42 protein-coding genes, 1 tRNA gene and 4 pseudogenes are annotated in these 43229 nt (G+C 42.3%); 29 read left to right on the top strand and 18 right to left on the bottom strand.

Annotated elements, in window-relative coordinates:
* Window positions 1-102 (top strand): annotated as a pseudogene (locus EAE90_RS14330) (IS30 family transposase); the annotation flags it as partial.
* A gap of 586 nt (window positions 103-688) precedes the next feature.
* On the opposite strand, the pseudogene EAE90_RS14325 reads toward EAE90_RS14330, so the two are convergent.
* A pseudogene (locus tag EAE90_RS14325) lies at window positions 689-949 on the bottom strand (helix-turn-helix domain-containing protein).
* A 447-nt stretch (window positions 950-1396) separates the two neighbouring features.
* Here EAE90_RS14325 and EAE90_RS14320 point away from each other — a divergent pair.
* Window positions 1397-1924, top strand: a complete 528-nt coding sequence (locus EAE90_RS14320) for a hypothetical protein (RefSeq protein ID WP_246550755.1) — start codon at window positions 1397-1399, stop codon at window positions 1922-1924.
* 56 nt (window positions 1925-1980) lie between these two features.
* Here EAE90_RS14320 and EAE90_RS14315 read toward each other — a convergent pair.
* A pseudogene (locus tag EAE90_RS14315) lies at window positions 1981-2302 on the bottom strand (Arm DNA-binding domain-containing protein); the annotation flags it as partial.
* A 1321-nt stretch (window positions 2303-3623) separates the two neighbouring features.
* On the opposite strand from EAE90_RS14315, the gene EAE90_RS14310 reads away from it, so the two are divergent.
* The 7 genes and pseudogenes from EAE90_RS14310 (at window position 3624) to EAE90_RS14285 (ending at window position 8243) form a co-directional block, all read left to right on the top strand.
* Window positions 3624-3818 carry a hypothetical protein gene (locus EAE90_RS14310; RefSeq protein ID WP_128575419.1) on the top strand — a complete coding sequence of 65 codons (195 nt, stop codon included), beginning with the start codon at window positions 3624-3626 and terminating at the stop codon, window positions 3816-3818.
* A 15-nt stretch (window positions 3819-3833) separates the two neighbouring features.
* Entirely contained in the window at window positions 3834-4712 is an 879-nt protein-coding gene (locus tag EAE90_RS14305) for an integrase domain-containing protein (protein WP_214054050.1), read from the top strand.
* Between the two features lie 3 nt (window positions 4713-4715).
* A complete protein-coding gene (locus EAE90_RS14300; protein ID WP_214054049.1) occupies window positions 4716-4916 on the top strand; it encodes a helix-turn-helix transcriptional regulator in 201 nt (66 codons plus the stop codon).
* A complete protein-coding gene (locus EAE90_RS14295) occupies window positions 4913-5536 on the top strand; it encodes an ash family protein (RefSeq protein WP_113024704.1) in 624 nt (207 codons plus the stop codon). Before EAE90_RS14300 ends, EAE90_RS14295 begins: the two co-directional genes overlap by 4 nt.
* Window positions 5517-6413, top strand: a pseudogene (locus tag EAE90_RS24490) (primase-helicase zinc-binding domain-containing protein); the annotation flags it as partial. The gene EAE90_RS14295 and the pseudogene EAE90_RS24490, both read left to right, overlap by 20 nt.
* Before the next feature lie 51 nt (window positions 6414-6464).
* On the top strand, window positions 6465-7547 hold the full coding sequence (locus EAE90_RS24485; RefSeq protein WP_339921493.1) for a helicase RepA family protein: 1083 nt from the start codon (window positions 6465-6467) through the stop codon (window positions 7545-7547).
* A gap of 462 nt (window positions 7548-8009) precedes the next feature.
* Window positions 8010-8243, top strand: coding sequence for a helix-turn-helix domain-containing protein (locus EAE90_RS14285; protein WP_214054047.1), 234 nt, complete (start codon window positions 8010-8012; stop codon window positions 8241-8243).
* A gap of 188 nt (window positions 8244-8431) precedes the next feature.
* Here EAE90_RS14285 and EAE90_RS14280 read toward each other — a convergent pair whose 3' ends face one another.
* Together EAE90_RS14280 and EAE90_RS14275 are read right to left on the bottom strand one after the other, a co-directional pair.
* Window positions 8432-9646, bottom strand: a complete 1215-nt coding sequence (locus EAE90_RS14280; RefSeq protein ID WP_021323811.1) for a tyrosine-type recombinase/integrase — start codon at window positions 9644-9646, stop codon at window positions 8432-8434.
* Between the two features lie 165 nt (window positions 9647-9811).
* Window positions 9812-9888, bottom strand: a tRNA-Arg gene (locus EAE90_RS14275).
* Between the two features lie 196 nt (window positions 9889-10084).
* On the opposite strand from EAE90_RS14275, the gene folD reads away from it, so the two are divergent.
* The 8 genes from folD (at window position 10085) to EAE90_RS14235 (ending at window position 16626) form a co-directional block, all read left to right on the top strand.
* Window positions 10085-10960 carry a bifunctional methylenetetrahydrofolate dehydrogenase/methenyltetrahydrofolate cyclohydrolase FolD gene (gene folD, locus EAE90_RS14270; protein WP_214054046.1) on the top strand — a complete coding sequence of 292 codons (876 nt, stop codon included), beginning with the start codon at window positions 10085-10087 and terminating at the stop codon, window positions 10958-10960.
* Entirely contained in the window at window positions 10960-11172 is a 213-nt protein-coding gene (ybcJ, locus tag EAE90_RS14265; protein ID WP_058589635.1) for a ribosome-associated protein YbcJ, read from the top strand. The genes folD and ybcJ overlap by 1 nt, the downstream gene beginning before the upstream one ends.
* 978 nt (window positions 11173-12150) lie before the next feature.
* Complete coding sequence (locus EAE90_RS14260; protein ID WP_088373647.1) at window positions 12151-12537, top strand: DUF2170 family protein; 387 nt, start codon at window positions 12151-12153, stop codon at window positions 12535-12537.
* A gap of 19 nt (window positions 12538-12556) precedes the next feature.
* The gene (locus EAE90_RS14255; RefSeq protein WP_214054045.1) at window positions 12557-13240 is read left to right on the top strand and encodes a PspA/IM30 family protein; all 684 of its coding nucleotides are present in this window, start codon (window positions 12557-12559) and stop codon (window positions 13238-13240) included.
* A 65-nt stretch (window positions 13241-13305) separates the two neighbouring features.
* Window positions 13306-13968: a YjfK family protein gene (locus EAE90_RS14250; RefSeq protein WP_214054044.1), complete on the top strand. Its 663-nt coding sequence runs from the start codon at window positions 13306-13308 to the stop codon at window positions 13966-13968.
* A complete protein-coding gene (locus EAE90_RS14245; protein ID WP_110085901.1) occupies window positions 13969-14406 on the top strand; it encodes a DUF350 domain-containing protein in 438 nt (145 codons plus the stop codon).
* Window positions 14407-14418: 12 nt separating this feature from the next.
* Entirely contained in the window at window positions 14419-15330 is a 912-nt protein-coding gene (locus tag EAE90_RS14240) for a DUF1190 domain-containing protein (protein WP_214054043.1), read from the top strand.
* 129 nt (window positions 15331-15459) lie between these two features.
* Window positions 15460-16626: a glutathionylspermidine synthase family protein gene (locus EAE90_RS14235; protein ID WP_214054042.1), complete on the top strand. Its 1167-nt coding sequence runs from the start codon at window positions 15460-15462 to the stop codon at window positions 16624-16626.
* 164 nt (window positions 16627-16790) lie between these two features.
* Here EAE90_RS14235 and EAE90_RS14230 read toward each other — a convergent pair whose 3' ends face one another.
* The 8 genes from EAE90_RS14230 to EAE90_RS14195 all read right to left on the bottom strand — a co-directional run bounded on the left by EAE90_RS14230 (window position 16791) and on the right by EAE90_RS14195 (window position 26669).
* Complete coding sequence (locus EAE90_RS14230) at window positions 16791-17630, bottom strand: nucleotidyltransferase domain-containing protein (RefSeq protein WP_214054041.1); 840 nt, start codon at window positions 17628-17630, stop codon at window positions 16791-16793.
* A gap of 5 nt (window positions 17631-17635) precedes the next feature.
* Entirely contained in the window at window positions 17636-18838 is a 1203-nt protein-coding gene (locus tag EAE90_RS14225; protein WP_214054059.1) for an RtcB family protein, read from the bottom strand.
* Window positions 18839-19976: 1138 nt separating this feature from the next.
* A complete protein-coding gene (locus EAE90_RS14220) occupies window positions 19977-21749 on the bottom strand; it encodes an acetyl/propionyl/methylcrotonyl-CoA carboxylase subunit alpha (RefSeq protein ID WP_422615997.1) in 1773 nt (590 codons plus the stop codon).
* Window positions 21750-21763: 14 nt separating this feature from the next.
* The gene (locus EAE90_RS14215; protein WP_214054039.1) at window positions 21764-23371 is read right to left on the bottom strand and encodes a 5-oxoprolinase subunit B/C family protein; all 1608 of its coding nucleotides are present in this window, start codon (window positions 23369-23371) and stop codon (window positions 21764-21766) included.
* Between the two features lie 17 nt (window positions 23372-23388).
* The gene (locus EAE90_RS14210) at window positions 23389-24147 is read right to left on the bottom strand and encodes a LamB/YcsF family protein (RefSeq protein ID WP_246550752.1); all 759 of its coding nucleotides are present in this window, start codon (window positions 24145-24147) and stop codon (window positions 23389-23391) included.
* Window positions 24148-24250: 103 nt separating this feature from the next.
* Window positions 24251-24913, bottom strand: coding sequence for a pyroglutamyl-peptidase I (gene pcp, locus EAE90_RS14205; protein ID WP_214054038.1), 663 nt, complete (start codon window positions 24911-24913; stop codon window positions 24251-24253).
* Window positions 24914-24924: 11 nt separating this feature from the next.
* Window positions 24925-25941 (bottom strand): DUF979 domain-containing protein, encoded by a 1017-nt coding sequence (locus EAE90_RS14200; RefSeq protein ID WP_214054037.1) that lies wholly within the window; start codon window positions 25939-25941, stop codon window positions 24925-24927.
* Window positions 25941-26669, bottom strand: a complete 729-nt coding sequence (locus tag EAE90_RS14195; protein ID WP_214054036.1) for a DUF969 domain-containing protein — start codon at window positions 26667-26669, stop codon at window positions 25941-25943. Before EAE90_RS14195 ends, EAE90_RS14200 begins: the two co-directional genes overlap by 1 nt.
* 433 nt (window positions 26670-27102) lie before the next feature.
* Between EAE90_RS14195 and EAE90_RS14190 the strand changes: the two genes are divergently transcribed.
* A complete protein-coding gene (locus EAE90_RS14190) occupies window positions 27103-27768 on the top strand; it encodes a GntR family transcriptional regulator (RefSeq protein ID WP_214054057.1) in 666 nt (221 codons plus the stop codon).
* 365 nt (window positions 27769-28133) lie between these two features.
* Window positions 28134-28370, top strand: a complete 237-nt coding sequence (gene xreR1 / locus EAE90_RS14185; RefSeq protein WP_214054035.1) for a cell morphology transcriptional regulator XreR1 — start codon at window positions 28134-28136, stop codon at window positions 28368-28370.
* A gap of 458 nt (window positions 28371-28828) precedes the next feature.
* Here the strand turns inward: xreR1 and ccdB are convergent, their stop codons facing one another.
* The 3 genes from ccdB to xreR2 all read right to left on the bottom strand — a co-directional run bounded on the left by ccdB (window position 28829) and on the right by xreR2 (window position 29777).
* Window positions 28829-29137 (bottom strand): type II toxin-antitoxin system toxin CcdB, encoded by a 309-nt coding sequence (ccdB, locus tag EAE90_RS14180; protein WP_214054034.1) that lies wholly within the window; start codon window positions 29135-29137, stop codon window positions 28829-28831.
* Window positions 29138-29356: a type II toxin-antitoxin system antitoxin CcdA gene (gene ccdA, locus EAE90_RS14175; RefSeq protein WP_214054033.1), complete on the bottom strand. Its 219-nt coding sequence runs from the start codon at window positions 29354-29356 to the stop codon at window positions 29138-29140.
* Between the two features lie 211 nt (window positions 29357-29567).
* Window positions 29568-29777 carry a cell morphology transcriptional regulator XreR2 gene (xreR2, locus tag EAE90_RS14170; RefSeq protein ID WP_214054032.1) on the bottom strand — a complete coding sequence of 70 codons (210 nt, stop codon included), beginning with the start codon at window positions 29775-29777 and terminating at the stop codon, window positions 29568-29570.
* A 217-nt stretch (window positions 29778-29994) separates the two neighbouring features.
* Here xreR2 and EAE90_RS14165 point away from each other — a divergent pair, with 217 nt between their 5' ends.
* Together EAE90_RS14165 and EAE90_RS14160 are read left to right on the top strand one after the other, a co-directional pair.
* Window positions 29995-30162, top strand: coding sequence for a helix-turn-helix domain-containing protein (locus EAE90_RS14165; RefSeq protein WP_049582902.1), 168 nt, complete (start codon window positions 29995-29997; stop codon window positions 30160-30162).
* 135 nt (window positions 30163-30297) lie between these two features.
* Window positions 30298-30909 (top strand): hypothetical protein, encoded by a 612-nt coding sequence (locus tag EAE90_RS14160; RefSeq protein WP_214054031.1) that lies wholly within the window; start codon window positions 30298-30300, stop codon window positions 30907-30909.
* A 44-nt stretch (window positions 30910-30953) separates the two neighbouring features.
* Here EAE90_RS14160 and EAE90_RS14155 read toward each other — a convergent pair whose 3' ends face one another.
* On the bottom strand, window positions 30954-32150 hold the full coding sequence (locus EAE90_RS14155) for an aspartyl protease family protein (protein ID WP_214054030.1): 1197 nt from the start codon (window positions 32148-32150) through the stop codon (window positions 30954-30956).
* Window positions 32151-32701: 551 nt separating this feature from the next.
* Here EAE90_RS14155 and EAE90_RS14150 point away from each other — a divergent pair.
* Window positions 32702-33691 carry a glycosyltransferase gene (locus EAE90_RS14150; RefSeq protein WP_214054029.1) on the top strand — a complete coding sequence of 330 codons (990 nt, stop codon included), beginning with the start codon at window positions 32702-32704 and terminating at the stop codon, window positions 33689-33691.
* Between the two features lie 53 nt (window positions 33692-33744).
* Here EAE90_RS14150 and uriH read toward each other — a convergent pair whose 3' ends face one another.
* A complete protein-coding gene (uriH, locus tag EAE90_RS14145) occupies window positions 33745-34695 on the bottom strand; it encodes a uridine-preferring nucleoside hydrolase UriH (RefSeq protein WP_214054028.1) in 951 nt (316 codons plus the stop codon).
* Between the two features lie 265 nt (window positions 34696-34960).
* On the opposite strand from uriH, the gene EAE90_RS14140 reads away from it, so the two are divergent.
* The 7 genes from EAE90_RS14140 (at window position 34961) to EAE90_RS14110 (ending at window position 41962) form a co-directional block, all read left to right on the top strand.
* A complete protein-coding gene (locus EAE90_RS14140) occupies window positions 34961-35722 on the top strand; it encodes a response regulator transcription factor (protein ID WP_214054027.1) in 762 nt (253 codons plus the stop codon).
* A gap of 108 nt (window positions 35723-35830) precedes the next feature.
* Window positions 35831-37135, top strand: a complete 1305-nt coding sequence (locus tag EAE90_RS14135; RefSeq protein ID WP_214054026.1) for an NAD(P)/FAD-dependent oxidoreductase — start codon at window positions 35831-35833, stop codon at window positions 37133-37135.
* A gap of 63 nt (window positions 37136-37198) precedes the next feature.
* Window positions 37199-37564, top strand: a complete 366-nt coding sequence (locus tag EAE90_RS14130; RefSeq protein WP_214054025.1) for a cupin domain-containing protein — start codon at window positions 37199-37201, stop codon at window positions 37562-37564.
* Window positions 37565-37592: 28 nt separating this feature from the next.
* The gene (locus tag EAE90_RS14125; RefSeq protein ID WP_214054024.1) at window positions 37593-39086 is read left to right on the top strand and encodes an aldehyde dehydrogenase family protein; all 1494 of its coding nucleotides are present in this window, start codon (window positions 37593-37595) and stop codon (window positions 39084-39086) included.
* 334 nt (window positions 39087-39420) lie between these two features.
* A complete protein-coding gene (locus EAE90_RS14120) occupies window positions 39421-39879 on the top strand; it encodes a hypothetical protein (protein WP_246550749.1) in 459 nt (152 codons plus the stop codon).
* A gap of 382 nt (window positions 39880-40261) precedes the next feature.
* Window positions 40262-41035: a type IV toxin-antitoxin system AbiEi family antitoxin gene (locus tag EAE90_RS14115; protein ID WP_214054023.1), complete on the top strand. Its 774-nt coding sequence runs from the start codon at window positions 40262-40264 to the stop codon at window positions 41033-41035.
* Window positions 41036-41044: 9 nt separating this feature from the next.
* On the top strand, window positions 41045-41962 hold the full coding sequence (locus EAE90_RS14110; protein WP_214054022.1) for a nucleotidyl transferase AbiEii/AbiGii toxin family protein: 918 nt from the start codon (window positions 41045-41047) through the stop codon (window positions 41960-41962).
* A 504-nt stretch (window positions 41963-42466) separates the two neighbouring features.
* Here the strand turns inward: EAE90_RS14110 and EAE90_RS14105 are convergent.
* Window positions 42467-43126, bottom strand: a complete 660-nt coding sequence (locus tag EAE90_RS14105; RefSeq protein WP_214054021.1) for a response regulator transcription factor — start codon at window positions 43124-43126, stop codon at window positions 42467-42469.
* Window positions 43127-43229 lie beyond the last annotated feature (103 nt).

Here is a 43229-nt window from a genome sequence, read left to right as displayed (position 1 = left end):
TTTGTGGTAAACCGATTAAATAATCGCCCCCGAAAAACCCGGGGAGGGAAAACCCCGAATGAATTATTTAAAGGAATACGAACATGTTTACTTCCGGATTAACGATGTTGCACTTATTATGTGAATCTAAGTAGTCAATATATTTCATTCTCTTAGCGGAGATCCCAATACTTTGAACTTAAAAATACTAACACAGGTAGTTTTATTAACAGTACAACGTTACTTCTCTTTTCATTAGAAGCAATGAAAATAAGCAGATTCAAACGACGCTAAAGCATAAATACTATTAATAATTCAATCTCAAGCATTGGGGGAATTAGCCCCTAATAGATTAAAAATACATTATTTGCTCTTAATCTCTGGTTCAAGTTCAGCATGGAAAATAAGATTTATCAATGGCTTGTATAAAAAGTACGACCCCTTAGTTTTTTCTAGGATACCCATAGGATACCTTCTGGCACTAACGTGAGGTAGAACCGATTAACACCGCTACGGTAATGGGTTGTTGTCGTATTTTTCTCTGTGATATTTATCACATCTCCTGAACATACGATGTTTGCCTTTCTACTTCCCTAATCGCCACTTGAAATGCAAAACGCTATGAGTTCTAAAGATGGCTAAGCTTGGCTTTCCAAGGCTTCACGTCAAAAATTATTCTTCTCACAAAAAATAACAAACTGATGAGTAATTATTCCAGTGGTTTATTGTGAGCATGACGCTCAATTAATCGACCATACGAATCAAAATAGCCACTAGGCCAGATCTTTGGGGATGTATTTTGAGATAGTTATCAATAATCCATTCGCTTTTAGGCCAAGGCCGACTGAGAATATTTGTCGGTAGGTGAACTGACTCTCGCCTCACGGGAGACAGCCGCTAAGGTAGTACCACGCTTACATAACGCAGCAATAATGTCAGCTTGATGCCAGTCATTTCTAACGTTATTCATTCCTGCTACCCCTTCCATTAATTGAAAGGGTGATAGCAGACACATTGGTAGAAATTTCCTACCAATGGATAGCTCTTTACAAGGGTGAGAATCCTTGACTATTAGATTTTGCCAATGGCGGGGCCACTTTAACTGATTGGTTTATCGGACTCAATAAGCGAATCAGTAAAAGCACTTACCTTTTGCGTCATATCCTGTTAAGCGCGTTAAGGCGCTGCTGTTCCTCGCAAAGCCTTCTACTCAATTTATCATGTGTCAAAGTTCATCAGGAACGTGATTGCGAGGTCAATTTTGTTTGCGGTAATGGTTCAACATTCAAACCTTGAAGACGTATAATAAGTGTCAAGAATCAAAATTAGCTATGAGTAACTCAAAAATAGCTAGGATTATAGTGGGTTATTTTTAAACAAACCTTCGTTAAAAACGTTCAAACTGGAATTAAACACTATGCATAAGATGTGGAAATTTTTACCTATTATATTTATTTTATTTTTTCCGTTTAAGGCACTCGCTAAAGTAAGTTTGGAGCGACAACAAATTCCAAAACATGCGCTCTCTATTAAAATCCCAAAGGGGTTTACTTTGATGGACGAAAAATACAAAAAATTAAAATATCCATCAATGAGAGATAATAATGAAAAAGTTATTTTTACCGATAAGCGAGGAAAAGCTAACATCATAATTAGCTCTGGAATTGTATCTATGCTTCCAGAACAATTAGATATGTTTACAGATTCTTTAGTGAAACTAATGCCAAACTATCAGCCGTCACTCAAGAAAGTAATTGTAGATGGAAAAGATGCTCGGATAATAGATTTTATATCAAGTGCAATGGATACAGATATTCATAATAAAATGTTAACTACATCATTTAATGGTAAAGCAGTAATTGTTTCATTTAATACAACTGTTGATGAATGGGAACAGTATAAAGATGTGAGTGCCGATATATTGTTATCTCTAAAATTTGAATAAATTATTATTAATCAATATCATATAAGAATTAGAGGAGCAATCTAACCCGTTTTGCTCCTTGCAAGCGTGCCACTCAAGAGCGATTTTTTCGAAGCTGTTATTTACGATGAGAGCCTTTTCTCTTTTTACCTGCCCTGGATCATCGCCATTTGCCAATATTTTCTTGGCATCTTCCCTTTTGTTTCTGGCTTCTACCAAAGTTACAGTGGGATAAGTACCAAATGCCAATCGCTTTTCTTTGCCAGCAAAACGATATTTTAGCCGCCAACATTTGGAACCATTCGGGAAAATTTCTAAGTACATGCCCCCACCATCGGAGAGTTTGCACGATTTGTCTTTGGGCTTCGCGGTCTCTATCTGTCTGGCTGTCAACTTCATTTGTGGGCATCCATTTTGATTGAACCTAACAATGCCCCCAGAGATCTGTAGATTTCAACATACCCTAGTAGACATCGATAGATTGTAGTTTCTTGGTTTTCTTTGTTTTTTAAGGAATTTGTAGACTTTAAAAGACGTTTGGAGACTTGGATATGGCCCCCTACAGGATTCGATATAAAAACATATCATGTTGATTATAAAAATATATGTTTTATTCAATAAATATACATACCCCCAAATGTACCCCCAATTAAAAAATCATTATTGTCTTTCATGTAAGAAATTGAGTTTTAAATAAAAATTAACACTTTTGGTTATCAAGTGTGATTTTTAGCCATAGTCCTTCTAAGTTACATGGCTTTATTACATTTGGGATACAAAATAGATCTATGGTTTTTTCTAATTCTCTTAGTTGACTTGTTAAATTTTTTAACAAGTCAACTAAGAGAGGACAAGCGTAGCGCGTCAGCTAGAAAATGCCCATGTTATAGTCATCAATAAGCTGATTTCGTCAGAGTATCTAATCAATAGTCTAACTAACTGATTAAATTATCTGTTCCCTATTGCTACGTGTTACATCCTGCGCTAACCTTGCTACACTTAATTGCTGTCATCGACAGCCGCCAATGTTTCCGAGGGATCTGTGAGGAAACGCTTTCGAGTGATCCGCTATTGCTGCCATTGACAGCACTCAATGCTTCTAAAAGGTCTGTGAAGAAGCGCTTTCGAGCGACCATATCTAAAATTCTCCCTGATCTGAAAAGAGAAAGCCGTCAGATACCATGAGGCTGATAACTCCGCTTATCCTTTGAGAGTGGGGATCGCAAAATGAAAGCGATGAAGGTGCATTTATACATTTAACTCACTCACGGGTCTTCTATCCCAAAGGAAACGAGTTCTTCTTATATCCAAGCGTCAGACAGGACAGCTTTACCTGCCTTTCGCTCTAATGAGATTAAGCCACGAGTTTAGCCTCATTTCATTTACGTAAGCTAAAGCACCCGGTTTGCTTGGCTCACACCTTAACTAACTGCTGCCTGAGTTATCAGGCGGTCAGGTAGGCTATTTCTCAATATCAGTATATTGCGACAGTTCTACACTGCTACAGACAACACTTTGCCATGCCATTAGGCATCAGCAAGCACCTGCCCTGCTTCGGTTTACTGACTCCGATGTTCAGGCGTCACTTTTCGCCGGTTTACCGCTGAAAGTGACGCCGCCACATAAAGGTAACATCCACATTACAGGCGTATGCCTGCTCAACAAATCAGTGTTTCTGTCACTGCTAATTAAGATTAAAAAAACCATCAAAAAGGAGAACTTGACGATACCGAGGCTGGCTTTGGCCAGAGGGGATAACCTGCCTACGCAGGCGGTAGTACAGCGTACTCAAACCGATACCCCGCAATACCTCAACAGCGTTCACTCTGGTGCACAGGTATCGTTCAAGGACAAAGCAGATAACCCCTGTTTTGTCAGAACTGTCGCGCGCCAGAGATTTAATGTTATCAGGTGAAAAATAAGGAGTGATATGAGTCGATTAGTCAGGGAAATGCAGACCTTTGCCCGGCAGGCTGGAGGCAGTCATAAAACCTGTCATGACCGCATTCGGATAGCGAGGCGGCTAGGTGAGTTTTTGTTGAAACTGAATATTCAGGTGAAAAGCCTCAACTATTTAAAGACCAAACACATTGAAAGCTATATCCATGCCCGATTGTCTCAGGGCATAGCCAAACGCACCCTGCAAAATGAAATGTCGGCGCTCCGCCATATCTTTCTTCTGGCAGGCCGGACGAAGTTAAGTACCTCTCCCCGATTGAGTAATCAGGCATTGGGACTGAGTGGCTCCAGTCGTGCAGGGACAAAACAAGCCATTCCTGATGTGCTTTTTCAGACAATTTATCAGAAAGCAGCAAAATACGATGCCGGACTGGCAATCATCCTCCAACTTACCCGTTTGATGGGGCTACGTTCTCAGGAAGCCGTTCAGTGTTGTGCTTCGCTGAAAAGCTGGAAAAAACAGCTTAATCAGCCAGAGCCTAAGCTTCATGTAGTTTTTGGTACTAAAGGCGGCCGCCCCAGACAAACTCGTGTACTGGATGTGGACGCAGTGAAAAAAGCGGTTGATAAAGCCATTGAAATTGCAGAACAGCGCGGCGGCAGGCTGATTGATAAACCCGATCTCAAACGAGCGATGAACTACTGGCGTGCCCATACCGCTCATCTGGGATTAACCGGCTGTTATGCCCCACACAGTTTGCGCTACGCATGGGCACAGGATGCGCTGAGGTTTTACCAAGAAAGCGCTTTTACTCGTCAGGAAGCCAGGGCTTTAGTCTCAATGGATTTAGGTCACGGTGATGGTCGCGGGCGTTATGTTGAACGAGTTTACAGTCAAAAGGAGGATTGAGAAATGGCAGAGACAACCTTAATACGTCTGGCGGATGTCATGAAAAAAGTCGGTTTAAAGAAATCATGGATTTACCATTTGATGCAGCAAGGGGAATTCCCTAAATCTGTCAGTCTGGGAGTACGCTCAGTAGCATGGGTAGAAAAAGAAATTGATGAATGGATTATCAATAAAATCAACAACCGCGAGGAAACACAGGGATGAGTCTGAATGAGGCTTTTAACCTTAATTATAAGTTGATAATCAGTAAATTACTGAGGTATAGTTCACGCGCTGCGGCAAAATCCGCAGCCGGAGTTAGCGTTCCGATTAACATGATGGCAGCATTACACGCCTGTTTTAGGCTATTCAATGCTGGTGCTTTTGTACACCTGTTGTCTATGGTGGCTCAGGCAGGGGCTTCGAAAGAAGCGCCGGTTTCCATTGTGTCCGGTAACGCTAACCCTGTCTGGGCTGCCACCCTTGAGGTTAGCGTCTCTGGTGGTAGCGATAGTTCGCACACAATGGAGGCTGCCTTATGGCTATACCCCCTCTTAACCTCTACCTATCACCCCAAGACTGGCTATTTTATCTACAACGTCAGCTATTCTCCTGTTCTAAGGCTTTTTCTCTGGCAGGGGTGTTTTATGCATGATTACCGCCCTGAAAACTCAGAAGAAGTACTCGACCATTGCCGGGCACTTATCAACAGTATTATTGAGCAAAATAATCTCGCATTTAAGGAAATCCTGACTTTCGTTTTATGGGAACGTATTGAACTGCTCAGTAAAATGCTGGTTGGAGAAACCACAGAGGAGGAAAGCCATGCCCTCCTTCATTTCTGATATTGTCCGGCAATCCCGCCACCGCTGGCCCGCGATCCTGTCTCAGGCAGGCATTGTTGTGCCCGCCAATAATCGTCATGGGCCTTGTCCCATGTGCGGTGGGAAAGACCGGTTCCGATTTGATGATAAAAACGGTAATGGTACATGGATTTGTAATCGGGCTAAATGCGGTCATGGAGATGGACTGGATTTATTGGCAAAATTTAAAGGCTGTCAATTAATTGAGGCGGCAAGGTGGATATCTGAGTTGTCAGAACTCCCGTCAACGGCGCCAGCCAGAAAAAAAGCCTCTGTTATTCAAGTGCCGATTGCTGAACGGGTCAATTCGTTATTAAATCAGTGTATTAAGGGCGCGAGCCCTTATTTAATTCGCAAGAGTTTAGCTGAACGTGTTTTTTTGTTCCCACCGGCTTACTGTCAAAAAACAGGCAATGTGATTTTTCCAGAAAATACACTGGTGTTACCACTAGTTAATATTGCAGGAGGATATTGCGGTGCCCAATTGATTCACCCTGACGGCAGCAAGCGATTATTACCCGGCAGTCAGTTAAAAGGGGCTTTTGCTGTTGTCCATGAACCTGATTCTTATGATGACATTATCATCACAGAAGGTTATGCCACTGGCTTATCACTGGCCGTTATTAGCCGAAACAGTGCAATCTATGCCGCCATTTCCGCTAATAACCTGCTCAATGTAGCAAAAGCGCTTAAAGCGCAACATCCGCAAGGTGTTTTTATTATCGCAGGGGATAATGATGTTGATGCAGATGAAAAGAACACAGGAAAAATTAAGGCGGAACAGGCCGCGAATGCAATACAGGGAAAGGTTGCACTGCCACCAACAGACTATCAAGCTGACTGGGATGATTACCGTAAGCAATATGGTGATGAAGCAACCAGAACAGCCTTTTATCACCAGACCGGTAAAATCACCGGTTCCCTTTCTGTGACTCGTCTCCCCACGACCTACAGCACATCATTACCTTTACGCAGAGGTTCTGAGGGCTTTGATACTCATCAGGATTATCTGATCAAAGGTCATTTGCCCAGTAACGCCTTAGCCAGTATTTACGGCCCCAGTGGTTCTTATAAATCTTTTTTGGCGGTGTCATGGGCATGTCATATCGCCACGGGTAAAACATGGGCAGGTAAACGCGTCAATCGGGGAGCGGTGGTTTATGTGGTCGGTGAAGGTGGTCTGGGAGTTCCGCGTCGTATCCGGGCATGGGAAAGCAGCCTGAACGATAACAGCCCGATAGATGCCCTTTACCGTATAGACTGCCCGGTGTTTCCTGCTAGTCAGGAAAGTGCTGAGCAAGTGATTTGTGCAGCGAAAGATGTCGAACAAGAAACCGGATTGCCTGTCCGTCTGATTGTACTAGACACTCTCGCCCGCTGTTTTGGCGGCTCGGACGAAAACACCGCTAAAGATATGGGCGCGTTTATTCAGGGTTGTGACTATATCAAAGCCAAAACAAACGCCACCGTGCTTGTTGTGCACCATTCCGGCAAAGACCAAGATAAAGGCGCAAGAGGCTCCAGCGCTTTTCGAGCCGCACTGGATGCGGAGTTTAATATCCGCCGTGAAAATGATAAAGAGGCGCTGATATTAAGCTGTACCAAAATGAAAGATGCTGATGAACCTCCACAAGTCGCTTATGACTTGCATCCGGTCAGCATTTGTATTGATGAAGACGGCGAAGAGATTACCTCTCTGGTGTTGTCAGATCAGCCCAGACAACCACAGGATGCCGCAGCCGGTGATATGGCACTGGCCCATGTCCGGCGTCTGTCAGGCAATCATCTGGCACTATGGGAATCTATTCGTAACCGAACAGCCCAAAGCGATTCCTGCACAAAATCACAGGTGCGGGATGACTTACGGGCGAAAGGCATTGATGTATCAAAGAAATTCAGCCGCTGGCTGGATAAACTGGAAAATGATGGATTATTGACCGTGTTGGGTGAAGATATCCGCATTAATCAACGCCACTCTAATATGGGGGAATAAATGGTAAATGTGGGGGATATTGTCAAAAATCCAGCAATGCTCCCCACTTACCACTTATTAAGCTCACCTAAATGGGGGAAGCACGTGAAACCCTTATTCTGTCTGGCTTTAAGCGATTTTAATAATATCAATGTGGGGGCAATAAAAATCCATATATCGTGGGGGACAAAATGGGGGAAAAGTAGGTATTTTCCTTCTGTCGGTATAGAGCTATTTAATTCATTCATAATGTATATTTAATATCATCCCATTTATTAATATCCAATAGAATACTTACATTATTCTGTAATTAGAAAATCATCCTCTCTTTATTTAAAGAAAAATAAAATGGGTAATCAATGGGGGAGTTTTATTTAAATGGGGGAAATAATAAAATAATGGTGTTTTTTAACTTTAACTATTTACAGATAGAGTCCATGAAAGGATAATTATTTTATGTCACCACTCAGGAAAATCTAAAATATGATTCAACAGGATTGGCATCCAGCCGATATTATTGCCGGACTGAAAAAGAAAGGAATAACATTAGCCGCTTTATCAAGGAGCGCCGGACTGGCTTCATCCACACTGGCAAATGCACTGACACGTCACTGGCCTAAAGGAGAAAGAATTATTTCTAATGCATTGGGAGTTCCTCCTGAAATTATCTGGCCTTCCCGTTATAAAAATAACGGGACTAAAACATTCATATCATAAAAATGCTATGGCTCAGAAAATATCATTAAATAAAGACACTCATCGCCCACTATTTAAGGTGGGCCTTTTATATAACTATTTGCTGTTTTTATTTGAAAAAGTGTAAGGAGCAATAAATTCCTTTTTATATTGTTCCAAATAATCCATCCATCATAGGAATTTTCTATCTCTATCTGTGCAAATAATAATTAAGCTCTTTTACCAAATGTACTATAAATTACATTTTCACCGTATTCTAAACTATCCATATAGTCGGCATACCATTGAAGCATTTCACGACGCCCATCTAAGTATTGAGCATGATTATACGTACCCCTGATACTATTTTTATCAACGTGAGCTAACTGCGTTTCAATCCAAGCGCTGTTATAACCTTGTTCATGCAGAATCGTACTCATGGTATGCCGAAAACCGTGGCCTGTTGCTCTGCCGCCATAGCCGATACGTTTAATAACTTGATTAATAGCTGCTTCACTCATTGGTTTACTGGAGTCATTACGCCCATGAAAAATAAACTCAAAACGCCCAGTGATAGTTTCCAATGTCTTAAACAGAGATAGAACCTGCTCAGACAGTGGAACGATATGCGGGCGGCGCATCTTCATACGTTCTAGTGGAATTTCCCATATCTTTCTATCTAAATCTAGTTCATCCCACTTTGCAGCTCTGAGTTCTATAGTCCGAACACCGGTTAACAATAATAGTTTTGTTGCTATTTGAGTAATGATACTTCCCCTGTATTGAGATAATGTTTGCAGGAAAAAAGGTAATTCATCGGCTAAAAGATGTGGAAAGTGTTTAACTTTCGGTGATGCTAACGCTCCAGATAACTCAGCAGCAGGATTATATTCAGCCCTACCAGTTACAATCGCATATTTAAATACCTGACTACAAGCTTGACGAATCTTCTTAAGCTTGTCCAGAACGCCACGCTGTTCCATTTTGCGAAGAGTTTCCAACATATCCAGAGGCTTAATATCCGTTATTATTCTTTTGCCAATATAGGGAAATATGTCTTTATTAAAGGATTCAAGCAAGTCATCAGCATAGCCAACAGACCAATTCGGCAATTTATAGGAATGCCATTCTTTAGCTATAGCCTCAAAAGTATTAGTTGCTTGCCTAATTATCTCCTCTTGTTCTGTCTTCTTCACTTCAGCGGGGTCAACGCCATTAGCCAAGTGTTGCTTAGCTTCATCTCTTTTGACTCTGGCATTAGCTAAAGACAAATTAGGGTATACCCCTAATGCAAGCAACTTCTCTTTACCTGCAATCCGATATTTTAGGCGCCAATAACGCGCTCCGTTCTTCTTCACCAATAAATACAAACCACCACCATCAGCTAATTTATAATCGGTAGCTTTGGCCTTTGCTGACTCTATCTGTCTGGCATTTAATTTCATATGGGGGTATCACTTTTCATTGAACCTGAACATACCCCCAAATGTACCCCCATTATAGGATGGATTTCAACAAACTATAGTGGACGTAGAAAGAATAGGAACTGTAGCGATGTCTTGTGTTTACTGGGTTTAGTGGACTTCAATAGATGTTGACGGAAGTGATGATGGCACGCCCTACAGGATTCGAACCTGTGACCTACGGCTTAGAAGGCCGTTGCTCTATCCAGCTGAGCTAAGGGCGCATCTTGAGAGATGAGCTGCATCAGTAATGCTTTGATGCGGGGAGAGATTATACGGTGACAACTCTTTGAGTCAATGGCTTTTCTGCTTATAAATCTTCATCTGGCTATTTTCTGATTATCAATAAAACTGACAGCACGTTCATGTTCTGACAAAATAGGCAGTATCCCAATGTTTGATTTATGGATTTATTCGTACATGCCAGCAAAAATTATTGACGGGAAAACGATTGCGCAGACAATCAGAAGTGAAGTCGCAGTGCGTGTTCAGCAACGTGTTGCCGAGGGAAGACGCGCTCCTGGTCTTGCCGTTGTTTTAGTCGGCGAAAACCCCGCTTCTCAAATTTATGTCGCAAGCAAACGCCGTGCCTGTGAGGAAGTCGGGTTTGTTTCCCGTTCCTATGACCTGCCAGATACCACCAGCGAAGCCGAGTTGTTGAATCTTATCGATCAGCTTAATAATGATTCAGAAATTGATGGTATTTTGGTTCAGCTCCCTTTACCGGCCGGTATTGATAACGTCAAAGTTCTGGAACGTATCCAGCCTGATAAGGATGTTGATGGCTTCCATCCCTATAATATTGGTCGTTTGTGTCAACGCGCTCCAAAGCTGCGTCCCTGTACGCCGCGCGGTATCGCAACGTTGCTTGAGCGTTGTGGAATTAACACTTATGGGCTGAATGCTGTCGTTATCGGCGCTTCAAATATTGTTGGTCGCCCAATGAGCCTGGAGCTGTTATTGGCGGGTTGTACCACCACGGTGACTCATCGCTTTACTAAAGATTTACGTCATCATGTGGAGCAGGCAGATTTACTCATTGTGGCGGTCGGTAAACCAAACTTTATCCCCGGTGAGTGGATTAAACCCGGCGCTATTGTTATTGATGTCGGAATTAATCGTTTGGAAGATGGCAAAGTGATTGGTGATGTTGATTTTGAAACTGCATCCGAACGGGCAAGCTGGATTTCTCCGGTTCCTGGAGGGGTTGGCCCAATGACAGTCGCTACTCTTATCCAGAATACCTTGCAAGCTTGCGAGGAATACCACGATGTGGAAAGAATTGAAGGTTGTTAATGGAAATTTTTTATTTAGAAGGCCACCCTTATGTGGCGTTGTGTGATTTGTTGAAGTTTCAAGGGTGGAGTGAAAGCGGTGCTAGCGCTAAAGCGGCTATTGCTGAAGGTCTGGTTGAAGTGAATAATCAGATAGAAACCCGTAAACGTTATAAAGCGATAGTCGGGCAGGTTGTTACTTTTAATGGTAAATCTGTCCACATTAAAGAATGATTAAATAGGCTCCCTTCAAAATGGAGGGAGCCGTATATTATGGGTAAAGTCTTGGCTGTTTGGTTGGGACTGACCGAAAAGGTGCTTAATCGGTATGTCTGGGAAGTGAGTAAAGTGCGAGTAAAAAAGAAAAAGGTAAAATAATTCTCGGATGCTAAATAACATCGTAGTTATCATTGATGGATATTAAACTTGATTTAATCAAGGGTTTTATAAGCCGAATGCTTTTGGGTAAATCCGATAAGTTTTTGCTGGCAGTTAACCTAACTGTCTGTAGTTAAAAGATATCTCAATGTAAAATAGTAAAAATATAAACTCTTTATCACTCTTTTAATCTCTATCATTATCACTTTTCTGTTTATTGTATATACCCGTCATCTTTCAATTTGCCTGTTTGTTGTCTGCACTCACCCCAGTCACATAGTTATCTATGCTCCCCGGGGATTCGCTCACTTGCCGTCGCGATCCATCTTGAAATCCATAGGGTATAAATCGGCTTTCTTAGTTTTCAAATGAAGTGAAAACAGGTAGTTGAAATGGTGATGGGAAGATTATGACGGTAAATAAAGGTTAAATCTGATAGCTAATGCATAAGGTTAATCTCTGTTGAATGTAAGAACGTTAAGTAGAAAAGGTTTTTGATATCGGAGATAAACGGCAGTTTGAAAAAGATTTTAGCTTCAATATTATAAGGTTAAATGAGTTGATAACCAAAATGGATACTTTTATCAATATCGGTTGTGCAGGAGGTATTGAGATAGTTCGAGGTCACTTAAAAGGGTATAAGGTTATTAATAATGTTCAGTAATGCTGTATTTAAGGTTTTATGCGTTTTTAGTATTTACCATGCTTATGAATATCTTAGGTTTAATACTGGGCTATTTTAACGCAATACTTATTGAAAAATGTATAATCTGATGATAATTTAAACTTAATATACTGATTTTAATGATAAAACAAACCAGTGGAGTAGATAGTTTGGAATTAAATCAAGTGATTAAAGCTCTTAATGAATCTGGTAATAACTGGACTGTAGAGCAAATAGGTGAGTGTCTGGCAATTACTAACGAAGATGGAATTAAAGCTCATCTGGCTATTTGTGGCAGGCAAATTACGGTGGAAGCATTACTGTTTTCGGAAGAGAATGTTTTAGATCCCGCTTCTTTAAATCAGTTTATTTTAGAAACGCACAAAATGATGCCTTTGACTTCAGTTGGAATAACTAAAGTGGATGGTCAATCTTACTATACCGCTTTTGGTTCATTGTCATCAGAATCAAAACAAGAAAGCGTTGTCATCGAAGTCTCTATGTTGTTTGCCAACATCACTGAGCTTCTTGATGCGTATTCTGAGTTCCTAAAATAACAATGTAGGGGAAATACCAATGAATGTATGGAAAAAGCTTTTTAAAGCCATTAAAGGAACGGTAAATAATGCGGCAGAATCTGTCGCTGATGGCAATGCACTGACGATTCTTGATCAGGAAATCCGAGAAGCAAAAGCAGAAATCCGCCGTGCGGATGAAAGCCTGGTTAGCATGATTGCTAAGCGGAAAATGGCAGAGAAAAAGGTTGCGGATATTAAAAACAGTATCGCCGAGTACGAGGGGTATGCTCGTTCTGCTGCGGGTAAAGGCGACAATGGGCTTGCTTTGGAGTGTGCTCAGAAAGTTGCGACCCTGCGTGATGAACTGGAAAGAGAACAAGCGTTGTTTGAATCGTTCCAGAAGACTGAAACGATGCACCGACACAATGTGCAAGAAGCGAAAAAGAAGGTGTCTCAGCTTGAGAACCAGGTTGATTTGGTTAAAGCAACTGAACAGGTGCAGAAGGCCCAAGCTGCGACTCATAACTCTGTTGTCGGCGCTTCGTCAAAAACATCTACCGCCCTTGATTCTCTTGAGCGTATCAAGTCACGTCAGGCTGAGAAAGCGGCTCAGTTCGAAGCTCAGCAAGAGTTACACGATAGTATGACTTCTAGCGATCTGGATAAAAAGCTTAAAGAGGCTGGCATAACCTCAAGCGCTATGTCCGCAGAAGATGAACTTGCTCGTATCCTTGGCAAGTAAATATTAAGTTGTTAAATCAAGATCCTGCTTTTTAAAGTGGGATCTTCCTATCAAGAGATATTTCTATGCTTTCCAAAATCGCAGATGCGTTTAAGAACGCATTCGGGGGTAAGACAGTTGCGCCTGTGGCGCCAAAGGTGCCGGAAGTATTAGGTTTGCGTATCGGTGGTGTACTTGAGATAGATCCGCTGATGCTAAAACTGATTGAATCTGACCTAACGATCGAAAACGCGGCTTCAACTCAGCTTATATGTTCCGTTGGTGTTGTCGATTTAGGTGATAACGTGCGTTTGGTGCGTTATTACACGGATGACGAAGGTTATCTTCAAGTGCTTCAAGAAGGGGAGGGGGATGACGGCGTGAAGGAAGTGAGCCTGTGGTATTTTTACGAAACTAAACCGGTAGATTCACAAGTTCAATGGGATGCGCTGATTAAAAACGGTATCGTCACGCCAAATGGGGAATATGATCTCGATGGCATCCAGTTCTCTCAGTTGTGGGACAACATTAAGCCTGTAGCTGTTACCGAGAAAACTTACACTAAAGAGGGGCGTATAACTGAAACTGATCAGTTTGTGATGGTGTATTCGCGTCAGGTTGCTCATAACAGAACAGAAGAGCTTCAAGTTGTGGGAGAGGAAAAAGTGGTAGGGAGTAACCTGGATAGATTGATGGTACTGAGCACCGGTATTCAACTTAACCAAACTGATTTTAAAGTGGTGGCATAAATGATCACATTGGAGAATGAAGAACAGGCTTTCACGCAATTTATGCATGGTGTAGGCAATTTTGGGTTGTGTTTTGGGCTGGCGCTGGTTTTTTTCATCGTTTTCAAATTTATCTACACAATAATTACTCCGCATGATGAGTGGAAACTTATCAAGCAAGAGAAGAATAGTGCCGCTGCGATATCGCTTGGCGGCGCGCTGGTTGGTTACAGCATCGCTATTGCAAGTGCTGCAAGCAACTCTGTGGGGGTGATTGATTTCGTGATGTGGAGTGTTGTTGCGTTGTTGGCTCAGATTGTTGGCTTCTTTATGGTTCGCATATTTATGATGCCAAAGATTGTATCTCGCATCGAGAATAATGAGGTCCCTGCTGCGGTTGTGCTGGCGTCGGTGTCAATTTCTGTTGGTCTTTTAAATGCAGCTTGCATGACTTACTGAGTTGGGGATCGTATGACGAACGGGAACAAAAAGCGCAGAATGCGCAGCGCCGCCATCAACATTGAGAGTAAACGTAAATATTGGCGTGGGTTCTCATTCACGTCATTGGTGCTCAGTATGGGATCGCTCGTGGGTTGTGGTCAATCGGCGGATGAACTGTCAATCAATGTCTATAAGGATTTAGCGTCTTGTCAGAATAATCCAAAGAATACGATTGCTGCTCAGTGTGAAACCACATATCAAGCGGCATTACGTGAAGCGGAACGCACGTCGCAGAAATTTCGTAAGAAAGCCATGTGTGAGCTTGAATACGGTGAGTGTGAAGCAATGCCGGGGGCTGTAGGTTATCGACCGAAGATGGCCGCCTTTATGATGGCGGAGGTGAAGCCAGAACAGTTGAGCCGATATGATATGGCTGAAAAGTATCGCAATGTGTTTTACCAGCCACTATTTACTTCAACATCAGGCTATAGCGACTTGTACGGTAAGCTTTTTTTTGCTGATGGCAAGGTTATTGGCGCCTATTCTGATATTGGCAATATCCAGTACGAGATGAACCGACGTTATTTGCAGCCGCTGGAAACGGTTCGCTTGCCAATTGAGAAAGAAATTTCTCAGGTTGGAACAAATACACATGGCGCTTTGTATGGAAATTCTGGAAATGTAGTTACGGGTATAAATCCTGTATTGAACCCCCGATCAACTGCTTATATTACATCTGGGATCGTTGATGAAATCGGTGATTATTCAGAACGTAAACACAGGGAGAGAATGTATCGAGAACGCATGATGCGTGAAAAGGAGCAGAGGTTTAAAAGCAGCGATTCCCGTTATTCTGGTTATGATAGCAAGCCAATCGTTACTACCAAGTCTTCTGGTGGTTTCGGTTCAACATCTTCCGCTAAGTACAGTTGGGGTGGTTAACCGGCGCTGACATTTTATTCGCAGGCTTTTTGTTATCAGTGTCTTGCATCGAGGCATGATTGCTGAATTAAGCGTTTGTGCGATGATTTTTTCCAAAGTTTAAATAAGCATTATCAAAGGGTTAACGTCATGCTTCAGATCCCAACCACACCTCGTCATGATTGGAAAGTGCGAGCAAAAGAATTTGGGTTTGGTTTCCATACCATCGATAATGAACCGTACTGGACGGAAGACCGTTACTACCAGTTTACTCTCAAGCAGATTGAAGAACATATTGAAGCTCCGACAGCGGAAATCCACCAGTTGAGCCTTCAAGCAGTAGAGCAAGTGGTCAACAGTGATGAGTTGATGGCTAGATTTCAAATTCCAGAAGCAATGTGGTCACTGGTTCGTGCATCCTGGAAGCGCCGAGATCCAAGCCTCTATAGTCGTCTTGATTTTGCTTATGATGGTAAAAATCCGGCGAAGTTATTGGAAATTAACTCAGATACGCCGACCTCTATTTATGAGCATGGTTTTTTTAGCTGGCTGTGGTTAGAAGATAAGGTTAACCGTGGCGAATTGCCTCATGCTGCGGATCAGTTCAACTTACTACAGGAGTTGCTGGTTAATCGTTTCTGTGAACTGAAACCCTTTTTGCCATTCAACACGCTCCATTTTGCCTGCTGTAAGGGCACAGAAGAGGACAGAGGTTCGGTTGATTACATGGCTGATTGCGCCAAAGATGCCGGTATTCATACCGAATTTGTCTATATTGAAGATATTGGGCTCAGCGAGTGCGGTAATTTTACGGATAGTAATAACAAGATTATAGATTCTATATTCAAGTTGTACCCGTGGGAGTTCATGTTTCGTGAAGAATATGCTCAACACTTGGTTACTGCGGGGGTTAACTGGTTTGAGCCAATGTGGAAATGCATCACCTCGAATAAGTCAATTTTGCCATTGCTTTGGGAAATGTTTCCAGGACACCCAAACCTGCTTGAAGCTTATTTTGCCGATGATCCGCAAGCCAAGCGCCTAAATCACTACGTTATGAAGCCGATATTCAGCCGTGAGGGAGCGAATATTAGTATTCATAAAGATGGTGAAGTGGTTGAAGAAGTCGATGGTCCTTACGGTGAGGAGGGGTACATTGTGCAGCAGTACACCCCATTGCCAAAGATTGGTAAGAGCCATGTTCTTATTGGTAGCTGGCTCGTTGATGACACGCCTGCTGGTCTATCGGTCAGGGAAGATATTGGCAGGATCACGAAAGATACATCACGATTTGTGCCTCATATTATTTTAGGTTAATGGCTCTGTAACATTCTAACTATTTGTCTCTTCTGCATAAATTTTTCGGCTTAAAGTAGAGAGTTGATATATTTATTTCTGGAGCAGGGTGGAAGACCCTGCTTTTTGGCTGTTATTAGTAAACATCCAACTTTATCGCTGAAATGTCATATATATATGATTTTTCACCCATTTTTTAACATGTATTCTCCTTCTTCTTTATTATTATGATTATTATGGTGAAGTACTGTGTGCATCAGAAGTAGATCCAATTCAGCATCTGGAAGGTGTTTTTTGTCTTTGAGTTCGCAGCGGGTAACTGAATCATCCAATTCGCGGCAGATAAAGTTATGAATGCGTTTAAAACGTGGACTGTACTCCGTTTCGTCAGCGTTACGCTTGATGGCAAGTAGAGTCTGTATCTCTTGCATCAGCGCCGCGTCTGCAACAGTTCCGGCCAGCAGGGTGTCGAAGCGCATCGGGGGCACACCTTTACCCGCTTCGATCCAACGTACCGCCAGCAATGGACGTAGTACATAAAGGTATTTTTTCAGCCGAATTTTCTCGCCTTGCAGATAACCACGAAAGTTTTTCTTTGCCATCGACAGATAGTGATATCGCGCTCTGTTGTTGGAGAAATAGTCTGGTAATAGGGCACGTAGTGCCGCCATAAACTCCACGTCTTCGTAGTAGATTACTGGTGAGTCTGCCCATTCCATCAGTGTCGGGTTGGCTCGTTTCAGCAATCCTAAAGTTTTACGCAGTTCCCAACCGCAGATATCCAGCTCGTTGCTGATCGGTAATTCAATAACATCCCGAGAGGGATCGACGCGTAAGTACCATGATGGAGTATGTACATAAATAAAACGTACATCGTAATCACTGTTTGCCGAGGCAAATCCCCAACCGCGGCTACCTGATTCACAGGCGTAGAGTATTCGTATTTGCAGCTCTGTCTCAAGTTGCGCCAGTTTTTGGCATATGTGTTGCTTCATAATGTCACTGATACCAAATTTTTCTTTCATCTTGATTATCCTTTTACGCAAACCACTTGACGCAGGGTGTGAACGATTTCTACTAATGAAGACTGAGCGGCCATTACAGCCTCAATGTCTTTGTAGGCCATCGGAATTTCATCGATGACGTCGCTGTCCTTGCGGCATTCCACGTGTGCCGTGGCACGCTTCTGATCCTCTATTGTGAAGCGTTTTTTTGCTGCGGTGCGGCTTAATACTCGGCCGGCGCCGTGACTGCATGAGCAAAAACTCTCTTCGTTTCCCAGACCACGGACGATAAAGCTTTTCGCACCCATTGAGCCAGGAATGATGCCCATGACGCCTTGGTGTGCCGCGACCGCACCTTTGCGTGTGACTAACACGTTTTGACCAAAATGCTGCTCTTGTTGTACATAATTGTGGTGACAATTTACTGCTTCCATCGTGGCAGTGAACGGTTTTGTTATTACCGTCGCCAGTGCTGCCAGCGTATGTTGCATCATGACTTCGCGATTGTGGCGGGCGAAGTTTTGTGCCCAACCGACCGCTTCCATATAATCGGCAAAATGACTGCTGCCTTCCTCAAAATAAGCGAGATTACGGTCAGGCAGGTTAGCGATATGCTGCTTCATGTCCTGTTGGGCGAGAGTGATAAATAGATTGCCAATGGCATTTCCTACGCCGCGTGAGCCGCTATGCAGCATTACCCATACCCGGTCAGATTCATCCAGACACAGCTCAATGAAATGATTACCGGTACCTAGTGTTCCTAAGTGTTGATGGTTATTGGTTTTCAGTAATTGTGGATATTTATCGGTTAGTCGTTTAAATCCGGTTTGCAACACGCTCCAATGGTGATCGACGGTTTTTGGTGGTTGCTGCCAAGCGCCTTTATCCTGACCGCTACGGTTTGCCGTGCGTCCGTGTGGTACGGCGATTTCAATAGCATGGCGGATCGCATATAGGTTGTCCGGTAAATCTTTGGCATTCAATGAGGTACGTACTGCCATCATGCCACAGCCGATATCTACGCCTACTGCGGCTGGAATAATCGCCCCACGAGTCGGGATGACGCTGCCGATGGTTGAACCTTTACCAAGATGTACATCAGGCATAACGGCTAAATGGCTGAATATGAAAGGCATTTTTGCTGTATTCAACAGTTGTTCACGCGCTTCCGCTTCTACCGGTACACCATGAGTCCACATTTTCACTGGTGTGCTGTTTGGGGCGGTCATCAACTCGTAATCGTTTGTTATCACATTATTCTCCGGGTTACTTAGCCGTCACTATTATTGTAATTTATAGTAACGAATATTTTTCCTTTTTAATCAATGTTTCTGAATTTATTTTTTATCTTGGTCTTCTTTTGAACCATTAGGAAAATATTGTAAATGAAAATTTTATTCCACTATTAATATAGTATTCTGTTTAATGGTAATTGCAATTATTTGAGTTGTTATTTTGTTGAGTAATGTTGAAATTGTGATGTTAATCTATATAAAAATGTGTTTGTAAAAATATATATGAATTTATTATAGTTTTAAATCGCGTTGATAATTGTAAAGGAAATGTAAAACAATTAAATTATTTAATATTATGATGTTGTTGTAATAGTACGTTTATATACTATTCAAAAAGATGGATATATGTGTATAATTATCATGTGGATATGATGAGTTATTAAATGAGTAACATTATCTTTTGATGAAATAATATTTCTGCGGTTAGAATAAAATCATAGGCTGAATTTAATATATTTCTTGAAAATATCAACATGTATAGTATATGGCTTATAACATTTTTATTGATTTACTCTTGTTAAATTTGATTTATATCTTATTGATATAATTGTGTGTTTTTAGCTGCATGTTTTGTTTTTGCTTGGTTTTTGTTTTAGGGGTTATTTGCATTGTCAAATGTATAAAATAAGTCTCTACATTATTTATAGCCGAGAATTTATAATGAGTTAATGATTTCTTATTGTTTAAATATATGTAAAAGTAGTCACAAATTATCATACTGTTTGTTATCTGCCAGACAAATATATATAACTATTATCAATTAATAATTATTGGTAAATTATGTTTTTATTCTTTATTTTGTTTAAATATTTTTACGTTTATTATTGGTTTAATAATTCATTAATTTTAAATTGAAATGTATGGTGCTTAAAAATATTTATTTTAATAAAAAAGAGTTTTATTAATAGTTATTTTTTCCTATTTATAAAGGGGGGGTAGCCTCTTTTTCACGATATTGCTTGCATTTTTACTTTAATCTCTTCATTAAAATTGTACGGAAATTATCCGCACAATTTGATGTTGTATTAGGTAATGTGAATTTATGTGTCAAATTAGCCGATTATCATCATTATTAATCATCGTTAATATTTGCCAACACATTTCCTGCCTGTTGATAACTGCCTTCTTCCGCGTGGATAACGATTTTCCCAGAACGATGTGCGGTAAGTTGCGTTTCCATTTTCATTGCTTCCATGACAGCAATGACATCACCTTGTTTAACTTTATCACCTTCTTGCACATACCAGGATTGTAAAACGCCGGATATTGGTGCTGAGACCGGATTCGGTGCTGTTATTGTCTCCTCAGCTTCATTACCTTTGCTCTCAGTGATGAAATTTCGTCCAGAATCAGGGAATGAAAGCCCTTTTAATAATTCGGCGGGTAGCCCCAGTTCATGCCGACGGCCATCAATTTCAATAAAAGTACGTGTCACCTTTTCTTGATAATGGTTTTCCTGACGCGGAGATATTTTTATGTCATTGATAAAGTCAGTTTCGATCCAACGTGTATGGACGTTAAATGTGTCATCGGAAATAAAATCAGGATGCTCCATTACCGCTCGATGAAAAGGTAATACTGATGCAACGCCTTCAATGCTGAATTCCTGTAATGCACGTCGCGCACGGGCAATAGCTTGTTGGCGGGTCGCTCCGGTGACAATTAATTTAGCCATCAGCGAATCAAAGGTGTCAGGGATGGTGGAACCTGCTGTAACACCGGAATCCAATCTTATGCCTGGGCCGGAAGGGGGAGAAAATACCGTCACGGTTCCGGGCGTCGGAAAAAATCCTTTACCTGCATCCTCTGCGTTAATACGGAACTCAAAAGAATGGCCTAAAGGAATAGGTGTTGAGGTCAATGATAAAGGCTTACCTTCGGCAATCCGAAATTGTTCTACTACAATGTCGATCCCTGTGGTTTCTTCGGTGATCGGATGTTCGACCTGCAAGCGGGTATTGACTTCCAGAAAAGAGATCGTGCCGTCTACACTGAGGAGAAATTCCACTGTTCCGGCGCCGATATAACCAGCGGCGGTGCAAATATCTTGCGCCGCTTGATGAATACGCTGGCGTTGATGTTCGGTCAAAAATGGGGCCGGTGCTTCTTCTACCAATTTTTGGTTACGCCGTTGCAGTGAACAATCACGTGTACCAAGTACCAATACATTGCCATGTTTATCAGCCAGAATTTGCGCTTCAATATGACGAGGTTTATCCAGGAACTGTTCAATGAAACATTCTCCACGCCCAAAAGCCGCTGTTGCTTCACGAACAGCCGAATTGTAGAGTTCGGTGACTTCATCAAGCCGCCACGCCACTTTCATGCCGCGTCCACCACCGCCATATGCTGCTTTAATTGCAATTGGCAGGCCATATTGTTCGGCAAACGCCAGTGCTTCCTCTGCGTCTTTCACCGGTTCTTCTGTACCGGAAACCTGTGGCGCGCCTACCTGTTGGGCAATTTTGCGTGCTTTAACTTTGTCGCCCAGAATATCAATGGTCTCTGGTTCAGGACCAACCCAGATCAACCCTGCATTCATAACTGCACGGGCAAATTCTGCCCGTTCAGCCAGAAATCCGTATCCGGGATGTACCATGTCGGCACCTGAGCGTTTCGCAATATCCAATAATAGGGGAATATTAAGATAGGTATCAGCGGGGCTGTTTCCGCCTAAACTATAAGCCTCATCAGCCAATTGTACATGTTGTGCATTGACGTCCGAATCAGCATAGACGGCGATAGATTGTAAACCATAATCCCGGCTGGCACGGATAATACGGACGGCGATCTCACCGCGGTTAGCGATCAAAACTTTTTTCATGGGATGGTTTTTAATATTCATGGTCATTGCGGTACTCATGAGCGGCAATCGCTCTCTTTTATTTCGTGAAATTCAGTGATGGGGTTGAAGCGGATACGAGCATTGACAGGAATTTGTCCCGCAAGATCGAGATGATAGCTGGCAACGGAACCAATAACTGGATAGCCACCGGTCAAAGGGTGATCGGCTAAAAACAGAACCGGTTGACCACTGGCGGGAACTTGAATTGCGCCAGTGGTCGTTCCCTCACTCGGTAACTCTTTATGGTTAATACGCGATAATGGTGTGTCGCCATACAGGCGAATACCGACTCGATTAGATTGTGGTGTAACCTGCCAAAGTTGGTTTTGTAGCAGGGATAGCGCTTCTGCGGTGAACCAGTCAGTGCGTGGTCCCAGAACGATATCCAGTGTAACGATATCGTCAGAAGTAGGCATATTGAAAGCCGAGCTTTCATCCATTGATACAACGGAACCCTGTGTGAGAGTCAGAATATCCAAAGTATCGCCTATAGCGATTGGACTGGGGCCAATGTGTGCCAGCGTATCGTAAGAGAGGCTGGAGAGAATAGGTTGCTGAGCAAAGCCGCCACGCACTGCCAAATAAGAACGTACTCCTGCTTTGGGCGTTCCGAGTGTCACTTTATCACCGTCACTCAGATCAATAGGCTGATAGCCACCAACCCGAAACTTTCGGCCAGATGTTGTTTGAACAGTGATTGGGCAGTCAGCGCCTGTGACAGCGATAATGACATTGCCATGAGAGATAAAACTTAATCCTCCTTGTACAATTTCCAGGCATGCATTATCCGATGGATTACCGACGATCCGGTTGGCGCTTCTCAGCGCTGTTTTATCTAACGCTCCGGCAGCAGAAATACCTAAACTAGCCTGCCCTGAACGCCCTAAATCCTGAAAAAGTGTTTGTATTCCAGTGGTTAGGATCTCCAGCGAGGCGTGTTTATCAACTTGTGAAGATAGAATGTTCTCTATAGGCGCAACAGGGGGGACGGGTTTAGTGATTGTGGCGCCTTTACCTTGATCTCTGAAACGTACCCGGAAACCGGGTTGCAACAGGGAAGAGGGAGAACGTGAGAGATCCCACATACGTTCTGGCGTGATACCGATGATTTGCCAACCTCCCGGACTGGCTTGAGGGTATATCCCACTGAATTCGCCAGCCAGACCGACTGATCCCGCGGGGATGAGCGCTCTTGGCGTCATTCGGCGCGGGACATGTAAACGGTCTGAATCTGCGACTAAATAAGCAAATCCGGGGGCAAATCCGGTAAAAGCAACGGTGTACTCACTTTCTGTATGTCGCTTGATAACTTCCTGTGTGGTGATGCCGAGAATTTCTGCCACTTCAACCAGATCATCACCATTGTAATACACCGGAATTTCAACGAGTTTCCCGGTTGTCCTATCCAGTGTATTCAGGTTGCGGCCATTGATTTCTTTGGCAAGTTTGGCTGTGGAAACCACATTGGGACGAAATCGAATTAGCAGTGTTCTGGCCGCTGGAATAATTTCTTCTACGCCTGGAATGGGGCTGGCGTTAAGTGAATCAAATAACGCCAGCGTTTCATTCAGATCATGAAGCTCGACAATAATGGCATCTAAATTAACGGGTAAAAAACGCACTAGGCACTCCTGGGCATTTAAATAAAGGAGCGTACGGCGATCCCGGCTTGTTGCAGGGTTAGTTTCACCTGACGTGCCATTTCTACCGCGTCTGGACTGTCACCATGAACACAGATGGAATCTGCCTGAATACGGGTAAAACTGCCATCAATGGCTTCAACTCCCCCTTCGGTCACTAATTGCAACATACGCCGGGCAACGACATTAGCATCATGAAGCACAGACCCTTTTTCTCGGCGGGAAACTAGCGTGCCCTGTGGGGTGTAAGCTCTGTCAGCAAAGGCTTCCGCAACGGTACGCAAGCCTTTTTCCCTCGCTAAATCCAATATTTTTGAGCCAGCTAATCCAACCAGCGCTAAATTGTCATCCACTTCACGAATTGCCGTAATAACAGCAAGGGCTTGGTATTCATCATGGACAATGGTGTTGTACAGTGCGCCGTGCGGTTTAACATAACTTATGGTGGTTCCCGCCGCTGTCGCCAGACCTTTTAACGCGCCAATCTGGTAAATAACATCAGCGATCAGCTCATTACTGGAGATATCCATATTACGGCGACCAAATCCTACCAGATCTGGATAAGACACATGAGCGCCAATAACCACTTGATTTTCACGGGCAGATTTTAAGGTTTGAAGTATCCCGGCAGGATCGCCAGCATGAAATCCACACGCGACATTGGCGCTGGTGACAATGCTCAGCATGGCGTTATCGTCGCCCATTTTCCATTGACCAAAGCTTTCGCCAAGATCGCTATTTAAATCAATCATGTTCATAATCGTGACCCCAATACAGTGATATCCCAAAAAGTAGTAAAAAATTCAGGATGCTTATTAGTTCTACAGATAGGCAATTCCCGCTACGTCGATAGACGTTGAATTAATGAGTCGTTCCTCCGCTAATAACAATATCCTCACTGTTTGCTAATGCTTGATTAATAGCGATTTTCAGTGCCATTGTTATTGTTTCCAGCGCCATACTGGGTGCGCCGGGGTGTTTTACCGCCTGTTCAGGCAGGTAGGGAATATGGATAAATCCACCACGTACTAATCCACCACGTACTTTGGGATAAGTCAGCGCCAGATGGTGCAGTAGGCCATACATGACATGGTTGCAGACATATGTGCCGGCACTCTGTGAAATCGAAGCAGGGACCCCTGCGGCTTGCAGGCCACTGACGATGGCTTTAATCGGCAAGGTGGAGAAATAGGCCGCAGGCCCTGCTGCCACGATTGGGGTATCAATGGGTTGATTGCCCTGATTATCGGGAATACGTGCATCATTGATGTTAATCGCTATGCGTTCCACCGTGATATCTGGCCTGCCGCCGGCTTGTCCCACTGCAATGACCAGTTCAGGTTGTATCTCATCAATAGCTGCGTACAGGCAGGTGAGAGAAGTATTGAATACACATGGGAGCTGGCGTGTCTCAATATGTGCTCCAGATAGCTGTTGATTTTGCAATTGTTTGACCGACTCCCACGATGGATTGAGAGTTTCACCGTCAAAAGGTTCAAAAGCGGTAATCAGAATGGTTTTCATGAGATCTCTCTTTACAAAAACATCAAAAAATAGAGCAGAAAAACATTGGCAATCAGCAGCGCTATTCCAGTGGGGATTTGTGCTCTAATGACCGCATTGCGATTTGGTAATTCCAGTAGTGCGGCAGGAACGATATTGAAGTTTGCGGCCATTGGGGTCATCAGTGTACCGCAATAGCCCGAGAACATGCCGATAGCGGCCATGACCGCCGGATTACCGCCATGTTGCAGTACCAGAATGGGAATACCGATCCCGGCGGTAACAATCGGGAACGCGGCGAAGGCGTTGCCCATGATCATCGTCAATAGCGCCATGCCGAGTGTGTATGTCGCCACCGCGATAAATCGGTTATCCACTGCCAGATAATTCTCTGTCAGGTGAGAAATTGCGGTACCGACGCCTGCTACGGTAAATAATAGCCCTAGCGTCGCTAATATCTGTGGCAGGATAAAGGCCCAACCGATGGAATCCAGTAAGCGACGCGCCTCTTGGGTTGATTGAGTTACATTTTCACGTGTCATTTTCAGTGCAACTCCATATCCGACTAAGCAGCCTACTGTCATGGAAAACAGTGTCACCAGCGTGGCATGGTTGCCGGTACCGAACAGCGCTTGTTGTAACTCAGGGATGTGGTTAAACAGTAATACGCCTATCACCGTGACGATAGGGATTGCCAGCGCGGGAAGAAATAGACGATTACCCAGACGGGAGGCGCTTTCCTGCCGTTGCTGAGGTGTGCGTTGATGGTAGCTGCCCAATCGTACACCGCCAAAACCTGCCGTCAGCGCCATCAATACGACGATTAGCCCGATACCGATATGTAGCATCTTTTGGGCCTCGGCTTCGTTGTCTGCCCATAGTGCTATTAAGCGGTAAGTCCAGTCGCCTACCAAAAATACGATGCCATATAGCGCCCAGAACAGGCTGGTGGTCAGGCGGCGAGGGTTGGCGTGATCGCGCCAGGACATTATTGCTACGGCCAACAGGATCACGCCTGCCAGCCAATAAAGATATTGCTGCTGAAACATTACTTCCCCTTCCTTCGATTTTTGTCTGTGCCATTCAGTGCTGCCAGCTTGGTAGCGATCTGGTGGTCAAGACGAGACAAGCGGAAAGCGTGGATCAGAAAAGCACAGATGGCGGTAGGGATCCCCCACATGGCGATATGTAGTGGCTCTGTTTGGATGCCGCCGGACTCTAGCATAAAGTTATGCATAAAGATGATTGCACCAAAGGCGACGAAGATATCCTCACCGAAGAACAGCCCAACATTATCGGTTGCTGCCGACATGGCCCGCAGGCGATAACGTACATCGTCAGGCAGGTCATGATGACGGTTTTCCGTAGCCCCCTCTACCATTGGCGCCAGCAAGGGGCGCACCATTTGTGGGTGTCCTCCTAAACTGGTCAGCCCTAGCGCAGCGGTTATTTCACGAATGAACAGATAGATGATCAGCAAACGTCCAGCGGTTGCTGTTTCAATATTGCTAATCCAGGTTTGAGCTCGTTCTTTTAAGCCGTGTCGTTCTAAAAGGCCGATAGTTGCCAGCGGCAACAGCAAAATTAGTGGCAAATTTCGGGTATTAAGGAAGCCGGAACCTAGCTTTTCCAGAATCGCGGTGATCGGCATATGTGCTGCCAGTCCGGTAATTATCCCTGCGACAATCACCACCAATACCGGGTTAAACTTAAGTAAAAAACCCACGACAATAACCGCGATGCCAATCAACGGCCATAGATTCACAATCTGTTGCATGTGGTGTCACCTCGGTGGATAAAAATCGCGGTTGCTTGCTGTGTTGTCATAGGCTGAATTCCTGTGTGGTGGATAAATGTATATCTAAGCAATATGCGTACCATCGTTGGATAATTTGCATTTATTGTTAAATTATTGTTTTTGTATTGTTGAACAATAAATAGAGTGAGGCGAAAGAATAGGCAAATAAAATTATTTTTTAATGATAAAAATGAAATGCAGATCACTTTTTACCGTAGTGATGTTCTATGGTGGTGCATTGAATGCACTATCGTGAGGCAATAATTATTCTGGCGTAGAAAACAGTCAGCGGGGAAGAGCTCTATGCTTGCTGGCAGTAGGTGAATGTGTGAAGATGCCTGCCATTCTTATCTTTAGCAGCCGGGAACTTGTGGTCGGGTTTGCTACATTTGGTCCGTTCTTTCAATTAATTATGATGAAAAAAGATAATTCCTCTCCTAAGACGTTAAGTGAAAAAGTTACAGATATTATCCGGCAGAAATTGATTATTGGAGAGTTATCACCCGGTCAACGGCTATCAGAAGCGGCTTTGAGCGAACAACTTGAAATATCGCGTAATACATTACGTGAGGTTTTTCGTGTACTGACTCAGGAAGGGTTACTGCGATATCAACCTAACCGCGGAGTTTTCGTCGCCACTCCGAGTATCGCTTCTATTATCGATATTTATCGAATCCGGCGGCTTATTGAGTGTCAGGCATTGGCGCAATCTTATCCTATGCATCCTGCGGTTGAACACATGCGCGGTGCAATCGAAATGGGGAAACGGTGTCGTGATACTCAGGATTGGATCGGTGTTGGAACCGCAAATATGGCATTTCATTCAGCTATTGTTGAACTGACTGACAGTGAACGGCTGATAACATTCTATGGGCATATTTCTGCGGAATTGCGGCTGGCTTTTGGTTATCTGAACGATCCTGAACTTTTTTATGTTCCCTATATTGATCAGAATGCCCATATTTTGGCGTTACTTGAGAAAGGTGAACCAGAAAGTGCGGCCTCCGAGTTAAAAAGCTATCTGGAGCAGTCAGAACGTACGGTATTAGCGGCTTATACGCGCAAAAATCGTGCTTAATAGATATTAAGAAAAGATAATATCTGCGACTAGATTGGTAAATTTATTGATAAAATAAATTAATTTAATTAATATGTTTAAAATTTTTTCATATTTTTGATTTGTAACGTGATATTTGTTTGGCGCCTTCCCAGACAAAGGCGGTAGTGTCTATAGAGATCAAGGAAGTAAATGATAAGAGAAGTTATATTTGCCTTTTGTGCCATGATGTTGAGCTTTTTAATCCTGCCAAATGACAGATCACTTGATTATTTAAAACATAATTCATCGTATTTTTGCTGTAAGTCATATTAGTAACATGAGTTACAGGAAAACGTGACTTATAGTCCGTGGTTTGATAAGTAACATCGTTCGATACTTATCGAATGAAAAAACCTGACACCATAAAATCCATTTTTGGACAAAGAGTTAGATATATCAGAATGGCATCTGGTATGTCTCAGGAAGCTTTTGCCGATAAATGTGGGCTTGATCGCACTTATATCAGCGGCATTGAACGCGGCGTCAGAAATCCTACGCTTGAAGTTATTAATGTCATAGCAAGTGGTTTACAGATCGAATTAAAAGATCTGTTTGACTTTGATGCGGAGAAAAAGAGTTAGTCGACTCTATTTGAGCATTGAGTTTTTATTTTTTCCTGTTGTTCTATTATTTCCCCTCTCGTCAGAAGATTTTATTCTGCCGCTACAGTTAGGAATTTGAATCGCTTTCTGGTCCACCGTCTCATAACCATTGATTGATGAAAATAATCGCCGCAGGTGAGAACATCGTCTGCATTGTCACTGATCTGCCTGTGTTTCAGGCAGATCTTCTCGGTACCTGCTCTTGTAGTCTTTGAATAGCAGATTATCCGTCATCTGCCACAATAGGACATTCAGCCTTTCCAGCGAAGAAAACTGAAAGCCAGATATGGGGTTCTAAGCCGGGCAATGGAATTCGGTTAAGGAAACAATAATGCTATGAATACTGATAACCCTTTAGAGGTGACAGGCAAATGAGTTTATATTACAGGCTCCTGAAACCTGCTAGTTTTTTTCCGAAAGATTGTAAGTAGCGATATTTAAATTCCCCAAAACAAGAGATTAAGAGCATCTTTGATATCAGATGACCATTGGCTCACATCAGTGATTTTCCCTCCAATTACTCTTTCTGAGACACTTGAAAGTTCTGTTGTTAAAAGTCGGTAATTTTCATCTCTGATTTGCACTATAGGAAATAGATGACGACTCACCTTGCTTGAAAAATGATGCGCTTCAACCAAAGGAATAACCATACGCCTTCCCGGTGTTTCAATGATGTCGTTTTGTACATCAACAAACATACTGTATTTGCTTTCGTTCCGTTTGTATTGATAAACAACAAATTGCATTTACCAGTTCCTGTTTTCATCAGCAAATGAGCCATATTGTTCAATAAATTGAGCAACTTCTTCCATTCCTTTGCGATTATCTGCTTTCCAACTTTCAGTTTTGATTCGTTGAGCTTCTCTGGTCATGACTTCATTTACAAAACCTGAAATATTTACACTGTCTGAACTCAGGAGCAGATAATTTTCTTTATCAACTGTTACGTTAACTCTATGCTTCATAGCACACCTTAAAAACACACTTTAAGTACACATTAAAAGAGTGTATTTCGTGAAAACAAAAGGCAACCTGATTTTTTACGTTTGCACGAGGAAATGGATTGCGGGCAGGAAAAGATAAATGGCAAGTAATCATTATTCTTACCGAATGATATAAAGTAGATTGGAGCAGCTTATCTTATTGATAAACTACTCCACTTTAATTTACAGCCACTTACTTTGCGTACCTCGAAGGCCATATTTCAGCGGGATCGCAATCTAAAGCCGCGGCAATAAGCCGTTGACCTTTAGGCCAGCGGCGTTGCAGGGTATTGGCAAGGGTAGATGATGCTAACCCTGCCTCTCTTGAAACGGCGGCTAACGATGTGCCGCGTTTTTTCAGCTCTGCGATGATGTCGGCTGGGTGCCAGTCCTGATTTTTCATTATTAATCCTCCGTGTTACGGATAACTTTGATATGAAAAGGTAAATCGTTACATAGTAGACTATAAGTCACATATGATAACATAACTTACCATAAAAAGTGACTCATAGTCCGTGGTCTGATAAGTAACATAATTCGATACTTATCGGATGAAAAAGCCAAATGCTGTAAAATTCCTTTTTGGACAAAGAGTTAGGTATTTCAGGCAATCGTCTGGCATGTCTCAGGAAGCTTTTGCCGATAAATGTGGAATTGATCGGACGTATATCAGTGGTATTGAACGTGGAGTTAGAAATCCTACGCTTGAAATTATCAATATTATTGCGAATGGTTTACAGATTGAGCTAACAGATCTGTTTGATTTCAGCACTAAATCAAAAGGCTAACAGTCGCTTTCCGCTTTATTGCTTAGAAACTTTATTACCTTATCTTTTTGTTGACATGAATTACCATGCTAACCTTAATAAGGTTGAACAAATGGGTTAACGGTAACTGGCAAATACAATTAAGGAAGTGTCATTGTGAGTGAATTGCATAAAGGCATGAGTCAGGAAGCGTTTGAGAATGGTTATTTTTACGTAACTGAACTTCGGCAGTTTGCTAAATCTTTAGGGATTGCAACAAGTCACTTAAAAAAGAATGAGCTTGAGTTACATATTCGGTCATGCTTGTTTGGTTATTCTGGTGATTTGCCTGTTGCTATTCCTAATAAAAGAGATCGTGCTGGTCGAGATTTATTGACTTTGGAGAGTTTAGTTATTAATTATGTGGGCGACAAGCAGACGAAAAATTTCTTGCTAGCGCAAGTGGATAGCCGATATGGACCATTACCAGATAAATCCGGCCAATGGTATTGGCTGAATCATTGGCGTAAGGCGCAAATTGCCAATAACAAGCAAATTACCTATGGTGACTTGGTTGAACATTTAGCTGCTCTGAAAAAGCAGGTAGGGAGGCTTCCACAAATTCCTTCTGCCCGTTTGAATAATTTTATTAGCGATTTTATTGCTGATCCTGAAAATAAAGATAAAGGAAAAAAGCAGGCATTGGCAATATGGCAGTTGTTGAAAGAAAAAAATCTACCTAAAACCTATCTCGCTTATAAAAAGAATAAATACCAAATTGAGGAATGAATTTATTGAGGGAGTTATAGATTCTCCCTCAATAAATAGCTTTATTAAATGGTTATAATTTTCTGGGCGTTATTTCGTTCAATTTTTATTGTCAATTTACCCGATGGTGTCTCTGACAACTGATTGCGAAGATAGGTGATATCCTTAGGAAGGGCTGGTTGACCATTAACTTCCAGTACAATATCACCGTTCTTTAATCCAAATTTTTCAATATCTTTGGGATCGTTGTAAAATATCTCTACTTTGTTATTAAAATAACGAATTGCAATCGTGCGAAGTAATGGGCTGTCATAACGGGTAAAGTTTTTGGCGTTAAAACAGAGTAGCATTTTATTTGGTATAAACAGATAATCATCAAAACGTGAGAAGAAACTCATACCAAGATTGTAGAGACCACTTTTATTTTCGCCAATTCTCAGACGACCTACCGGCAGTTGCTGTAAGTAAAAGCCATCAATTAGATACTCTTTACTACTATCAAGCCCACTAGCGGACGCGTATTTGACACTAGTTCCTGCCGAAATCTTATCTTTGTGCTCTTTTTTCAGATATTCAATAAATTCCTGAGCGACATAGCTGTAATCGGCCCCGGTATCTATATTAAAAACGACATTAGAAACCTGAATTGCGGGAGATTTGCCGTAGCTATCACTGTAAGGTTCACATTGTTGATAATTTAGGATTGAAGGCGCATGGCGCCATATTGTCAATGTGTGGTTCAGGTTATTTATTTCCCAGTTTAACTGACGAAAAGTGTCAATCCCGAGAATACCATCCAGCTCCTGACCAATAGACTGATTAAAGAGACTCATATCAATGCCAATCCAGGGATCAGAGCCTGGCACCGTATGATTGCCGAGGGTAATCGCCAGCGGTTGCCATAATGTTAGGTCAGCTTTGTGTAAGCGTTTTTCACTGGTTGTAACCAGTCCATCGGACAGCATACGGTGGAAGGTAACTGGTATTTTTGATTCTGGTGTGGTTTGTGTCAGCGTTTTTGCCAGCTTATTATCGATGAAGGTATAACTGGCGCCGGTATCCAGCAAGAATTGATATTTTTTACCAGAGATAGTGACAGGAACAATGAGCGATGTTGGCTGATGGATGTCCAGCTTAGTAGAAAGGACGGGTTTATTTTCTTCTGGCATATGGATTTTTTCCATATGGCTACAGCCCGTTATCAGTGTCAGCAAACTGGCGGTAATAATTGACCGAGAGGCTATCTTTTCCTGTTTTTTCATAATATTAGATTCCTTTTCTAGGGGATGGAAGATGAAAGTCTGGGGTCCGGTAAAACCCAACATAATGTACTGGAAGCAATAAAATGTTGCGTATGAGCTAGGGTAGTACCCGTTGCCAGTACAGCTCAGCTTCATTGCGGATATTATTATCTGCTTTATATTAGTTGATGTGAAATATAGTGAGTAATTGTTTAACTATGGTTGAACTATTATTAGTTTAATCGGTAATGTTGGTGAAAATGTCGGCTATTGATAAATTTGAACGGTAAAAATTGCTAATGGTGATATTTATATAATAATTAATTGGCAATAGAGATAGCATTAAAAGATAAATTATCTGGATGTGTTTGATTATATAATGTATATCAATGATAATGATTTGAAGTAAAAATCACTATAAATCATGACTATTTTATTTTTAGGTGTAATATAAAGTTAATAAATATTTATTGGATTTGGATTTATATTTGGAAATTATTTTCCTGATAAATATCTAGGTGATATCAATATACAAAAGTAACACTTTTGTACTAAAGGAATATATTGATTTTATGTCTATATCACTAAAACTCAGCATTGTCGTGCCTATTTATAATGGAGAGCGGTTTTTACCGCAATTTTTTGTCAATTTATCTCGGCAAAAGTTAACTGATTTTGAGTTAATTTTGGTTGATGATGGTTCAACAGATAATAGTCGTCAGATTATTGAACAATATGCCGAGCAATTCCCAAAGACAGAAATTATTACTCAGAAGAATCAAGGGGTTTCTGTTGCCCGTAACACGGGGTTAGCGAAAGCCAGAGGTGATTATGTGGCTTTCCCTGATATTGATGATGTCATTTATCCGGGGATGTATAACCGGCTGTTAGAGATAGCTCAGAATAATGATCTGGATATTGCTACTTGCAATGGTCATTATGTTTACGATGATGGTCGGCCTGCTAGAAAGATTTTTCCTTCCGATCGCCTCTCTTCTACCGCGGTTCTGAGTGGGCCGGAATGGTTGCAACAAGCACTGAACTCACGCAAATTCCTGCATGTAACTTGGCTGAATATCTATAAACGGGCTTTTCTGACAAAACATCATTATCAGTTTGAACCGGGGTTGCATCATCAAGATATTCCGTGGACCACAGAACTCTTGTTAACCGCAAATCGTGTGCAATATATTGATGAATCTTTTTATGATTATTTGATCCACGCCTCCTCGGTGTCCCATGCTCCTGCTGATGATCGTATTAAGGTGAGGACGGCACATCACTATATGAAAATTTTGGAGATGCTGAATAAGATTAATCAGCGGTATCCACAGCAAGTTAAGCAAGTACCGGCGTGTCATTGGCAGATTGCGAAAGAGGGGCTAGGGATTTTGCATACCATTAATGGGATAGAATCCTCTACGATAAAACAACAGATCGTTCATGAATTATTTGAACGTGGGATTTGGTCGATGATCTGGAAAAATGCTCGTGGGTTTAGATTGCGTTGGCGTTTGGCTCGTCGATATCCGCGACTTAGAAAAGTATTAAAAGCCGTTTAATATTGAAAGTAACGGCTTTAGTGATCATTCTTTACCTGTGGTTATTTTCCATCTTAATCACAGGTATCGCCGATGTTTTTCAACGTATCAATAATCAATTGCCAGAATCGCTGTTGATCGAGTTTGACTGCGACTTGGGTGTGGCCGTCTTCTGGTATTGGATGACGGAAATCCGCTACGGTCATGCCCACAGTTAAGGTACCATTCAGTTCAATATTGACGGGGACTTTTTGGGTTGTCATTACTGTAGGATCAATAACATAGGCGACGGCGCAAGGATCATGTATTGGAGGGCTGTTGAAACCATGTCTCTTCCGATAACTTTCACCATAGTACTCCAGTAGTTCTACGACAAACCGAGACACGTTGGTATTAATACGTGAAATTGCTTTGATGATTTCTGGTGTGGCCCGTGCTTGATGCGTCAGATCCAGGCCGACCATAGTTAGTGGCCATTTTTCATTGAAAACAATATGCGCGGCTTCCGGGTCGATTTTGATATTGAATTCTGCTACTGCACTTCTGTTAGCAGTGTGATACCCGCCGCCCATTAATACCACTTCTTTTACCCGTTCAACGATCTTCGGTGCTTTACGGACGGCAAGAGCAATATTGGTTAAGCTGCCAACGGGGACCAAAGTCACTGTTTTTGGCGGATGAGACATAATAGTATCAATGATCAGATCCGTCGCGTGGCGAGGATCAAGCGTTCGGGAGTGTTTAGGTAACTTCACCCCCCCTAGACCAGATTCACCGTGAATATCCGATGCCGTTTCGATATCGCGAACTAATGGGCGATGACAACCAGCGGCAAAGGGCACACCGGTAATACCGGCAATATGTGCTATCGCCAGCGCATTGTGAGTGACTTTATCCAGTGTCTGATTACCGACAACCGTTGTGACGGCTAATAACTCAATATTAGGGTTGCCATGTGCCAATAGCATCGCAATGGCGTCATCATGTCCCGGATCGCAATCAAGAATAATTTTTTTGGTGGTCATTTTTACTCCTTGCCAGAGAAAGTGATATAAAAAATGAGGATAATCCAGTTAAAACCTCTATTCCGTGACAAAATCTTAGATCTGGGGGAGTGTTCTCATAAATAATTAGTAAAATGTTTCATAATTGTGATTTGATTAACGTATAAACGATAATTAAGTTGTGCATCCAGTTTGAGTGTGATTTTTATATAGTTTCGCTATGGAATTGGCGGGCTATATCTGCTTCGGATTTATTATTAATTTATGAATAATTGCGAGGGCTTGAATGGATATTCATGTAGATAGATTATCAGCAGTGATTGAATCGGTGGCAACCAGTGAATTTTATCCTAATTTACTGACTTGGCTGGAACAGTTTATTACTTTTGATAACGCTATTGTCTATGCCTTCGAGCAAGGTTCTGCTCCGCGTTGTTTGAGTAAAACCGAGAAGAAAAACAGTGATGCGATAAATCAGATTTATCAACAGGGCGCTTATCTGCAAGATCCTTTCTATCAAGCCCTCGTCAGTGGGGCTGACACCGATCTATTTACCTTACGGGAACTTATTCCTTCAGGATTTTATCATACTGATTATTATCTGAATTTTTATCGTAAAACCGGCTGGCAGGATGAAATGGGGGTTTTATTGACGCTTTCTCCTCAACGGCAACTTGGCTTGTTTTTCGGTAAGGAAAATCAGCCATTTTTCATCCAGAAACAGCATTGGAGAAGCCTGAAAACTGCGTTGGAAATTGTCCGCAGTGTGGCGCGATTGCATAATGAAATGACACAACAAGCTTCTACGGATGAAATAGTTTATCTGGATACTCAGACTCGTTATGCCTTAACTCCGAGAGAATGTGAGATTGTGGAGTTAATATTGCAAGGTAAAGGCTCACCACAGATTGCTGAAAAACTTTTTATCAGTACGGGGACGGTGAAAAACCATCGGAAAAATATTTATCAAAAACTACAAATCAGATCACAAGCAGAGCTTTTTAGCCTGTTTATGACGCCACCCGCTCCGGCTCGTTATTTTGCTTGAGTCACAAATGTTAAAACTGTGTTGCAAATATCCCTAAAGGGACATGGTGATGTGACTCTGCGCTACAGATAATCCGGTGATTATGTTGGATGCTAATTGGGCTATCACATGAACAATCAACTTGATTCATTAACTTATTACGCTGCGACCAAAAAATATGATCTTCGTTTTCCGGCATTACAAGAAGATCTGGATGTAGATGTCGTCATTATCGGTGGTGGATTTTCCGGTATCAATACAGCCCTTGAACTGGCGGAGAAGGGTATCACCAATATTGCAATCTTGGAAAGTCGTTATCTTGGTTATGGCAGTACAGGTCGTAATGGTGGTCAGGTTATGGCGGGTATCGGTCATGATCTGGCAGTGATCAAACGCCATATTGGTGAGAGAGGATTGGAAACGATCTTTCAGATCAGCAATTTGGGTGCAGGCATCATTCGTGATCGTATTGCTAAATATAATATTGATGCTGATCTCTGCCGTGGTTATAGCTATCTTGGCATGAATAAGAGACAGGAAAAGACATTACAGAGCTGGCTGAAAGATTTTCAGGCGGTCTCTCCTGATGAAGATATTGAGCTTTACACCGGCTCTGATGTGAAAAAGGTGATCGGTTCTGATGTTTATACTTGTGCGTTGAAGCATATGGGAGGCGGTCATGTTCACTCCCTGAACTTATTGCTAGGTGAGGCAAAAGCCGCGACAGATTTGGGTGTAAAAATCTTTGAGAACAGCGAAGTACTGAACATTGAATATGGTTCTAGAGTAACGGTTCGTACCGCGATGGGAACTGTTCGCGCCAATAAAATGTTGTGGGCCTGTAACGCCTTTCTTAATAGCGGCCTTGAGCCATATATTTATAAAAAGGTGGTTAATACTTATGCCTTCCAGTTAATGACGGAAGTGTTGCCGGATGATTTGATTGAAAAAATCAGCCCGATTCGCGGTGCATACAGTGATATTCGTCCGGTTATTGATTACTTCCGTGTGACGAAGGAAAACCGTCTGTTGTTCGGTAGTGCAACTCCTTTCATTGAACATATCCCGTCTGATTTGAAAGCCTGGAATCGTCACTTGATGTTGAAAGTTTTCCCCTATCTGCAAGACGTGAAGGTTGAACTGGCATGGGGAGGACCGTTGTGTTGCAGTGCGAACTTATTCCCACAGATTGGCTCTTTGCCACAGCACGATAATGTGTTCTATGTGCAGGGCTATTCCGGTTTCGGGGTCACGCCAAGCCATATCGTTTGTAAAGTATTGGCCGAAGGGATGAGCGAAGGATCTGAGCGTTATGATCTGATGAGTTCAATTCCTCATGTAAATATTGTCGGCAAAGACAAGTTGCGACATTTTATGGTGTCTGCGGGCAAGATTTGGCACCAAGCGTCTGGGTATTGGAAAGGGCGTCGTTAATTTATTGATATCAATAGTATTATTGGACAATTCATAAATTATTTTATTTGGAACGAGAACATTATGATTAAATCACTTTTACTGAACAAATCCCTGCCTGAATTATTGGACATTGGTAGCGTAAGCAATCTGGGAGCGACTGTGTTGGAAGGCGATCCGCAGGCCAGCATGGCAATGGTATTTGGTGAACCAACGGATAACCTGACATGTGGCATTTTCGCTTGTACTCGTGGCAAGTTCAGTATGGTGTATCCGTTTGATGAGCATGCAACCATTATGGAAGGTTCGGTAAAATTGACCGATGTGAAGAGCGGGGAAACTGTTGAATATCATCCGGGGGATTCCTGGTTTGCGCCGAAAGGCACGGAAGTACTATGGGAAATCAACGCTGACCGTTTTGTGAAGCATTATCTGGCTTGTAAAGGTTAAAAAAACACTTGTTTGATAGAGGTAAATAATGAGTGATATTAACTTATTACAGTCAGTTACGGTCTTTTTGCAACACAATCATGGTCATTATATTAATGGTCAGCCAGTCAGTGGTCAGGGGAGAGAAACATTTTCTGTCATAAATCCTACGACTGATGAAGTTATTGCAACTGTTAATCAAGGCGGTGAAGCGGAAGTCAATGCTGCTATGCAAGCGGCACAGGCGGCATTTCATGGAGTGTGGGCCCAAACTTCGCCGATGGAGCGCGGTCATTGCCTGAATCGTCTGGCAGATCTATTACTGGCACATCGGGAAGAGTTGGCGCAGTTAGAAACCCTCTGCTCTGGTAAAACCATCCAGTTGTCCCGAATGCTGGAGATTGATTCCTCCGCTCAGTTCCTGCGTTATTTTGCCGGATGGTCAAGTAAGATCAGCGGTGAAACCCTGAATGTCTCTTTGCCCTCTTTTAAAGGTGAGCAGTACACGGCGTTTACCCGTCGTGAACCGGTTGGTGTTGTGGCCGGGATAATTCCGTGGAATTTCTCCATCATGGTTGCCATCTGGAAAATGGCGGCTGCACTGACTTGTGGTTGTACCATTGTATTGAAACCCAGTGAATACACCCCGCTAACCATGCTCAGAGTGGCTGAATTAGCCAAGGAAGCGGGTATTCCTGATGGTGTCATCAATGTGATTAATGGTTCCGGTTCGGTGCTTGGCCCCGCGCTGATAGGTCATCCATTGTGTGCCAAGGTGACTTTCACCGGTTCAGTGCCAACGGGTATTGCTGTCGGTAAATCAGCAATGGAACAGGGATTGACTCGTGCCACGTTGGAATTAGGCGGCAAGAACGGCGCGGCGTTTTTAGCGGATATGTCGGTTGAAAAAATTGTCGATGGTGTTCTGGAGGCCGGTTATCTCAATCAAGGGCAGATTTGTGCGGCGGCGGAACGTTTCTATATTCCTGCAAGCCATATGGATGACGTGCTGAAATTATTGTCTGAAAGACTCGCGGCAATGAAGATTGGCTCTCCTCTGGATGAATCAACAGAAATGGGGCCATTGGCAAACAAAGCGCACTATAACAAGATCCTGTCCCTGTTTGAGCAAGCGCGTCAAGAAGGCAGTGAGATTGTTTACGGTGGTCATGCTCTGGCCGGACCGGGTTTCTTTGTGGCGCCAACCGTGATTCGTGCTAACAGCCCGGAAGATTCATTGATGAAGGAAGAGACATTTGGTCCTGTCGGGACTTTCCTCAGCTATAGCGATGAAGAAGAACTCATTGGGTTGATGAACAGCACTCCATTTGGTTTAGCGGCGAGTTTGTGGACCAATGATCTCAGCAAGGCTATGCGCATGATCCCGCGTATCGAAGCGGGGACCGTTTGGGTCAATATGCATACATTCCTCGATCCGGCATTACCATTCGGTGGTACCAAATCTTCAGGTATTGGTCGTGAATTCGGTAGCGCCTTTATTGAGCACTATACTGAATTGAAATCCGTGATGGTTCGCTATTGATTTGATATTCGGATCAAAATAAGGAAGGCCCCTTGATTGAAGGGGCCATTGTCAAACCTAAGGTCATCACTGGCATTTTATCCAGGAGAGGGCTTCTCAGGGCAGCGAATTAATTATAGACTACCCACTACCAGAACTCAATAAGGAAAAGGCCGAATGAATTATGGAGTGGGAAAAGCTACAGTTATATTTCTCTACAGCAAGGTTAGCTCGTTATTTACAAGAATCGTAAGGTGATAAACATCAAGCAATCCAGTGTTATATTTTAAATATAAAATTATCTGAATCTTTTGTCCCAGTCTTTTCTGTTATAGAAATAAGTTTAAGAAATAGTTTGAATTATAGTTTACAGAAGTTTTATCAACGCTGTGATTGGTATGAAAGTTGGGAAGGCGATCCCATCTTCAAAGATCTTTATGCTGAAATCATTAACGTAAAGAACAGAATCAGATCTGATGATGTCAATAAAATAATAGCAGAACTAACCTTTGGTTTTTGGACAACATTATTTAATATAAAATATGAAGTATTGTTGTGGAAATCATTACGATTAGCTTTTCCCTATTGCCCTAAAATGCTTCGTAAAAGAAAAACTATATCTTCGTCACTAAATAAAATAAGGAGGTTAAGAAATGGAATATTTCACCACGAGCCAGTGTTGTGGTTGACTCCACCAATAGATGAGTATCATGCCGAATGTTATAAACTACTTAATTGGTTAGTTCCTGATTTATCTTGTTGGGTTAGTCAAATAGATAGATTCCCTGAGGTTTGGCAGAAAAAGGTTAACTAATAGAGTATGTGAATCCTGCTAATCGAAAGCAGAGAAGGTAATAAACACACTGGAAACCTGCTCAGTGTGTTTGGTGGAGCTTGTGCTTCATATCAGACTGGAAACGTTATGAATAGTTTAAAATGTACAGAAATGTATTGTTCATTCAACATATGTTTTAATATTTGTTGATTACTTTGGTAAAACTAATGGTCGTATTCATTACTTACCTGAGATGGAGGAAACTCACCCCTTCAAAAGCAACACAATGGTTTATAAAAATGAAAATACACGGCAATAACTGCTGTGAAAAATAGATATTCTAAACCACAAAAGAATCTGCTAGTTTATAATTTATTAAATATACGGCAATAACCGCCGTAACTTATGGATTTTATAAACTATGTTAAACACTGAAGCACGTCAACGACTTAAAGAATTACTTCCTGTTGGTATGTTGGCTACCAAACAATGGCTCATTGCTCAAGGGCTTAAACTTCATTTTGTAGACAATGCTGTGCGTAGTAAAACACTTATCCCTCTTGCTACTGGCGTGTTTAGTCAATTCAGTTGCCACCTAAACTGGCAAGGTGTTGTTGCTTCATTGCAGCGTATGTCTGAAACACCTATTCACCTCGGTGGGCTAACCGCGCTGGAGATAGCCGGGTTAGCTCACTACGTCACCCGCTCTCATATCCGAACAGTTCACTTGTATTCTAGTGAGCCGTTACCTCGCTGGCTGACCAGAGTACCTTTAGATGTGAATTTTAAAGGGCACCGGACCCAAGCGTTATGGCCGGCAAATCTGATAGCTGACCCAACTTGGCTTAGGCAAGAACAATGGCGGGAGGGAATGCCTGCATTCCAATTCTCCTGTCCGGAAAGGGCTATCTTCGAAGTTTTGGTGGATGTACCCAAAGCTGTCAGCTTTGAACATGCCGAACAATTGATGCAGGGATTATACAATTTGTCACCGCGCAAACTTGATGCTTTACTGCTGGCCTGTTCCAGTATCAGGGTAAAGCGGCTCTTCTTCTGGTTAGCAGAAAGGCATCAGCACGCTTGGTTTAAAAAGTTGGAACCTCAGAAGTATAACTTAGGGGCTGGTAAACGAGTCATTGCTACCGAAGGGCGGCTGGATAATACTTGGCTCATCACGGTACCCAAGGATATGTAGGGAGAGGCTATGGATCGTAACAGTATTTATTACCGACAAGTTCAGTTGTTACTGCAACTGCTGCCTTTTGTTGCTGAACAGGAGTGCTTTGCTTTGAAAGGAGGTACGGCTATCAATTTGTTTGTTCGCAACTTGCCTCGGTTGTCGGTTGATATTGATCTAGTATTTTTACCAATGCTGCAACGTGCAGAAGCCTTAACGGCGATCAAAACTGCTCTGAGTAAGATTGCGGTTGCTATCCGGGTTGCTATGACAGACGCGGAAATTACCGAATCTTTCCGGGATAAAGACGATGCCTTGCGGTTGATTGTAGGAAGATCCGGTGTTCAAATAAAAATTGAGTTGTCACCGGTCTTGCGTGGTACTGTGTTTGAACCAAAGGTAATGACAGTCTGCGAGGTTGTGGAAGATGAGTTTGGCTACGCCGAAATCCAAATCGTTTCCCATGCTGATCTCTATGCCGGGAAAATCTGCGCTGCACTGGATAGGCAACATCCTAGGGATTTGTTCGATGTAAAATGGTTGCTGGATAACGAGGGACTTACTGATGATCTTCGCAAGGCTTTGATCGTCTACATGGTTAGCCATAACCGTCCTATCGCAGAATTGCTTAGGCCCATTTTCAAGGACATCGCTGGTGTCTATCGTGGTGAGTTTCTGAATATGGCAGAGCAGCACGTCGAACTGGTCGAACTGGAAGCGACGCGAAGACGCTTGGTTGAGTTGATTAACGACTCTTTAACTGAACAAGAACGTTCTTTTCTGTTGTCCTTTAAAAACCGAACTCCAGACTGGCCATTGCTGGGACTAGAAAGTGTTGAGCAATTGCCTGCCATCCTCTGGAAACAGAGAAATTTGGCGAAGATGGGGACGGATAAACATATTAAGGCATGTCAAAATTTGTGTCATGTACTTGGTGTAGATTAGATTGTGGTAACACTATAGTTGAAGGTTACCTCAACGGCATTCAAAACTCATGTCTACTGGTGGCGCGGTGTTGTATCAAATTACGAAAACTGTTTTATTAGAAAAGGATTGCCCCCTGAAGAGGGGCCATTGGTTAACACTAAATCATTTTCGTGCCAAATATGAAAGCATTATGACTATATTGGTAAGGAAAATGCTTTTGGTAAGACGAATGGTCGTATTCATTGCTTACCAAGTACAAAGAAAGCCCGTCCCTTCAAAAGCAATACAGTAGTTTATAAAAACAAAAATACACGGCAATAACTGCTGTAAATTATAGATTTTATAAACCGTGTTAAATACTGAATCATGCCAATGGTTCCACATTGGCGTCACCTGTGAGTCAAATAAGGCTCTATTCTACTCACCAAATGAGGCGAATAGTGATTTTATTTGACTCATTCTGGGCTTTTCGCCTTGTATCTTTGCTGGCATTAGGCGAAGGCTTATAGCTATTTTTATTAATCACAAATACCGAGTAATAAACCCGCTGGAAACCAGTTCAGTACGGTTAGTCACTTTGGTTTTGGCGAAAATATTGCGCAGGTGGGTTTTGACGGTAGACAGGGAAATATTAAGTATCTGTGCAATACGTTTGTTACTTGCTCCTTCTCTTATCAAATTAATAATTTCTTGCTCTTTAGCTGTCAGAATAGTTGGTGTTTCAGGAAGCAAGTCTCTGACTGCTAATTCAATTAATGGTAGAATAACACTGAGGCGGTTAAAGTCTTTTGGTGTAAATGGAGTATCTCGTAATAAAGAGACGCCGGCAATAATTCGGTTATGTTGACGGATAAATATTTCGGCGATGTCCTGTATGTTATTTGGCTGCATAAATTCATGGTAATATTTATTATGTTTCGTCAGTGTTTTCTGATCCATGCCAACCATATTAATATCATCTTGTTGGTAATTATCCGGTCTTAATGGATCTAAATGCTGAAAATGAGCCAGATAATTCTGGTGGGTTTCGTCTGAAATGCCGTACAGAATGTAATTTTCGGGGCGTAATTCATTATTCACCAGATAGAATGCTGCGGCTGAGATAGGAACCAGATGTGCAATGGTATTTAAACAACTGTGGATTAAAGCATTTTCACGGCTATTCGGTAGTACAGTAGACAAGAAAGTTCTCCCTTTAGAATAATATCTAACTGGATAAATCAATACTGAAAATTAATCAAATGCTAATTAAAATGCCTAATTAACACAAAACAAACATATTAAT

The organism is Photorhabdus caribbeanensis, assembly GCF_018448885.1.
Classification (GTDB): domain Bacteria; phylum Pseudomonadota; class Gammaproteobacteria; order Enterobacterales; family Enterobacteriaceae; genus Photorhabdus; species Photorhabdus caribbeanensis.
Note: the sequence above shows the minus strand (reverse complement) of the source record. Positions and strands in the feature narration are given on the sequence as shown.

Coding starts and splice junctions, on each gene's coding strand:
- EAE90_RS14320 (WP_246550755.1), top strand. CDS start 1,397: ATGCATAAGATGTGGAAATTTTTACCTATTATATTTATTTTATTTTTT.
- EAE90_RS14305 (WP_214054050.1), top strand. CDS start 3,834: ATGAGTCGATTAGTCAGGGAAATGCAGACCTTTGCCCGGCAGGCTGGA.
- EAE90_RS14300 (WP_214054049.1), top strand. CDS start 4,716: ATGGCAGAGACAACCTTAATACGTCTGGCGGATGTCATGAAAAAAGTC.
- EAE90_RS14295 (WP_113024704.1), top strand. CDS start 4,913: ATGAGTCTGAATGAGGCTTTTAACCTTAATTATAAGTTGATAATCAGT.
- EAE90_RS14285 (WP_214054047.1), top strand. CDS start 8,010: ATGATTCAACAGGATTGGCATCCAGCCGATATTATTGCCGGACTGAAA.
- EAE90_RS14280 (WP_021323811.1), bottom strand. CDS start 9,646: ATGAAATTAAATGCCAGACAGATAGAGTCAGCAAAGGCCAAAGCTACC.
- folD (WP_214054046.1), top strand. CDS start 10,085: ATGCCAGCAAAAATTATTGACGGGAAAACGATTGCGCAGACAATCAGA.
- ybcJ (WP_058589635.1), top strand. CDS start 10,960: ATGGAAATTTTTTATTTAGAAGGCCACCCTTATGTGGCGTTGTGTGAT.
- EAE90_RS14255 (WP_214054045.1), top strand. CDS start 12,557: ATGAATGTATGGAAAAAGCTTTTTAAAGCCATTAAAGGAACGGTAAAT.
- EAE90_RS14250 (WP_214054044.1), top strand. CDS start 13,306: ATGCTTTCCAAAATCGCAGATGCGTTTAAGAACGCATTCGGGGGTAAG.
- EAE90_RS14245 (WP_110085901.1), top strand. CDS start 13,969: ATGATCACATTGGAGAATGAAGAACAGGCTTTCACGCAATTTATGCAT.
- EAE90_RS14240 (WP_214054043.1), top strand. CDS start 14,419: ATGACGAACGGGAACAAAAAGCGCAGAATGCGCAGCGCCGCCATCAAC.
- EAE90_RS14235 (WP_214054042.1), top strand. CDS start 15,460: ATGCTTCAGATCCCAACCACACCTCGTCATGATTGGAAAGTGCGAGCA.
- EAE90_RS14230 (WP_214054041.1), bottom strand. CDS start 17,630: ATGAAAGAAAAATTTGGTATCAGTGACATTATGAAGCAACACATATGC.
- EAE90_RS14225 (WP_214054059.1), bottom strand. CDS start 18,838: ATGACCGCCCCAAACAGCACACCAGTGAAAATGTGGACTCATGGTGTA.
- EAE90_RS14220 (WP_422615997.1), bottom strand. CDS start 21,749: ATGAATATTAAAAACCATCCCATGAAAAAAGTTTTGATCGCTAACCGC.
- EAE90_RS14210 (WP_246550752.1), bottom strand. CDS start 24,147: ATGAACATGATTGATTTAAATAGCGATCTTGGCGAAAGCTTTGGTCAA.
- pcp (WP_214054038.1), bottom strand. CDS start 24,913: ATGAAAACCATTCTGATTACCGCTTTTGAACCTTTTGACGGTGAAACT.
- EAE90_RS14200 (WP_214054037.1), bottom strand. CDS start 25,941: ATGTTTCAGCAGCAATATCTTTATTGGCTGGCAGGCGTGATCCTGTTG.
- EAE90_RS14195 (WP_214054036.1), bottom strand. CDS start 26,669: ATGCAACAGATTGTGAATCTATGGCCGTTGATTGGCATCGCGGTTATT.
- EAE90_RS14190 (WP_214054057.1), top strand. CDS start 27,103: ATGATGAAAAAAGATAATTCCTCTCCTAAGACGTTAAGTGAAAAAGTT.
- xreR1 (WP_214054035.1), top strand. CDS start 28,134: ATGAAAAAACCTGACACCATAAAATCCATTTTTGGACAAAGAGTTAGA.
- ccdB (WP_214054034.1), bottom strand. CDS start 29,137: ATGCAATTTGTTGTTTATCAATACAAACGGAACGAAAGCAAATACAGT.
- ccdA (WP_214054033.1), bottom strand. CDS start 29,356: ATGAAGCATAGAGTTAACGTAACAGTTGATAAAGAAAATTATCTGCTC.
- xreR2 (WP_214054032.1), bottom strand. CDS start 29,777: ATGAAAAATCAGGACTGGCACCCAGCCGACATCATCGCAGAGCTGAAA.
- EAE90_RS14165 (WP_049582902.1), top strand. CDS start 29,995: ATGTCTCAGGAAGCTTTTGCCGATAAATGTGGAATTGATCGGACGTAT.
- EAE90_RS14155 (WP_214054030.1), bottom strand. CDS start 32,150: ATGAAAAAACAGGAAAAGATAGCCTCTCGGTCAATTATTACCGCCAGT.
- EAE90_RS14150 (WP_214054029.1), top strand. CDS start 32,702: ATGTCTATATCACTAAAACTCAGCATTGTCGTGCCTATTTATAATGGA.
- uriH (WP_214054028.1), bottom strand. CDS start 34,695: ATGACCACCAAAAAAATTATTCTTGATTGCGATCCGGGACATGATGAC.
- EAE90_RS14140 (WP_214054027.1), top strand. CDS start 34,961: ATGGATATTCATGTAGATAGATTATCAGCAGTGATTGAATCGGTGGCA.
- EAE90_RS14135 (WP_214054026.1), top strand. CDS start 35,831: ATGAACAATCAACTTGATTCATTAACTTATTACGCTGCGACCAAAAAA.
- EAE90_RS14130 (WP_214054025.1), top strand. CDS start 37,199: ATGATTAAATCACTTTTACTGAACAAATCCCTGCCTGAATTATTGGAC.
- EAE90_RS14125 (WP_214054024.1), top strand. CDS start 37,593: ATGAGTGATATTAACTTATTACAGTCAGTTACGGTCTTTTTGCAACAC.
- EAE90_RS14115 (WP_214054023.1), top strand. CDS start 40,262: ATGTTAAACACTGAAGCACGTCAACGACTTAAAGAATTACTTCCTGTT.
- EAE90_RS14110 (WP_214054022.1), top strand. CDS start 41,045: ATGGATCGTAACAGTATTTATTACCGACAAGTTCAGTTGTTACTGCAA.